A 57,671-nucleotide genomic window follows, 5' to 3' on the forward strand; every position below is an offset into this window, starting at 1 on the left:
GGCGAACTGGCGGTAGTCCGCCTCGATGGCGTCGAACGTCTCCTTGGAGTATCCGACGAGATCGAGCTTGTTCACCGCCAGGACGACCTTGCGGATTCCCAGCAGCGACACCAGATAGCTGTGCCGGCAGGTCTGGGTGAGCACACCCCGGCGAGCATCGACGAGAATCACGGCGAGGTCGGCGGTGGACGCGCCGGTCACCATGTTCCGGGTGTACTGCTCGTGCCCGGGGGTGTCCGCGACGATGAACTTACGCCGCTCGGTGGAGAAGAACCGGTAGGCGACGTCGATCGTGATGCCCTGTTCGCGTTCCGCGGCGAGCCCGTCGACGAGCAGCGCGAAATCGAGCCCGTCGCCCTGGGTGCCGACCTTCTTCGAGTCGCTTTCCAGCGCGGCGAGATGATCGGAGAAGACCAGCTTCGAGTCGTAGAGCAGCCGGCCGATCAGCGTGCTCTTGCCGTCGTCGACGCTGCCGCAGGTGATGAAGCGCAGCATCGACTTGTTCTCGTGCGCGCGCAGATAGCCCTCGATGTCGGCCGCGACGAGGTCGTTGGTCGCGTGCGCCATCAGAAGTACCCCTCCTGCTTCTTCTTCTCCATCGACCCGGAGGAGTCGTGGTCGATAACCCGGCCCTGCCGCTCCGAGCTCGTCGTCAGCAGCATTTCCTGGATGATCTCCGGCAGGGTCGCGGCGTTGCTCTCCACCGCGCCGGTGAGCGGGTAGCAGCCCAACGTGCGGAACCGGACGCTGCGCTGCTCGGGAACCTCACCCGAAGCCAGCGGCATCCGGTCGTCATCCACCATGATCAGCGCTCCGTCACGTTCCACCACCGGCCGCTGGGCGGCGAAATACAGCGGGACGATCGGGATCTGCTCACGGTAGATGTACTGCCACACATCCAGCTCGGTCCAGTTCGACAGCGGGAACACCCGCACGCTCTGGCCGGGGGCCTTGCTCGCGTTGTAGAGGCGCCACAGCTCGGGGCGCTGCGCCTTCGGATCCCACCGGTGCTGCGCCGAACGGATCGAGAAGACCCGCTCCTTCGCCCGGGACTTCTCCTCGTCCCGGCGGGCCCCGCCGAACGCCAGGTCGAAACCGTGCTTGTCGAGGGCCTGCTTGAGACCCTCCGTCTTCCACATGTCCGTGTGCGTCGCGGAGCCGTGATCGAACGGGTTGATCCCCCGCTCGACGCATTCGGGGTTCTGGTGGACCAGCAGATCGACACCGAGGTCGGCCGCGATCTTGTCGCGGAACTCGTACATCGCCCGGAACTTCCAGGTCGTGTCCACATGCAGCAGCGGGAACGGCGGCCGGGACGGATAGAAGGCCTTCATCGCCAGGTGGAGCAGCACGGAGCTGTCCTTGCCGACGGAATAGAGCATCACCGGTCGCTCACTCTCGGCGACCGCCTCCCGGAAGATCTGAATGCTCTCCGCCTCAAGGCGCTGCAGGTGTGTCAGTCGGCCCATGCCGGGGTTGCCCTTCTCCGTCCGTGCTCTCCGTGCCGGCGCGTCCACGCGGTCGGTCTGGCTCATGGCTGCGGTCCTTCGTCACGTCCGGTGACCGTTGCCGGTCGAGGCTGTCGAGGCTGTCGAGGCGGATCGGCGTCGGCGACCGGTCCGGAATCGGCAGCCGGTCCAGGATCGGCAGCTGATCCCAGCGAACCAGCAGCCGGCCGGGGTGGGCCGGCTGTGGTGAACCTCGTCCCAGCCGGATCCACGGCCCAGTCCGCGGGGCAGCCCCATTCCTCCTCGTACACAAGCTCGGCCAACGGCCTCCGGCGCACCGGGCCATGCCGGCCCGCCGGCCGGCCCAGCGTGATGGTGCCGGCGATGAACGTGCCGTCGGGAACCCCCAGCAGGGCCCGCAGCTCGGCATCGACAGCGAAGTTCCAACCAGTGAACGCGCCACCATATCCGAGCGCGCGGGCGGCGAGCAGAAGATTCTGACAGGCCGGATACACCGACGCGCCCTCGGACGGCGTCGGCTCACGGTAGCGCACCAGGCACGGCAGGATCAGCACCGGAATCCGCTCGAACCCGTCGACGAACTGCTGGAGGGCACGGGCCGTCCGGGCCTTCGGCGAGTCGGCGACGCCGCCGGAGCCGCGGTCGTAGCCGTCCGCCTGGCGTTTCCCACCCCAGGCCCGCCGGGCGGCCTGCCCGATCAGCGCCTTCGCGGCCTGGGCCTTCGGGCCGTCTGTCAGCACGACGAACCGGAACGGCTGGCGGTTGGACCCGCTGGGGGCCCGGGTGGCCGCGAACAGGATGGTCCGCAGGACCTCCCGGGGCACCGGCTCGTCGGTGTAGCGACGGATGGCCCGCGTCGTCGTCAGGCCCTCCAGCAGGCCCACCGTGTCTACCGGAAGCTCGATGCCTGGCTGAAACACAGTGCCCGACCTGCCCGCCTGAAACACGGTGCCTGCCGGAAGCCCTGGGGGCGCCGTAGGCGCCGGGCTCTCCCCCGTGGTCATCGGTCAGATCCACCTGTCCGCTCGCGGTGCATCCGTCCATCCTCCCGCTCGGTCGCCGCGCCCGTCCGACTGGCTCGTTGTTATGAAGCAACCACGGGCAGGTGCTTCCATCCCCTCGGCGTGGATGTGTGGTCCAACACCGTGGCTTCGCAGTCGATGTCCCGGTCGGTCCAACGCCGCAGCAGCTCGCCGAGCACCACCCGGCCTTCCATGCCTGCCAGCGAGGCGCCGAGGCGGAGGTTCGGGCCGCGACCGAAGGCCAGGTGACGGTCGATCCGCCGGTGGATGTCGAACGAGTTCGGGTCCACGAAGTGGCGCTCATCACGGTCCGCGGAGGAATTGGGCACCGCTGCACAGCGGCGCAGAAAGGTCGCGGTGTGGCGGCGCACAGCAGGGCGGCAGGGCTGCAGGCCGCGGGTCAGCAGAAGTCGGAGCCGCCGTCGACATTGACGTTCGCGCCGGTCATGTAGGTGTTGCGACGTGAGGCGACAAAAGCGATCACCGCACCTATCTCGGATGGCGCCCCAGCCCGCGGCAGGTGCGCGGGGTGACCGAAATGCTCGGCAATACCGCTCATGACGGCCCGTAGGTCCCCGGGATCGATGCCGACACCGCGCGCCCAGGTGGCCAGCCCCTCGGAGGCGAAACTTCCGGGCGACACGGTGTTGACCAGAATCTCGTCGTCAGCCAGGGTCAGCGACAGGTTCTTGCTGATACTGGTCACCATCGACTTGGCCGCCGTGTAGGCGATCAGGGAGGCGGTCTGACGCTTGGTCGAATGCGCTGAGATGTTGACGATGCGGGCCCATTCGGCAGCGCGCAGGAGCGGGAGGGCCGCACGTACGCAGCGCACCATGCCCAGGACGCCCACATCGACGGCGGCGAGCCAGTCGTCGTCGGTGAGCTCCTCGAACGGGCCCATCCGGGCGCCCTTCGGACCGGTGGCGTTCACCAGGCTGTTCAGCACACCCCAGCGGCCCCGCACCACGTCGAAGGCGGCGGTCACCTCGTCCGCCCGGGTGATGTCGGCCTGGAGGGCGACGGCGTCGGCCGCCCCGAACTCCAGCAGCCGCGCGACGGTTCTGTCGAGGTTCGCCCGGCCGCGGGCGAGCACTCCGACCTTCGCACCCTCGGCCGCGAAGCACTCCGCGGCGGCCAGGCCCATTCCCTGGGTACCACCCTGCACCACGACCGCGGCACCGGCTAAGCCAAGATCCACCTTGACCGCTCTCCCATCCGACAATCGAACGATTCACCGACGAACAATTCGCGTGACGAACGATCCCTCCGACAAGCGATCCGCTCGGACGACCGATGCGCCTGACGAACGATTCGCCTGACGAACGATGCACCCGCCGACCGATATCCGAGGACCGGTTCACCCGAATGAATTTCGCGACAGTATGATGACACCAATATGAGCGTGCCCGCAACACCCGCCGAGAACGAGGGCCAGGCGCGAGCCCGTCGGCGCTACAACAGCCCGGTCCGCCGCGAGCGAGCCGTCCAGACGCGGGAACGCATCGTCACCGCCGGCTCCGAACTGGTCCACGGGTTCCCCGTCTGGGACTGGAGCGACCTCACCTTCCGTGCGGTCGCCGAGCGGGCCGGAGTCGGCGAGCGCACCGTGTACCGCCATTTCCCCACCGAGGTCGACCTGCACGGTGCGGTCATGCGCCGGCTGCAGGAGGAGGCCGGCGTCACCTACGACAACCTCGGTCTCGATCGGCTCACCGAGATCACCGCGCGATCCTTCGCGACGCTCTCGTCCTACGCCGTGGCGCGCTGGGACCGCACCGAGCCGCACCAGCCGGCACTCGTCGCGGAGGACCGGCGGCGCCGGGACGCACTCCTCGCCGCCGTCGCCCCGCACAGCGCCGGCTGGAGTGACGACGAGCGCGCGGCGGCGGCGGGCATGCTCGACGTTCTGTGGAACGTGCCGACCTACGAACGACTGGTCCGGACGTGGAACCTCACGCCCAGCACCGCGACCGAGGCCGTCAGCTGGGTCCTTGATCTGGTTGTGGAGGCGATCCGCGCCGGCCACCGTCCCGGTGCCGGCCGGCTCGAGGCAGACCGGCACCAGCAGGCCAGCTCAGCACCGACAGACCCCACTCAGGCCGGGCCAGAGCACACCGAGCCGGGGCAGGCGGTGTCAGGGCAGGCGGGCATCAAGCTCGGTCAGGGCGGTCAGGGCGCCGAGCGGGAGTGAGACGCCGCCGCCGGCACGGACACCGGCCTCCACCGGGTTGACCCGGATCAGCCGGCTGCCCGCGACCGACTCTGCCAGCCGCCGCACGGTCGGCACCGCGGTGCCGGCACCGAGCTCGATCACGGCCAGCCGGGCATCGCCACCCCCGGCGAAATGCCCGTCGAGCCAGGACATGCAGGCACGCGTCGCCTGCTCGGTGCGTAGCCCGACCCAGTTCCAGTCACCGAACATCAGGATGTTCGGGCGGGCGAGCGAGCCGCAACGCGGGCAGCGGGGCAGCGGTTCCCGCGCCCGCATCGACTCCTGGTCGACCGTGACATCGACTCCCTGCGCCGACCAGATGTCCGAGGTGCAGGGCCGCACGCACTGAAGGTGATGGATCGAACCGTGCACCTCTGCCACCTCGGCGATGCCGGCCCGCTGGAACTGGCCGTCGACGTTGGAGGTGAACACCCACATGCCTGCGGGCAGCCGAGCGCCCCACCGGCGCAGGATGCCGAAGCCGGCATGCGGAACGGTCTCGCGGTAAAGGGCGAGCCTGTGACCGTAGAAGCCCCACGCCAGGGCGGGGTCGGTGCCGAAGTGGGCCGGATCGGCGAGCTCGACGAAGGACAGGCCGAGGCGGGCGTAGGGCGGGTACGCCTGCCAGAACCCGGTGTCGCCACGGAAGTCGGGCAACCCGGAATCCACCCCCATGCCCGCTCCGGCGCACACCAGCAGCGCGTCCGCTTCGCCCAGTAGCTCGGCCGCCCGGTCCAGGGCATCGCGGACCTCGGCCGACGGATGCTCCCGCGACGCCGTCATCTTCGCCTCCAGTACCCGTCAGGTCATCGGCGTCCCCATCATCTCGGCCGGGGGCGGACCACTCACGGTCCCGCCCCCTCGATCGGGGCGTCCCCGGACCCGTTCCGACCGCCGCCACGCCGCCACGCCGCCGCGCCGTTGCGCCCACACCGGACGCCCCATCACCGCGACCGGATTCACAATTCCAGCCCGTGCCATGCCGGCTCGTCGTACAGTCCTGGCAGAGTTTCATTCGGAGGGACACTCTCGGACGGATTCTGCGTGCCCATTTCGGGCACTGTCGGCCTTACCACCCGGCGAAGTGACCCCGTTGATCTCTTCGGGGGCGCGGATGTGCACGAATCAAGATCGGGAACAGTCCGGCCCGAGTTCGCGCCGACTCATCGAACGGCGTCTGGTCGAGGTGCTCGACGACGCCGCCGATCTGCATTCCGAACGCAGCCGCCTGCTGCTGGCCCGCCAGGTCGAGCGGGAACTGAACACCCGCGTCCGGGTGACCGACCTTCCCCTCTCGCGGCAGTGGTTCATCCGACTGCTGGAGATCTGCGCCGAGCGCCCCGGCGGAATGGCCGCACTCGCCGTGGCCGTCGCGCAGATGGAGCCCGGCGGAGTCACCGCGAAGGACGTCGCACAGCTCGCCGCACGCTGGGAGCAGCTCGGCACTCCACGCGGAAAGCGCGCCACCACAGCGGAAACCGCAGCCCCGAGCATCAGGCCGGCATGGGAGAGCCCCACACCGGAAAGGATCACCGGCGCTCCGAACGTGCACGGACTCCACGTCACCGAGGTGCAGGCTCTGGCCGCCGCCTTTCCTGCCCGGTCCGCGTCGCAGAGCCTTCTCACCGCCGCCGGTCTCGCGCCGGAGCAGCAGCCGTCCTGGGCCGCACGCAGCGCCCTGGAGTTCTGGACCGAAGTGAATCAGCTCCTCACCGCCGGCGCGCTGGTGGACGGCCGCCGGAAAATTTTGGCCGCAGCAGCCGAGCGCCTACCCGAAAACCCGCATTTCGGGGGTTTCCAGCCACCTTAATTGTGCTGATGTAGGACACTCTGAAGAAGGCTCAGCCGCGCCCGGCAGATCTACCTGCGCGGCCGGCGCGAGAGGTTCGGGGGGCCGTGACCGGTGCGGATGAACCTCGCAACCGTATGACTCGGGATGCTTTCCTGCACCGATACCGGTCCGCGGTCGAACGGCAGATCGTCGAAACCCTCGACGACCACCCGGACCTGCACGGGGCCGGAAGCCGACCGGTGCTGCTGCGCAGATGCGCTGCCTGGTCGGGGACACGGCTGCCGATCAGTGACCTGCCGCACGCCCGGCACTGGTTCGTCGACCTCGTGGGCTCCTTCAGCCGCGAAGGCCGCTTCGATTTCCTGGCCGAGGCCGTCAACGACCTGACCGGTGACGGCGAGCTGCGCGCGGCACTGCTGCGGCTGGACGACGCCTGGCAGGCAGCCGAGGTCGCCGCCGACGCTCCCGAGGGCCTGTGGGAGGAGCTCCAACGTGAGCTGAGCTCCGTGCCGGCGTCGCGGGTCGCGGACGTCCTGCACCAGGTCACCGAGGGCCGGCACAGCGGGCCGGAGTCCGACCACTGCAGGACCGCCTGGGATCTGTTCGTCTTCCTCTGCGACCGGTCGGCTCCGGGCGGCCGGCTCGGTCCCCGCATCGAGTTCCTCGAGCATCTGGTGCACGACATCGATCAACGGGTGGCACGCCGGGTCGAGGCCTGGCACCAGTCCTGCGCCGACGACTGGAAGGCGACGGCAGCGCTGCGTGCGCTGCGGCTGGGCCGCGGCAGCCCTGGCAGCCCTGGCAGCGGTCGCAACGGTGACGACGGCCGAAGCCGACAGGCGATCCTGACACTGCAGCTGGAAAGGATCGCCACCAGCCCCGACCTCTATCTGCTGCGCACCTGGCAGCAGTGGGACGGCCAGGAGACCGTCTTCCACCCGGCGGCGCCACCGGTGCAGATCACCCGCCAGGCCCTGGAATGGCAGGTCGAGGCGGCGGTGCAGCGGTTCGAACGCTCCCTCGCGAGCGACGGTGTCGACGCGCGGATCGAGTTCATCCTGCCGCTGGACCTGCTGGGCCTGCGGGTTGAGTCCTTCCGCGTGGAGTGGGCTACCGGTGTGCCGCTCCCCCTCGCGCTGCGTTATCCGGTCGTGCTGCGCAGCCTCGACCGGATGCGCCAGCGGGAATGGCACCGGGCGTGGCGCCTGCGGTGGCGGATCCTCACCCGGGAACCGGCGCGGGCCGCCGTCGTGCGTGGTGAGCCCGCCGACGGCAGCCTGCGCCGGCTGGAGGCACGGCTGCTCTCTGACGAGGGAGTGGTCGCGGTGGTGTTCGACAGCGTGCCGGCAGGTCACGTGCCGGCGGGCCGCGTGCCCGTGGGCCATGCTCCGACGAGCCGCGTGCCCGTGGCCCGGCTGCCTGCGGCCCACCATCCCACGCCGCCGCACGAACAGCTCATCATAGCCCTACGCTGCGGAATTCCGGGAATTCTCTGGTCCTATTCCCCGGATGCGGCGGACGCCGCCTCGGGGATCCATGAGTTCGCCGGCACCCAGAAAGTTGACACCCTTCCCGACCGGGTCACCTCCGCCCGCCGTGCGGCTTTCCTGGAAACCGCACCGGACAATAGCCTCGGAGGGTATCTTGCGCTGTTATGGGATGACCCCGACAGGCTGCCGGAACGGGGGTTGGCCGGTTCTCCCAGCCACCCCGAGGGGGGACACCACCGTGACTGACGATGCCCCGGGCCGCGATCGGCCGGGTTCCGCCGATGGTGGGACACGCGCCGGCGATCCTGCACCCACCAGCCTTCCCCGACCCGGTGGGCTGGCTGACACGGACGCCGCGCCGGGCACGCGACCTGCGCAGACACCGTCAGCGCCGGGCTGGTGGCTGTTCGACGGTGGAATCCGGTCCGAGGTCCGGGAATGGCCTCCGCCACCGCCGTGGCGGATGTTCTCCGGGGGTCCCGACCAACCGGAGCCCCCGGAGGAGCAACGCGAAACCACCCGGCGACTCGGCCTGGGCGGTGTCCGCCTGCTCGACCACTCCGCGCTCGGGATGGTGAACGCCGCTCTCGTGCTGCGCCGGCCGTTGCTGGTGACAGGAAGCCCGGGCAGCGGGAAGTCGAGCCTCGCGTACCAGATCGCGGCGAGCCTGGGGCTGGGCCGGGTGCTGCGCTGGCCCATCACCAGCCGCAGCACCCTGGCACAGGGCCTCTACGACTACGACGCGATCGGCCGCGCCCAGTACGAGGTGTTCGGCCGGGCCCAGGCGGCGCCGTCGGGCCGACCCACCGGAACGCGGGCTCGGTCGCCGATACGCGCCAAGGATGTCGCCGACGCCGAACGTCCCGCGTTTGCCGCCATCCCGCCGGTCGGGGACTTCGTGCATCTCGGGCCTCTCGGCACAGCGCTGCTCCCGCATCGCCGGCCGCGGGTGCTCCTTGTCGACGAGTTCGACAAAAGCGACATCGATCTTCCCAACGACCTGCTGAACGTCTTCGAGGACGGGCAGTTCTCCATCCCCGAGCTGGTCCGGGCTCGAGACGCCACACCCGAGGTGCGGGTCCACACCGCGGACCCCGGTGGCACGGCGACAGTCCACGCCGGCATCGTCGAGTGCCACGAGTTCCCGGTCGTCGTCATCACGAGCAACGGGGAGCGCGAGTTCCCGCCGGCGCTGCTGCGCCGGTGCACCCGCCTGGACATCCCGCCGCCCGACACCGAACGGCTGGCGGCGCTGATCGCCGCGCACTTCCCACACGGCATCGCCGGGCGTGCCGAGCTGGTCGAACAGTTCACCCGGCACCGGACCCTCGCCGGGCCGCTCGCCGCGGACCAGCTCCTCAACGCGGCCTACCTGCTGACGCTCGGCGCCGACACGGACGGCGCCGAGGCCTGGCCAGATCTGCGCGAACAGCTCTGGCACCGCCTCGCCGCCGACACGGACCCGGGATGACCACCGAGGGATCCGACCCCGCCCCATCCGCACGGCTGCCGCCCCCGGCGGCTTCCGTGGAGGCCTGGCCGATCCCCGGCTCGTCCGCCGTCTCCGGCGCTGGAGCCTCCGCCGCTTCCGCGGTCGACCGGGCCGCGACCACGGTGGGAATCACTGCCCGCGAGCACGCCGAGGCGCTTTGGCTCTACGGCCTCATGGCCAGCAGCGGTTCGCAGGCGCAGGCGCAGGGCTCCACCGCTGGCGATCCATCACCGGCGCCGTCACCGTCGGGCGCCGGCCCCAGGGACGGCGCCCTCGGCGAGGGGCGCCCGACCGGACCGGTTTCCCTCCCGACACCCGACCCGGACACCCGCGGCGACAATGCCGGAAACACTGACGCTGAAGAACAATTTCCGCCATTTCCGCGGGCTGACCGAGACATTGCGCTCGCAACTCCCGTATCGACGAACACCCGACGCCTTCAGGGTGCCCCGGAGGATGACGCGGAGTCCTTATGGACACCCCTCCCCTGGATGCGGCCCCGTAGTGGTTTCGCGTCGCTGGAGAGGCAATTATCGGGTGCCCGTCGCAGCCTGCGGCCGCTACGGCAGACTGTCCCCTCAAAGGTCCAAATGGTGCTGGACGAGGAGGCCACCGCGGAACGTCTTCTGCGCGGGCCGGCGCCTGTTCCGGTCCGCAGACCAGCCCCGGAGCGCCGCTGGGAGCTTGTCCTGCTGGTGGACGACAGTCCGTCCATGCAGGTGGCCTGGCTCGACCTGGTGCCGCTGTTGCGCGGCTACCTCGTCCGCGAGGGCGTCTTCCGCGACATCCGTGTCTGTTTCGTCGACGGAGAGGCCGCGGAGGCGGGCCAGGTCACGCTCCGGCCCGAGTCCCGGGCCGGCGGCCTGCACCGGTCCCCACGGGAAGTCATCGATCCGAGCGGCCGGAGGATCATCTGGGTGCTGACCGACGGCGTCGGGCGAGGCTGGCGCAACGGGGCGCTGCACAGGCAGCTCTGGTGGTGGAGCCGCCGCCTTCCGGTGGCGGTGATGAACCCGCTGCCGGCCCACCTGTGGCATCTGACCGGCCTCGCCCCGCACCAGGTGAGCATCTTCGCCGCCGCCGGGCCGGGCTCGGTGGCGGTGCGCTGGCGGTTCCAGGATGCCTGGGCCAGTCTGACCGGTGACGCGGTATCGGATCAGGCCGCCGTGGCGCCGATTCCGATGCTCGGCGTGGACGGAGGCAGCATCGCCAGCTGGGCCCGCTTCCAGTCGGCGGAGCACGAGCGCCGGTTGGACGCGCCGGCTGTGCTGGTAGGACCCGACGGCACAGGTACGGGCGCAGGGGAAGGCACGGGGCAGGACACGGGAGAAGGCACAGCCGCCGGCCGGAACGCGGGGGCCGGAACAGGTGGGCACGGCGCCCGCGTCATGGATGGCGTCGGGGTGACGCTGACGAAACGGACGAAGCCGACACCGCTGGAGATCGTGCGCCGCGCCCGCGCGACGCTGAGCCCCGCGGCCTTCGACCTCGCGGTGCGGCTCGCGGCTGTCCCGTTGACCCGGGACGCGATCCACATGGTCTGTGACCAGGTCTCACAGGCCGGCCGGGCCGAGCTCGGCGAGATCCTCGTCCACCGCCTGCTGCGTCCCGTCACGGCTGCCCCCGCCCTGCCCACGGCCGCCGACGAGGTCGCCTTCGAGTTCGGCGAGGGGGTTCCCGCCGAGCTGCTCGCCTGCGGCAGACAGTCCCAGACGATCCGGACGTGGCGTTCCGCCGGACGTCTGCTGAGTCCGGCGGTGGCGGCGCTCCGGCACGTCGACGTCGTTCTGGACGACCCGGTGGGCGCCCCGCTGCCCGTGATCACTCCGCACAGCGCGCCCTTCATCCGGGTCGAGGAGGTCGTCCTGAGTGCCCTGTCAGGGCCCTACCGATCCCGCGCACTGATGCTTCGCGACGCCCTTCGGACAGCGGAGCGTGAGGTCCAGACCGACGGCAGCCCGGTGCCCCTGTCGGCCGGCGCCGCGCAGGCCGGCGTGTCTGGCACGCGCAGGCCTGGCCGTCGACATGAGGTAGAGCCTGTGACCCACAGTAACGACTCGACATCACGCGCGCCGGCCGCACGGACGCCCATAGATGACCAGCCCACCGCGGCCGAGGTTGCTTCCGCTGACCCTGGAGGAGGGAATGTGGCGCAGTACGACGCGCCGACAATCGTGACCAGCCCGACCGCGGCAGGCATCGCGCCGGAAATACGTCCCCCGGCGCGGCGGCCCGGGGGGCAGCCCGTGGTCTGGGGCAACATGCCCCAGCGGAACCCGAACTTCACCGGGCGCGCGGAGCTGCTCGACGCCCTGCACGAGCGGCTGCAGACCGGGACCACGGCCGTGCTGCCCGAGGCGCTCCACGGCATGGGTGGAGTCGGCAAGTCGCAGCTCGCCATCGAGTACGTGTACCGGCAGCTGGCCGACTACGACGTCGTCTGGTGGATCCCGTCCGAGCGGACCACCCAGATCAACCAGGCGCTCGTGGAGCTGGCCCAACGTCTCGGCCTGGGCGTCGGTCAGGAGGCCAATGCCGCGGTGCCCGCCGTCATCGAGGCGCTGCGTGTCGGCAAGCCCTTCAGCAACTGGCTGTTGATCTTCGACAACGCCGACGACCCTCGGGCGGTGCGCGACTTCTTCCCGGCGAGCGGCACCGGCCGCATTCTGATCACGTCACGGAACGCGCAGTGGGCGGGGGCCGCCCGTGCGCTGGAGGTCGACGTGTTCCAGCGCGGCGAGAGCGTCGAGCTGCTCCGCCGACGAACGACGTCGATCGGCGAGGTGGACGCCGACCGGGTCGCCGCCGCGCTCGGCGACCTGCCGCTGGCCATCGAGCAGGCGGCGACCTGGCTCGCGGAGACGGGCATGCCGGCCGACGAGTACCTGCGGCTTTTCGAGGACAAACGGCAGGAGCTGCTGGGCACCGCGCCACCGCTGGACTACCGGATGCCCGTCCGGGCGGCCTGGAACGTCTCGCTGGACCGCCTCGCGACGTCGAACCCCGCCGCCCTGCGGCTGCTGCAGGTCTGTGCCTATTTCGCGCCCGACCCGATCTCCCGGCAGGTCTTCCGCCGCGGCCGACACATCTCGATCGTTCCCGAGCTCGACGCGGCGCTGCGCGACTCGTTCCGGCTGAACGAGGCCATCCGCGAGATCAACCAGTACGCCCTGGCCCGTATCGACCACCGCACCAACTCCCTGCAGATGCACCGCCTGGTCCAGGCCGTCCTCATCGGCCGGATGAGCCCCGACGAGCAGGAGACGATGCGCCACGGGGCGCACCGCCTGCTCGCGGCCAGCGACCCGGACGAGCCGATGAACCCCGAATGGTGGAGCGTCTACGCGGAGCTGTACCCGCATGTGATCGCGGCGGGCGCGGTGGAGGGCCACGATCCCCTCATCCGGGACCTGCTCGTCAACGAGGTGCGCTACCTGTGGAAGTGGGGCGACCACGAGGTCGGCGTGGACCTGGCGCGCCAGGCCTACGAGAGCTGGCGGGTCACCCTCGGCGAGGAGCACCCCCACACGCTCTCCGTCGGTGGCTGGTACGGCTGGCTGCTCCAGGTGGTCGGCAACTACTCCGAGGCCGCGCCCATCAACACCCGGATGCTGGAGCTGTGCGAACGGGTACACGGCCCGCGGCATCCCGAGACCCTGGCCGCGTTCGCGAACGTCACGATGGATCGCAAGGTCAGCGGCGACTTCGCGGGCGCGGTCGAGCTGAGCGAGACGGCACGCGAGCGCGCGGTCAACGTCTACGGTGCCGACCAGCCACAGTCCCTGAACGCCGCGCACAACCTGGCGGCCGCGCTTCGGCTGGTGGGTGACTTCCGGCGCGCGCAGGAGATCGACGACGACACCTGGCGCCGACGTTGCGCCCTGCTCGGCGAGGACAACGTCACCAGCCTGGAGTCCCACAGCAGCCAGAACCTCAACCTCCGCGAGCTGGGTGACTACCTGGGCGCGCGGGCCCGGCAGGAGGAGCTGGTCGCGCGGCTCCGTGCGCTGTTGGGCAACGAGTACCACCCCGACCTGTTGCGGGCACTGCGCAATCTGGCCATCGACCAGCGCAAGGCCGGCGACCACGACGTGGCGCTGCAGACCTCACGCCTTGCCTGGGAGCGGCTCCTGTCCCGGTACGGGCCGGACCATCCCGACACGCTCGCCGCGATCCTCTGCTACTCGATGGACCTGCGCCACAACGGTGATCTCGACGAGGCCCGCCGCCTGTGCGAGGACGCCCACCGGCGTTACCGGAACAGCTTCGGCGACACCCACCCGCACACTCTGGGCGCCGAGACCAATCTGGCCGTCGTCTACCGGCTGGCCGGCGACGCGGAGACCGCGTTCGAGATCGACCTCCGGTCCTGCGCCGCGCTCGTGGCGACGATCGGCCCCGACCACCCGCTGGCCCTGATCTCGGCGACGAACCTGGCGAGCGACCACTACGCGCTCGGGCGGCCGGGTGAGGCCCGTGGGCTCGACGAGGACACGCTGGAGCGGTCACGCGTCCATCTCGGTGCCGACCACCCGTCCACCCTCGCCGTGCTGTCCAACCTGGCCATGGACCTGCGGGCGCTGGGCGAGCGGGAGCGGGCGGAGGAACTGCACGCCCAGGTCGTCTCGCAGCTGGACCACGCGCTCGGCGTCAATCATCTGGCGACCCAGTCGGCTATGAGCTGGGTGCGCTCCGACTGCGACGTCGATCCGATGCCACTGTGAGACCGGCCTCCCGGCGAGCGGCGCCACGTCGTTGCCAGGAGGTCGGTGTGATCAGGAAGCTGGCGTTGTCAGGAGGCTGGCGGCCCGAGCCGCGGCGGTGTCAGACCGGGAGGCCGCTGAGATCGCCGACGCCGTCATCCCAGGTCGTCGGCCCGGGCCGGGCCTCCAGGATGCGGCAGGCGGCGAGACCGGCGACGGCCCGGTCATCCGCCGGATCCGCCCGGGCCGCCCGCTCATAGCCGCCGCGGGCACCCGCGAGATCACCTGCCACCAGCAGCCAGTCGGCGGGCAGCAGTGCGTCGCCGGGGCGGGTGGCCCCGGCGATCGCCTGTGCCGCCCGGGTGCGGAACTCGCGCGGCTCGAGCAGCTGGAGCCGGCACAGGTCGGTCAGCCCCTGCAGCGGCACCGGCCGGACGACCTCCGCGGTGTGGCGCCGCAGGAGCCAGCGCGTCCGGTGCACGTGACGTGCCAGACCGGCGAACCGCTCGGCCTCCGAGGCCACCGGTTCACCCAGCCAGCTCTCCAGCCGCAGCACGAGGCCGGTGACGAAACGGTGACCGGCCTGGGTCAGATCCGGGTGCACCCGCACCTGGCGGAGCGCCTCGTCGACCTGCCCGCGCGCCAGCGCGAACTCGAAGTCGGCGTGCAGGCGCGCCGCCCCGTCCAGCGCCCTCCGCCAGGTGCGCCAGAACGCGGTGACCTCAAGAAAGGCGTATACCCCGTGCAGCATTCCCTGGAGCGGACGCGGATCGTCGCGCCAGGGTGCGTAGCCGACCGGTCCCGGCCGGCGGACCAGCAGCTCCGTCAGGTTGAACAAAGCACCGAGGCGGGCGTGCGCCAGCTCGTGCAACAACGTCTCCGCCAGCCACGGCCCGTGATTCGTCTCGGCGAGGCTGATCGAGCCGACCGCGTCACCATCCGACGCGCTGTTGATCCGGAAGCGCTGCCTGTTCGGTATCGGGGCCAACATCAGCGGAGCCTGCGACAGCAGCACGGCCTGCCGCGGAAAACGAGTCACCAGAATCTCCCACGCGGCGGCGAGGGTTTTCTCCCAGTGCCGTACCGAAGAGGTTTCCAGCCGCAGCGGACGTGCCGGGGTGGCGATTTGGCGGAACGGGTCCGTGTCGTCAAGGGCCACGGTCAGGACACGGTCCCCGTATTCGGCGCGCAGCACCGGCAGTGGCCGCCATCCGGCGCCGGCCACCGTGACGTCCAGGCAGATCTCCCCACCGGGATCGGCGCGCAGCCGACCGGCCTCGTGGCGCAGGGCCACGACAGCCCAGATCCCGTGGCCGGGCACGTTACCCGAGCCCAATGTCGGCAGCACCAGAAGGCGATGACGCAGGGGCACCCGGAGCACGAAGTCAAGCCCGGCGCGCACGGCGGCGGACGCGGCGACGGTGTGCAGATAGCCGAGATCCACCCACAGCGGCGTGTCGGAATAGGCCACACCGCGCAGGCGACGCAGCACGTGGGCGACCCAGCGCCCGACGGTCGGGTGCTCGAGCACCGCCCGGGCCTCGGCGGGGGCCCGGGCCTCCGCGGCCTCCAGCAGCTCCCAGGCGACGTCCAGCGACGGTAACGGCCCGTAGACGCCGGCCCGGGCCCGTGTCTGGTCCAGGAGCGCCCGCAGCAGCAGCCGCCGCCGGCTCCGCTCGGCTCGCCACAGGACCCGGCTGGGCGCACCGTCATCCGTCCCCGCGGCCAGCGCGTCGAACGCCGCGGCCGACAGCTCCTGCTGTGCGTGCGCCCCACCGGCCATGGGCCCCCGCGGCCCGTCGACGCCCGTTGCTGGGCGGTAGGTCACACCCACCCGGCCCGAATGCCCCCGATCAGCCGACTGTCCGGTTCGTCGATGACCGCCAGGATCCGGCGCAGTCGGTCATCCAACTCGACGTCGTGGCGATGACGCAGGTCACGAAGGCTGAGTTCGCTCAGGTCCAGGAATGAGCTCTGGATGTTGACCGGGCCTTGGGTCATCACCGTCGGTCTCCTTTCGGGCATGGCTGACCACCGGTGCGAGGCGACGTGCCGGTATCACGACGGCACGCCGCGGGAACGTAGATGGCTTCGCTGCCAGAAGTGTCGCACGGCGTCGCCGCACACGCGGCCGGTTCTGGCCCCGCCTGGAAAGGACGAACCATCGCCGAGGAATGGGGCCATGGATCCCGCTGGCCGTATCCAGAGGAGTCCGTTGCCCCGCACCGATCGGCCAACGATGACAATCGCCCAGGAGCCCATTACGTACGGATTTCGAATCATCCGGCGATTTTGCTCGCCCACAACCCGAGGCCGCGTTCCAGGTGCCTCCCACAGGCCGCACCACGCGGACGGGCCGCCGCTACACGCTGGACGACTCGGTAGCCCAGTAGGTGTCCCGAAGCGCCTTCTTGTAGAGCTTGCCGTTGTCGAGACGGGGCAGCTCAGGCACGAAGTCGATCGAGCGCGGCCATTTGAACGGGGCCAGCCTGTCCCGGCAGTAGTCCAGCAGGCGGGCAGCCAGCGCGTCCCCCGCGTCGGCCATGGTCGCCGGTTGGACGACGGCCTTGACCTGCTCACCGAGCTCCGGGTGCGGGACTCCGAACACGGCGACGTCCGCCACCTCGTCGTGCATGACCAGGACGTCCTCGATCTCCCGCGGGTAGATGTTGACACCGCCGGCGATGATCGTGAAGTCGCGCCGGTCGCTCAGGTAGAGATAGCCGTCCTCATCGACATGACCGACATCGCCCAGGGTGCGCCAGCCCGGATGGGCGGGATGGCTCACGGCCCTGGTCCGCCCGGGGTCCTTGTGGTAGCTGAAGCCGGCACCCGGGCTCTCGAAGTAGATCGTCCCGGTCTCGCCGACGGGCAGCTCGGTGCCGTCCTCGGCGCAGATGTGCAGCACACCGCCGCCCTGGGCGCGCCCGACCGAGCCGGGGTGGGCGAGCCATTCCTCGCTGGAGATGCCGGTGTTGCCGAAGTTCTCCGAGCCGGAGTAGTACTCGTAGACGATCGGCCCCCACCATTCGATCATCTGGCGCTTCACGTCGACCGGGCATGGCGCCGCGGCGTGCAGGGCGATGCGCATGCTCGACAGGTCGTAACGGTTCCGGATCTCCGGGGCTAGCTTGAGCATCCGGACGAACATCGTCGGCACCCACTGCGCGGCGAGAACCCGGTACCGCTCGATCGCGCTCAGTGCCTCCTGCGCGTCGAACTTCGGGAGCACCACGACGGTTCCCCCAATGCTGTGTAACACGGCCGACACCCTCAGTGGTGCCGCGTGGTAAAGCGGCGCGGGCGACAGGTAGACGGAGTCGGCGTCGAGGCCGTACATCCGCACCGTCCCGTTCAGCAGCTGGACGTCGCCGGCGGAGGCGGGAGTGTCCGGCAGCGGGAAACGGATGCCCTTCGGGCGGCCGGTGGTTCCCGAGCTGTAGAGCATGAACGAGCCGCGGATCTCGTCCTCGCGGGGCCCGCTGTCGTAGCCGGCGGTGGCGACGTCGAGATCCTCGTGGTGCTCGGACGACCCGTCGAGCATGAGCCGGCGCAGGACCCCTGGCGTCTCCGCCACGATCCCCTCCGCGACACCGGCCAGCTTCCGCGTGGTGACCAGTGCCTTCGCACCGCTGTCGTTGACCAGGTAGGCGACTTCGGGTGCGGTGAGGTGGGAGTTGATCGGAGTGATGTAGAGGCCACAGTTGAGACCCGCCCACACCAGCTCGAAGTAGCGCAGATGATTCTCGGCGAGAACGGCCAGGCAGTCACCCGGGCGCAGACCCGAGTGGACGAGTAAGCGGGACAACCGCGCGGAACCCTCGACCAGCTCACGGTAGGTCTGGACGCGGTCCGTACCGTCGGGGCCACCGGTCAGGATCACCGCGGGCTTGTCGGGGGTCAGTGTCGCGAAGTCGGGCGGGTACATGGATCCTCCGGTTCCTGCGGTGCGGGTGACCGCCGCGGGCAACCGGCGGTTCCCCGCGGCGCAGGGGCACCGCCGGCAGACCGCCACCCACCCGACCCGCGGCCACCTTCCGCTGCGGAAGCAGCATTCGTGCCGAGCGGAACGGCGCTCTTCTGGACGTAATATCAGATTCTCCGACCCGGAGATAGGTGTTGACATCGAGGTCAGGACACTCCCGGCGCCCTGTCGCCGATCCGGCGGGCAATCCTCCAGGCAGGCCCTACGCTCAACAAATGACACAGCAGCGCCGATCGACGGTGGGCCTCATCGGCGCTGCCGGGCTGCTGGCCGCCGTGGCGATCACGGTGGCCGATGCCGGGGGCAGCGACAAAGCCTCTGACGCCGGAGCGTCCAGCGACCAGCAGACCACCGCGCCGGCCACCGGCACACCGCGCGACTCGGCCGGCACCGGTTCGTCGGACCGCGAACCGACCGCCACAGCCTCGGCAACCGGCCCGGCCTCAGCCGCCACCTCCGCGCCCGCGACCCGGCCTGACGCCGCAGGCGCGGGCGCGGCGCCCTACTGCGGCGCGAGCCGCTACGCCGAGGAGATCACCGTGCAGCGGTGGGCCGGCGGCGACTTCCGGATCTCGTTGTGGCCCACCGACGCGGCGCGGCACGCCGACGACCGTGACGGAGCAGTCTCGGAGATGTGGGCGGCGATCAACAGGTGCGTCGGGACGCTGGACTCCGCGGTGACCGAGAGCCTGCAGGACCAGCTCCGCTGCCACGAGTTCCTCGCCCTGGTCCCCGGGTCCGGCGAGGAGCGGTACGCGACCGGCACGACGTTCGACATCGAGAGCTGGCGGCCGACTCCGGGGCGCCGGCGGTGGATCTCCACCCGCTGCGGCAACACCCTGGGAACCGACCCGACCACCACCCCGATGAAGACCTACCGCCCGGACGGCGTCCCGCCCCGTTCGCAGCCCACCGGCGAGCACGCCTAGCGCTGCCCGACACAGCGCTGCCCGGCACAGCGGCGCCCGGCACAGCGCTGCCCAAACAGCGGCGCCGGGAACCGGATCAGCTGCTCGTTCCGTCGGCGCAGACACGTTGCCTGACGACGTCGAAGGCATCGCCGGCGGGATTTATCTGGACGATCGCCGAACAGGGGCTCGGTTTGCCCATGTTGTCACGCAGGCTCACCGGGGAGATGAGGCCGCCCGCGTCGTAGTCGGTGACCCCTCGCAATGCGTTGATGAATCCCTGGCGGGTGGGGCAGGAGCCGGCCAGCTCCAGGCCGTGCAGGAACATGTCGGTGTAGATGTACGCGAACATCGCCAGCTGCTGGTCGGGCCCGCCGGCCTGCGGCGCGAACGCGTTCATGGCCTGCCGATAGCGGTCGATGGCGGGGCCGCCGGACTCGAACGGCCGGAACGCGACGGGGAAGGAAACACCGGCGAGCTGCTTCCCCTTGGCCGCAAGCAATCGCTGGTCGTACCCGCTCAGCGCGACACTGGCGGCGATCTCCATTCCCGTGGTGCGAGCGGCCTGCATGATGGCGGCGAGATCGTCCAGGCTCGACAGGCCGACAAGTGCGTTCACACCCGACGCCGCGAGGCGCCGCGCCGTCTGGGTGGCGCTGTCGACCGCCGGGTTGAAGGGGACCGACTCCGACGCAATGCCCACCGCCGCCAGCGCGGAGGTGTACCTGGCCGCCAGTTGCAGCGTCGAGGGCGCGTCGCCGGTGATGACAATGCCCGCTCTGACCGCGCCGCTGGTATGGACATACTGCGCGACGACTTCGGGCGAGTCCGCGTAGACGAAGCTGAACATGTTCAGATAGTTCGACCAGGACGACTCGGCCGCGAGCCCAACCACGGGTACTCCGTCCGCGGAGAGAGCGGCCATCGAGTCGCCCATCGTCACCGAAGCCGTGAGAAGGCCGAAGACGGACTCGTCGTGAACAAGGCTCGTGACGACCTGAACGTTCTGCGTCAGCGAGGTGGCGTCGTCCCGCCAGTCATAGGTGATCCGTCGGCCGTGGATTCCGCCCTGCTCGTTGGCGAGGCCGAGCCTGGCGTCGACACCGGCACGGGTCGAGGACAGTGCGTCACTACCCGGGCCGGAGTCGGGGTAGACAAAGCCCAACGTGATCTGGTCCGCCGATACCCCGGGGCCCGTGCAGATTTCGGCGGCGCCACCCTGACTGTCGACAGTGCTGGTAGCCGAGCAGCCAGCACTCGCGGCGACAAGGACGGCGGCCGCCATACCTAACAGGCCAGCCTGACGACACAAGCGCATGATGGGCCCTCTCGCTTATTCACAGACAGCTGCACATCCCCTATATCGGCAAAATTCTAACGAAAAAGGCACCTTCGACACAGACCTGTTCTCAGCGCGTCACGTGGTCGCCACGCTGCCGCTCAGCGGGTGCGGGCTGGCGACTCCGGCATGTCGATACGAGATCCGCGTTCGGGCCGGCTCGCTGCGCCATCTCGACTTCGAACGTCCGTGGCGGGCGGTCTCGGCTCCGGGAGCCAGCCGGCCGGCCGGCGGTGGGGGCGGAGACGGAGACCGGGACGAAACGTCGCGGCGCCCCGTTGCCGCGCGCGGAACTCCTTGATTCCGCGCAGGTAGGCGGCTTCCTTGCGGCGGGCGATGGCTTCGGGTTCGAGCTCGGTGACACCGTGCCGGCCGTGCTCGCCGACCGCGGCCGCCCAGCCGGCGTCGAGCAGGAAGGGCGCGAGCGCGTCTGCCAGGGCCGCCGGATCACCGGTCGGGACCACGGTGCCCGCGTTCCAGCGCTGCACGAACGGCGCGACTCCCGTCCGGCTCGTGACGACGACGGGACGTCCAGCCGCGATCGCCTCCACGGCGACGAGGGAGAAGCTCTCGAACCGGCTGGGCACCGCCACGACCCGGGCCCGGCCGAAGACCTCACGGATCTGCGCGGCCGTCAGGTGACCGGTGAACTCGGCGTCAACACCCAGCTCACGGGCCCGGCCCCGCAGCCAGGTGCCGGACTCCACCCCGCCGATGGCACCCGCCGACCGACCCACGACGACGAGGCGGTGCGTCACGCCGGCGGCCCGCAGCCGGGCGGCGGCGTCCAGGAGCACGTCGACACCCTTGAACGGCTCCAGCCGCCCCACGACGGCGATCGTCGGCTCGGTCGCCCGGGCGTCCGGCAGCCCACGCCACGGCGTGGCGTCGAAGAGGTTGGGGATCACCTCGACCGCACGGTCGCCCAGCCAGCCGTCCCGGCGCAGTTCGTCGACGAGCAGCTGGGACGGTGCGGTCACGACGGCGGCCCGCCGCGCCGAGACCTGGTCGAGCCGGTCCGCGACCAGGCCGCGGGTGCCGATCGGCTGCCCGGCGAGGCGGACCGCGAGCATCGTCGGGCAGTGCAGGTGGATGGCCAGCGGCCGGGTGTGGCAGACCGCCTCGATGAGGGCGCGGGTCTCGCCGTCCTGTGTTTCGATCACATCCGGCCGAAGCTGGAGCTGGCGCATCCAGAAGCTGTAGGAGACCGCGAGGCTGGTCCGCAGCGCGAGCGAGTCACGCGGGTGGAGTGGGCCGCGCAGCCGGGAACCGAGGCCGCCCAGCGCACGGGTCGCCGGGGCCTGCAGCAACGGCCGCCGGTGCACGTGCACTCCGTTTTCCACGGTGTCGGAGATCCGCCGCCCCTGAGCACATAGAACGTGCACGTTGTGCCCGAGCCCGACAAGGGCCGCGGCAAGAGCCGCCGTGTACGTTCCGGCGCCATCCCAGACAATGGGCGGATACTGCTCGCAGAAGAAGAGAACCGTCAGGTTCCTGAATGTTCCGAGTAGCCCCATCGCATCCCCAGACCCGGACCTGGGAGCGGATCAGGTACCGGAAGAAGTCAAGTACCGGAAAGAGCATGCAAAGGTTACTTGGGTCGGCCGGCCCGACCGGTCGCACGACAACCGTCCTTGCCACCTGCGTGAGCGCCCGGCCGAATTCGACGTGAGCTGTCGCCAAGCTCTCGCTGTGTACCTGATACGACCTGGATGTCGGACGTCTACCGGCCGCCACCGGTGGCGGTCCGGCCCGAAAGGCCCGGATCGAGCCGGGTCAGCGAGACCTGCAGCACCGGCCGGGTCGCCGCCGCTATCCACTCGGTACCGGAGGCCGTGGGTAGCCGCCGCCAGCCGAGCCCGGGGGCGAGCAGCGCGAGCTCGCCGTCCGAGCGCTGGACCAACGGGATCCGTTCCTCCCAGACGGCGGCTCCGGCGCCGGAGCCGTCCGCGTAACCCACGACGAGTTCCTCGGGCAGCGACGCCGGCGAGGTTCCGATCTCGTCCGGACCGGTCGCCAGATCGCTCGTGGTGAGAACAAAGGTGTGGCTGGTGGCGCCATCGAGTTCCCGCAGCACACCACCGAGCCGAACGTACAGTCGCGACCCCAGCCCCAGCCCCTGGCCCTGACCCAGCCCCTGCCCCTGCCCCTGCCCCGCGCCAACGGGTGCCCGCACGTTCACCTGGATCTCGATGCGAGTGCCGGTGACCTGCCGCAACGCTTCGAAGGAGCCACGGAAGCTGCCGGGAACGGTCGGGTCGACAATCTCCTCCGGCCGCAGCCGGTAGATCGTCCGGCCGGGCATCCGGTCGGGCAGCGCGGCCGAGCCGGGACCGATGTCCGCCGCGTAGACGACCGGACCATCAAGATCCGGGGAGTTCCGCAGCGTGTGGTACGGGATCTGGGTGTACCGACTCGGGGTCTGCGGCGTCACCAGGATCACTGCGGGTGTGTCGAGCTCGTCGGGGATCAACTCGTCCACAAAATGATTGCTCTCGTTGACACCACGCTGGACGTCGATGCGCCCCGGCAGACTCGACCAGGTGATCGCGAGGAGTCCCACCCCGGCGACCACGGCCACCCCCGGCCGGGCCAGGCGCAGCCCCGCCGCCCACCAGTCCCCCGCCCGCCCGGCCATCACATGCCCGGCCATCGCGCGCCGGCCCACCGCGCGCCCGGCCACCGCACGCTCGCCCACCGCACGCCCGGCCAGACCCAGCCACTCGGTGAGGCGCCGCGACAGGCCCCCGAGCCACCGCGCGCCCTCGGCCGCGAGGATGACGACCGGGGTGAACGCGGCGAGGTGGTAATGCGGCCCTAGCCCGTTACGCAGACCCGGCATCGCGAACGCGGAGCCCCACCAGAAGGAATAGCCACCGAGCACCATGCCGGCCGTGACCACAAGCATGATCCGTTCGGGCCTGCGCCGTGGCGCGAACAGGCCAGCGGCCGCCAACCCGACCAGGACGGTGCCACCGAACAACCAGCTGGGGGCGGCAGCGAGGGTCTCGCGTAGCGCATCCAGCGCCAGCCGGCGGGTGAACAGGAAACTCGACTCGGACGGCAGGATCCGCCGCGGCCCGAAGCCGAAGCGGTCCAGCGGATCAGAGGCCGACAGGGGCATGCGCAGCGGTGACCCCGTGACGTACCAGCAGTAGGCCGCCGCCACCAGCACGAACGGCAGCGCACCGATCCCGGCCCAGCCCGCACGATGCGTCATGGTCCGCGCCCGGACCCGCACCCACGCCCGGGCCCCCGACAGCGCCCCCCGCCGTACCACCGGCTTTGACCATTCCGGGCCGGGCAGCTGCCGTACCCGCAGCAGCGCCAGCCCGAACACCGGGAGAAGCACCAGGACCGCATCGAACGGCCGGATGAGCAGCGCGAAGCCCGCGCTGGCACCGCCCAGGAACAGTGCTGGCCGCGAGCCGGTCCGGGCCCCGCGCAGAAGCTCGGCAGCCGCGAGCACGAGCGTCGCCGCACCCGCGGCATACGCAAGCGGAAGTGCGGTGTGCAGCAGCACAATCGGCGACAGGGCCACGCCCGCCGCCGCCATGAGCGCCGTGCGCACATCGGCGAACAGCTCTCTGGCCAGCCGGAACGTCCCGACGACCCAACCGGCCGCCACCGCCGCGGGCGCGACCACCATCGTCCCGAACAGCGCCTGCGACGCGGCGAGCATCGCCGGCCAGCCAGGCAGATACTTCGTGAACACCCTGCCGTCGTGCTCACCGGTGAGCCACGGCCGGAAGAACGGCTCGACCACGGTGGCGTCCAGGGTCAGCCGCCCCTGGAGCAACATCCGGGCCTGCAGGACGTAGGCGGCTTCGTCCGCGTCACCGGAACCGTCCGGGAAGAGGATCTTCTGCAGGAGCACGCTGCCGACGAACGACAGCAGTGCGAGCACGGTGACGGCGATCGCTGGACGCGAGAGCCGCAGGCGGATCCGCCTCGTGCGTGCGGGTCGCGACACCACCCGCCCACGTACGCCGAGGCTGCGGGACGCCCCCACCACGGCAGCCTTGTCGAGTGCCGCCTCGTCGAGGGGCGCCTCGTCGAGGGGCGCCTCGACGAGGGGCGCCTCGTGCACCGTCGACTCGTGCACGGTCGACTCGTCGACCGTGGTGTCGACGGTCATCGGCTCGATGGTCATCGACCGCGGTGGGAGTTGGCGGCGTTTGTCACGCGCAGGCCACGGTGCGGCGCGAACCTTTTCCGATCATGTACCTGCCCGACCCCATCCAAGGTCGCTGGGCGGATTGCTCGCACCCAGCCGATTGCAACAAATGATCCGTATGCAGTACCTGGAATGATAGAAAACCATTGACGGGTTCCTGCAGCGGGGTCGGAAAAGTGTCACTTCAGTGCCCTGAGCTGGCCACATAGGCCAATGCGGATCGGCCGGCCGCGTCGCCGCGTCGCCACGCCACGCCGCCATGTCGCGACGCCACGCCACTGGCCGATCTCGCTGGTGGCCCGCGGCGCCCACAGGCAAGCCGCGCCGACCGGGACACCACCGCCAAACCAGGTGTTCACGGCTTCCCGTGACACCCGGGTGGCAGGACATGAGGATCCCGGTCGTTGGAACGACGAAAATCCCCGGATCTTCGAGCCGCGACTTCAAGCTGCTGCTGCCGCCGCCAAGCAGGACCTGAGGATTTCGACTGTTGGGCACCCGTCGCGAAATCACGTCGACCAAGATCAAGAATTGGAGGATGCGGCCGAGATCGCCTCCACTCGAAGATCATGCGATCTTTGCCGTCCTGACGACCAAAATCCTCAACTCTTGCCAGGTCGCAACAGCTGCCCGAGATCGCCATTTCGAAGATCATGGAATTCGCGTCGTCCTGACGACCACGATCGTCGGCTCTTGCCCGGCAGCAAGGGCTTCCGAGGTTCGGGATCCTGCTCCGGGCTCCAGAACAAGCAAATCCTCAACTCTTCGAGCCGCAGCTTCAGGCCGCCGCCGCCGAGTGCCGAGTGCCGAGGCTCATTGTTGAATACGGGCCGGCGAGGGGTCCGGCTCTCCTAGGATGACCATCGTGCTCGACGACCAAGCAACTGGTTCGGACAGCTGCTATTCATGCAGGCAGGAGGCTTCGCTGGCCACCTTGCCGATCCGCGAGCGAATCCTGGTCGGTGCGGGATGGCGCGCGGCGCACGCCATCCGCTGCGCGCTTCCGGGCTGGCTGGTGCTCGTCGCCCGTCGACACATCACCACGATCGCCGGCCTGGACGCGGCCGCAGCCGCCGAACTCGGCGTTCTGTGCCGCACGCTGAGCCTGGCGCTGACCGACGTGACAGGGTGCGCGAAAACCTACGTCGCGGCGTTTTCCGAGGCCCCGGGATTCGACCACCTGCACGTGCATGTCATTCCCCGGGCGCACGAAGTTCCCGTCGAGGAGCGCGGCCCGTCGATCTTCCGATACCTGCGCGAGCCTTCGGCGGCCTGGGTGCCCGAGGCGGCGATGAACGACCTCGCCCGAGCGCTCGCCGCACGGATCACGACCACCACGTAGGTCGAGTGATCCTTTCCGTGACCTTCAGCGGTTGCGGAGCCGTTCCACCGCTCGGCGGTCCCGCTTGGTCGGGCGCCCCGTTCCCCGATCACGCACCGCCATCAGCGGCTGGCGCTCCGGCGGTGGCGGGCTGTTGTCGAGGTAGCACTCCGCCGCGACAGCGGCGCCGACCCGCTTCGTGAGCACCTTGGTCACCACCACGACACGTTCGTGGCCGTCCTGCCGGAGCCGGACCTCGTCCCCGACACGCACGGGCCGGGCCGGTTTCACCCGCTCACCGTTGAGCCGGACGTGACCACCCCGGCAGGCGTCCCCCGCCATCGTGCGGGTCTTGACGAGCCGGACCGACCAGATCCAGATGTCAACCCGTGTGGTCCCTTCCTCCGACGTCATGGAGAGGATGCTACGAACCGACAGCGCTGGTGGCGAGCCTGATCGTGAAACCGCCAGCCGAGCCGCCAACGCGACCGAAGACAATCACTTTCGCCACGGACAAGTCCACCACCTGCGAAAACACATTGGTCAACACGGCCGGGGCGGGCAGCGGCCAGGAATCCCGGTCGCCGACGGCCACCAGAAGCCCCGGTTGACGGCCTTTACGCCCACCTGGGTCGGATACCCTCGACAACCGTGGCGGGGGAGCAGCTGCACCAGCGTGGAGCGGATGGAGCCCGCCGGGCAAAGCTCTGGCTCGAGGCCACGACCCGTGCGAACGTCTACTATGTGACTCCCGAGCCAGTGGCAGTGGCGAAGCTGAGCTACCGGTGGGCTGATGGTGGAAGCTTCTCCTACGACCTCGGCGGAGTTCTGCTGGGCGGCGAGTTCCAGGGCCACGAGTTCGTGGCCGAGTCCAAGTTCTACGACGGCCATCATGACCAGGGAACTCTCTATGTGGAGTTCCTCGCGAAATGCTACCGCGCGCTGACGCTGCAGCCCACGCGAATAGACCACTTCATGTGGATCACCTGGGCCCCCTTCCTGGTGACCCGATGGTCAGACCTCCGCTCACCCGGAGAGATCCGATCCGCGGTGAAGCTGCACCGCGGACGGGTCTTCGGAAGCCCGTCGAACCACCCGGTGGACCAGATCTCGGACGAGACCTGCGAGCTCCTGGCGGAACGCCTGTGGATCATCGTGCTCTCCGAAAGACAGGAGAAGCTGGTGATCTCCACCGAGAACCTAAGTATACTTCGGGCTGTAGGCATCGAGAGGGGAGCCGGATGACCACCCCGACCTACGCCGCCGCACTGGAAGCAGCACTCGGCATATCAAGTACCCGGGAAAGCGTCCAGGGCATAAAATCCGTCGTCGCGCGGGAGATCGAGGCGACCGACACGTCGGCGCGAATCCGCGACACAGGATATTTCAATCACTCGTACATGCCCGACTTCGTACTGGAATGGCCGGACGACGAGGCCGCCGGCCAGCGATTCATGTACCTGAAGTTCAGCGGCGATGCCGACTACTTCGCCCGCGATGTCGCCCTTGTCGAGGACCGTGAGCCGATCGTCTTCAGCATCGGGCATCACCGCAACGCCCGCGCGGCCCAGGCCCGCCTCGCGGCGGAGACCGGCGCCGTCAACACGCTTCTCACCGACGCCGACGGCCTCGCCACGATGATCGAGCGGCGGGACCGCACGCCCGACGTCCGGATCATCTCCACGGCTCTCACCCAGGACGGGCGCGGATTCCTCGACGCCGAGAACGCATCCCTCATCGCCGACGGGTTCAGTCAGGGTATCGACGCGGCACGCTCATTGGCGGTCGAGGGCACCAGGCACGCGACGGACATCGTCACCGCCAGGCTTCGTCGGCGGCAGTCCCGCCTGCTGAACCAGTTCCTCCAGGCGGTGTGGGTCGGGTCCGGCGGAAGTATCGAACGGTTTCCGGGTGTCCGCGACCTGTCCGGCGAGATCGCGGACAGCGCACTGGAGTTCCTTCTCACCGGCGACGAGATCGTCGACCCGGAGTTCTGGCGGCGGCTGGGCCGGCACGCGACACTGGAGCAGCTCACCCGGCTGAAGATCGGCCGCTCGACCCGAAATCTTCAGCATTTCATCACGCACAACATCGACGTCCTCTGGGCCCGCGCGTTCCGTCTCCAGCAAACAACGGACAGCCCGACCGAGGAGCCGGCCGCCCTGGAATGGGCGATCGAGAGAAAACTCCTCTCACTGCGTTCCGCGGGTTTCTCCGCATATTTCGACACCTCCGTCGAGGAGCTGCGCCGGAAAACATCCGGGGCGCGCACCCGCGGAATCAGTCTGGCGGTCCTGCTCGAGCGGGCCGCCGGTACCGTGGTGGCCGAGCTGGAGATCACTGCCGACCGTCGAAGCATCGTCTACCGGTCGGACGAGAGCATCGACATCACCCGTGACGAGCGCCTCGCCGCGCTCGCCGCGTCGCTCGGCCCGGACGCACGTGTCACCAGAGCGCGGATTCCGGTCACACGGGACAGAAATCTCGTATGTGACTTCACCTCGCGGATCGTCGCGCCCCGAGGCCCGAGCAAGGTGCCGATGTCGGAGCTGCTGGTCTGCCTTCCCCTACTGCACGAGCTCACCAGCGCCGAAACGACCGAGCTCTCCGTGATCCTCGAATCGGCCACCGGGAAGGAGGTCATGACCGACCACTCGACCGTGCGGCTGCCGCCGCCGGCAACCGGCGAGCTCGCGGGCGGCGGCCAGGCCGCGGTGGGCGCCGCCCGGGAGGACACCGGTTGGGAGCTGGGCCGGCTACCCTTCGACGACGGCTGTTGAGGTCTGGCTGGCGCGGCGAGGGAGCACCGTCAGAGCCGCGACCAGTGCGCCTGCCATGAGAACCAACGGCACGCCGAGGGTGGTGCGGCAGGCGGCCGCGAAGCCCGCGGCGACGTCGACGGCCACCTGCGCCGGGCCTGCGCCTGGTACAGCGGTGTCAGATCCACCGCCGGCGTCTCCTCCGGCGAGCACCGCGGCGAGCCCTCGCGAGGCGAGGCCAGAAGCCAGCACGACCGAGGTCGCGGCGGTGCCGATCGACACGCCGACCTGGCTGGTGATGTTCAACAGCGTGCTCCCAGACGGGGAGTCCCGATCATCGAGGTTACGCAGCGCGGTGGTGATGGTCGGCATGATCGTCGAACCGGCCCCGACACCCGTGACCGACATCGCGAGCATGAGCTGCCAGTACGGAGTGTTGGCGTCGAGCAGAAGCACCGCGGCGAGCAGCCCGGACGCCGCCAGGGTGATACCGAATCCGACGACCCGCGCCGGTTGCAGCCGATCGACCAGCCGGCTTGCCACCTGCAGCGAAAGGCCGGTGGCCAGAGCCTGCGGTATCCCGAGCATGCCCGTCTCCGCCGGGCTGAGCCCCCGTGCGACCTGCCAGTACAACGGCAGGACAAGCATCGATCCGAAGTAGGCCGACGAGAACAGCACCAGTGTGACCGCGCCGGAGGCGACCGCCCGCCTCCCCAGCAACGTGATCCGGACCAGCGGAGCCGGTGTCTTCAGGGCACGGACCACAAATCCGGCCACCATTGCGATGCCGACCAGGGCAGGCACGACCACAGAGCTGGACGCGACCGTTCCCAGACGACCACTTTCGGCCAGCCCGAAGACGAACAGGGCCAGGCCGGGCGCGACCAGGGCGAGACCGGCGACATCAAGTCGTGGGCCGGTCGCACGATCACCGACAGCACCACCGGCTGCCGCGGCGGCACCACTCGCCGAGCCGTTGAAGGGGCGCAGCGCCCGCGCGGCAAGCAGCAGCGCGGCCAGGCCCACGGGCAGGTTCACCAGGAAGATCCATCGCCAGGAGATTTCGACCAGCCAACCGCCGAGGGTCGGCCCCAGCACCGGCCCGACGAGAACCGGGAGCCCCAGCAGGCCCATCGCACGCCCCCGCCGCTCGGGGGGCGTCGCCCGCAAAACAATCATCATCCCGACCGGTTGCACCAGGCCGCCGCCGACGCCCTGAAGTACCCGGAAGGCGATGAGCGATCCGATGTCCCACGCCAGCCCGCACAGCACCGATCCCAGCACGAAGCCGCCGAGCGCGCCGACGTACACGCGACGGACCCCGAACCGGCCCACCAGCCAGGCGCTTGTCGGCACTGTCATCGCGAGAGCCAGCGTGTAGCCGGTCGAGACCCACTGGATCACCGGCAGCGAGACCGCCAGGTCCCGAGCCAGCGTCCGAATGGCCACGTTGATGATCGTGATGTCCAGGACGACGAGCAGACCGCCGAGGATCAGCGCGGCGAAGACCATCCGGGGCCGGATCCCGGGCGTTCCCGCCGACGAGGCACCGCCCGCTCCGCCTCCCGATGTGTCCGCAGATGGAGCGGACCCGTCGTCCGCGCTCGGCGGCCTGGCTGGCAGCACGGCCACTGCTGTCTCCTCCCGCGAGGCCAGCGGGGAGGACCCGGCCGGCACGTCAGTCGGGCCAGCCTCCTTCCTCAACCGAGGTTCAGGTCAAGCCGTCCTGATCAGCCCGCCGGCAGCTCAGCCCATCGGCAGCTCAGCTCACCGGCAGCTCAGCTCACCGGCAGCAGCGGCCGGATGGCGGCGACGGTGCCGCCGTCGACCAGCAGGTCGGTGCCGCTGACGAAACTGGCGTCCCGGCCGAGCAGGAAGGCCGCGGCGGCGGCGATGTCGTCCGGGGTGCCGAGACGCTTCGCCGCGGACATCGACACCATCATCCGCATCTGCTCCCCCGACTCCCCGGCCAGCTCCTCCTGGCCCATGGGGGTTGAGATGACCCCCGGGCTGATGGAGTTGACCCGTGCGCCGCGGTCCCCCCAGGGCCCGGCAGCCGCCTGCACCCGCACGATGTTGGCCCGCTTCGACTTGGAGTAGGCGGCACCCGGCGAGCCGAGGACGTCGGGTTCGAAGAACGGCAGGGCGAGCAGCTCGTCCGTGGGTGTCACGGCGACGATCCGCTCCTCCTCCGGTGTGAGACCGCCCATGTGGCCGGCCATGCTCGCGATGACGACTCCGGCACCACCGGGGGCGACGACCCGGGCGAACTCGTCGAGCACCAGCGCGACGCCGAGCAGGTCGACCCGCAGGATCGCCTCGGTCGACGCCTGCGTCGGGGAGAGTCCGGCGGTGTGCGCGATCTGGGTCACCCGCCCGAGCCCGGCGGCGGTGTCGGCGAGCGCGGCCACCGAGTCACGGCTGGAGACGTCGACGACCTGGGTGACGACGTCCTGCCCCTCGCCCAGCAGCACGTCGGCCACGCTGAGCGCGCCCTCGCTGACATCGGCCAGCAGGATCTTGCGACCGTTGCCGATCCGGCGAGCGATCGCCCGCCCCATTCCGCCGACGCCGATGACGACGACGATGTCCTTGTCCACCTGACGACCTCCGTCTTGCCGCTCCCAGAACGGTGGGGACTATACGGCTGCGCCACGTACGGTGCCGGGCCGAACGCCGGGCGCCGAACGACGACCAGTCCGCGCGCGAAAGCCGCGCAGGTCAGGGGCCCGCCACCGGCAGCGGGCGGGCGGGCGAAGCAGCGCGGCGGGCCCGCAGGACGACGTCGTGGGCATCGATCTCCCGCCCGTCCGGGGCGGTGAGGCGCCGTGGCCGGCGCTCCGCGACCTCGACGGCCCAGCCCGCGCCCAGCGAGGCGGCGACATCGGCGGCGGTCCAGCCCGTGTCCGCCACCCCGGGGCGAGGTGTCGGGATACCGAGGTCGTTCAGGTCGTGGCCGACGACCAGCAGCGTTCCACCGGGCGCGACGGCCGCCGCGAGGTGGGCGAACAGCGCCGGGCGACGGGCCGGTGGCAGATGCAGGTAGTGCGCGGTGACCAGGTCGAACGTCCCCGGCGCTTCGTGCTCCGACAGGTCGATGTGCAGCCAGGTGATGTCATGCCCGAGCTCCTCGGCCGTCGCGGCCGCGCGGCTCAGCGCCAGGGTCGACAGGTCGGCGCCGGTCACCTTCCAGCCACGGGCGGCCAGCCAGAACACGTCCCCGCCCTCCCCGGACCCGGCATCGAGCGCGGTGCCCGCGGGCAGCTCGGCGACCTCGGTGACCAGCACCGGATTCGGCCGGCCGCTCCAGATCTTCGGCCGGGCCCGGTACCGCTCATCCCAGGCCTCCTCGCTGAACTCGCTCTCCCAGTCGTGATCGCTGTGCCCGTGCCCGTGGCCGTGGCCATGGCCATGGCCATGGTCGTGGTCGTGGTCGTGGTCGCCATGATCATGGCGGTGCTCGTGGCCGGAACCGTTCGCCTGGCTGCCGCCGTGGCGGAGCCCCTGTCGGCGGGCGACCACCGCGCTGGCCGTGTCCTGCTCGATCAGATCGGCGTTCACGGCGGCCGCGGTGTTGAGGCCCGCCGCCGCGGCCACCAGAACTGGCGCCCGCAGGTCCGTGACGTTGCCCGCCACCCACACACCGGGCACCGCTGTCCTGCCGGTCGGGTCGGCCTCGATGTGGCTGCCCACCACATGATCACCCATTCGCAGGTCGACGGTCCCCAGCCCCAGACCAGCAGCCAGGTCCGCCCGCGCGTTCATCCGCGCCTGCACGGCTACCGCCTGGCACTGCACGAGACGTCCGGACAGCAGCCGGGCACCCGCCAGCCGGTCGTCGACCACCTCCAGCGCCCCGACCTCGCCGTCCACGACGGTCACGCCTCTGGCCGACAGCCGTTCGGCGTCCTCGGCGCCGAGAGCGGGTGCGGTGTGGGTGAACAGCAGGATGTCCCGGCTCCACTGGCGCCACAGCAGGGCCTGGTGCACGGCCAGCGGACCGGTCGCCAGGATCCCGATCGTCTGGTCGCGGATCTCCCAGCCATGGCAGTACGGGCAGTGCACGACGTCGCGCCCCCACCGCTGCGCCACCCCGGGCACCGGCGGCAGCTCATCGACCAGGCCGGTGGCCAGGATCAGGCGCCGGGCCCGAACGGCCCGCCGGTCGGACAGCACCACCCGGAAGCCGGGCTCGCCGCCCTCGTCCACCCGTTCAGCGGAGACCACAGGCGAGGTCACGACCTCGCCGCCGTAGCTGATGACCTCCCCGCGGCCGATGGCCAGCAGCTCCCCCGGTGGCGTGCCTTCCCGGCCCAGGTAGGTGTGGACCTGTGTCGCGGGGGCGTTTCGCGGATCACCCGCGTCGACCACGAGCACCGCCCGGCGCGCCCGCGCGAGGGTGAGCCCCGCGCTCAGACCAGCCGGGCCCCCGCCCACGATCACCACGTCGTACGTCGCGTCCATCCGCCTGCTCCTCGGATCCCTCGATGAGGGCGGTGCCGGTCAGGTACGACAACCGCCTGCTGGCGACCCTGCGCGAACGTCCACGGAGCTGACAAAAATCTTTGCCAAATCGGCAAACGAACGCGGTGGTGAGATCCTTTTGAGGACCGCGGGGGCCGGGACCCACCGGCGAGGCTGCGCCTAGACCGGATCCGCCGCCTCGACGGACGCACCCGCGATGTCAGCCGAGCCAACGGTTTCAGCCGAGGCGGCGGAGTCCTTCCCGTCAGCGGAGTCATCCCCGTCGGCGGAGTCGTCCGCGCCGGTCGCGGTCGGATCGGTCCGGCCTCGGCGCGAGTCGCGCATCAGTGGGAAGAGGACCACCTCTCGCAGCGTCGGGGCGTCGGTGAGAAGGGCGATGAGCCGGTCGATGCCGATGCCGAGCCCCGACATCGGCGGCATGCCGTACTCCATCGCCTCGATGAAGTCCTCTTCGAGCATCATCGTCTCGTCGTCGCCGGCCGCGCGCAGCTCGGCCTGTTCCTCCAGCCTGCGGCGCTGCTCGACCGGGTCAACCAGCTCCGAGTAGGCCTTCACCAGCTCCCAGCCGTTGACCACCACCTGGAACATGTCCAGCTGGGACGGATCGGAGTCGCTCCGCCTGGCCAGCGGGACCAGCTCCGCCGGGTGGTGCAGCAGGAAACACGGCTGGATCAGATGTGGGCGGACGGTCTTCTTGTAGAGCAGGTCGACGAGCCCCGCGTAGGAGGCCGCGTCGTCGACCTCGAGGCCGAGCTCGGCGATCCGCGCGCGCAGCGTCGGCAGATCACGAACGACCGTAAGGTCGATGCCGCTGTGCCGGGCGACCTCGGCGCGGTAGTCCAGCTCCGGCCATTCGGCGCCGAAGTCGAGCTTCACCCCGCCGTAGGTGACCGTCCGGGACCCGAAGACGTCGTCGAGAACAGCGAGGATCATCTCCCGGACGAACCGCATGTTGTCGCGGTAGTCCCAGTAGGCCGCGTACCACTCGAGCATCGTGAACTCCTGCAGGTGCGAGGGGTCCATGCCCTCGTTGCGGAAGTTCCGGCCGAGCTCGTACACGCGGTCCAGCGAACCGACGACGACCCGCTTGAGGAACGTCTCCGGTGAGATACGCAGGTAGAAGTCCTCGCCCAGGGCGTTGTGATGTGTGATGAACGGCCGGGCGGCGGCTCCGGAGGCGGCCTCCTGCAGCATCGGCGTCTCGACCTCGAGAAAATCGTTGTCGTCGAGGAAACGACGGATGCGGGAGATGGTCCGGGCCCGGATGCGGAACCGTTCCCGGGAGTCGTTGTTCACCAGCAGGTCGAGGTAGCGACGCCGTAGCCGGGCTTCGACGTTCGACAGGCCCAGCCACTTGTCCGGCAGAGCGCGCACCGTCCGGTTCAGCACGACGAGTTCGGACGCGCCGACCGTCCGCTCGCCGCGGCGGGTGGTGTAAAGCTTCCCGGTGACGCCGACGAAATCGCCGATCTTGACGGCACGGGCCCATTCCTGGAAGGTGTCGACGCCCAGTTCGTCACGCGAGAGCGAGACCTGGACACGCCCGGCACGGTCCTGAATGTGCCCGAAGATCAGGCCGCCCATCCGCCGCCACAGCACGACACGGCCGGCGAGGCGAACGACCTCGCCGTCCTCGGCGGCGCCGGCGGCGGCGGTCACCGAGTCGGTGCGATACCCGGAACGGGGACCGGCTGTGAACTCGTCCGTCGCCATGCACAACACCCTTTTGCGAGAGGTTCCGAGAGGTTCGCTGCCCGGGGGAACCCGGACGTCGTCACGGCCCGACGCCTCCGCGGGAGCGCCGACGGCCCGCATCACAAGCCTACTGGCCGCCTCCACCCTGCCCGTGTTCCGTGCCCGCGGCGGCTGGTCTCACCCGGCCTCCGCGACGGCCTGCGCGAACTGGGCCTGGTAGAGCCGGGCGTACGCCCCGTCCGCCGCCAGCAGGCTGGCGTGGTCGCCCTGTTCGACGATCGCGCCGTTCTCCATGACGAGGATTGTGTCGGCGTCACGAATGGTGGACAGCCGGTGGGCGATGACGAAGGCGGTGCGCCCGTGGCGCAGCCGGGACATGGCCCGCTGGATGAGGACCTCCGTCCGGGTGTCGACGGAGCTGGTCGCCTCGTCGAGAACGAGGATCAGCGGCTCGGCGAGGAAGGCGCGGGCGATCGTGATGAGCTGCTTCTCGCCGCCGCTGACGCCGACGCCCTCGTCGTCGAGCACGGTGTCGTAGCCGTCGGGCAGCGTGCGCACGAACCGGTCGACGTGCGCGGCGCGCGCCGCCTCGACGACCTGCTCGTGGGTGGCGCCCTCGGCGCCGTAGGCGATGTTCTCCGCGATCGTCCCGCCGAACAGCCAGGTGTCCTGCAGGACCATGCCGATGGAGGAGCGCAGGTCAGCCCGGGACATCCCCGCGATGTCCGCGCCGTCCAGCGTGATCCGCCCGCCGGTGACCTCGTAGAACCGCATCAGCAGGTTGATGAGGGTGGTCTTGCCGGCGCCGGTCGGGCCGACGATGGCGACGGTGTGGCCCGGTTCGGCGACGAGCGACAGGTCGTCGATCAGCGGCTTGTCCGGCTCGTAGCGGAAGGAGACGTGCTCGAACGCGACCCGGCCGCGGGCCTGCTCCGGTATGGCGGGCACCAGCGGGTCGGGCTCCTGCTCGGCGGCGTCGAGCAGGTCGAAGACGCGCTCCGCCGAGGCGACCCCGGACTGCGCCATGTTCGCCATGCTGGCCAGCTGCGTCAGCGGCTGGCTGAACTGCCGCGAGTACTGGATGAACGCCTGGACGTCACCGATGGACAGTGACCCGGAGGCCACCCGAAGGCCACCTACGACCGCCACCAGCACGTAGTTCAGGTTGCCGATGAACATCATCGCCGGCTGCATGAGGCCGGAGATGGACTGGGCCCGCCAGCTCGCCTCGTAAAGCCGCTCGTTGTGCTCGCGGAAGATCTCGGCGGCCTCGTCCTGCCGGCCGAACGCCCGCACCAGCATGTGGCCGGTGTACATCTCCTCGATGTGACCGTTGAGCTGCCCGGTCGTCTTCCACTGCTGCACGAACTGCGGTTGGGCGAGCTTGCCGACCCGAGCGGTAACGAAGATCGACACCGGGACGGTGACGACCGCGATCAGCGCGAGCAGCGGGGAGATCCAGATCATCATCGCCAGCACGCCGATGATGGTCAGCACCGAGGCGAGGATCTGGGAGAAGCTCTGCTGCAGGGTCTGGCCCAGGTTGTCGATGTCGTTGGTGACCCGGCTGAGCACCTCGCCGCGCTGGCTGCGGTCGAAGTACCGCAGCGGCAGCCGAGTGATCTTCGCCTGCACCTCGGCCCGCAGGTCGCTCAGCATGCGTTGCAGGGCCTTGTTCACCAGGCGGGCCTGCGCGACGGCGCAGGCCGTGGCGACCAGGTAGACGATCAGCACGGCCAGCAGCACCATCCCGATCGCCGTGAAGTCCATTCCCTTCCCGGGGGTCACGTCGACGGACGCGAGCAGGTCGGCCTGGGTACCGTGCCCCTCGGCCCGCAGCCGCGCGATCGCCTCGGCCTTCGTCGTGCCCGCGGGCAGCCGCGAGCTGAGCAGGCCGGCGAACACCAGGTCGGTGGCGTGCCCAAGCAGCCGTGGCCCGGTGACGGTGAGGCCGACGCTGATCACGGCAAGGATGACCGCGGGCACCAGCAGGCCCCGCTGGCGGCTCAGCAGCCCGAACAGCCGCCTGGTCGAGGCGGCGAAGTCGCCGGCCTTCTCTCCGCCGCCGCCCATGAAACGGGCGGGGCCGGCCATCGGGCGGGGTCCACCCGCCGGTGGGCGCGTCATGCCGCCGCTTCCTCCTCGGTCAGCTGCGAGAAGACGATCTCCTGGTAGGTCGGGTTCTCGGCCAGGAGCTCATGATGGGTCCCGGTACCGACAATCTCGCCGTCCTCCAGGACGATGATCTGGTCGGCGTCCCGGATGGTCGCCACCCGCTGGGCGACGATCAGTTTCGTGGCGTCGGCGGTCTCCCGGGCCAGCGCGGCCCGCAGCCGGGCGTCGGTGGCATAGTCCAGCGCCGAGAACGAGTCGTCGAACAGGTAGATCTCCGGGCGCCGGACCAGCGCCCGGGCGATCGCGAGGCGCTGGCGCTGACCGCCGGAGACATTGGTGCCGCCCTGGGCGACCCGGGTCGCCAGGCCGTCCGGCATCGCGGTGACGAACTCCCGGGCCTGCGCGATGTCGAGCGCCCACCACAGGTCGTCGTCGGTGGCCTCCGGGTTGCCGTAGCGCAGGTTCGACGCGATCGTGCCGGTGAACAGATAGGGCTTCTGCGGGACGAGCCCGACCACCCGGGCCAGCAGCGCCGGGTCGAGCTCGCGGACGTCCACCCCGTCGATCAGGACGGCGCCCTCGGAGACGTCCGACAGCCTGGGGACGAGGCCGAGCAGGGTGGACTTACCGCTGCCGGTGCTGCCGATGATCGCCACGGTCTGCCCCTGGCGGGCCGTGATGTCGACTCCGCGCAGCACCGGCTCCTCGGCGCCCGGGTAGCGGAAGCCGACGTCACGCAGTTCCAGCTCGCCGCGCCCGGCCAGCTCCCGCACGGGCTGCACGGGCGGGACGAGCGTGGACTGTGTGTCCAGGACCTCCTGGATGCGCTCCGCGCACACCTCGGCCCGCGGGAGCATCGCGAACATGAAGGTCGCCATCATCACCGCCATCAGGATCTGCATCAGATAGCTGAGGAACGCGGTCAGTGCGCCGACCTCCATGCCGCCGCTGGCGATGCGGTGCGCGCCGAACCAGATGACCGCGATGCTGGAGACGTTCACCACCGCCATGACCAGCGGGAACATCAGCGCCATGAGGCGCCCGATGCGCAGCGAGACGTCGGTGAGCTCGGTGTTGGCGGTGGCGAAACGCCGCTTCTCGTGCCCGTCCCGCACGAAGGCGCGGATCACCCGCAGGCCGGTGATCTGCTCGCGCAGGATCCGGTTCACCTCGTCGAGGCGGTCCTGCATGCGGCGGCCGAGCGGCGCCATCCGCCGGACGATCAGGACGACCGTCGTCGTCAGCACCGGCACGATCACGACGAGGAGCAGCGAGAGCTTGGCGTCCTGGTGCACGGCCAGCGCGATCCCGCCCAGGCACATGATCGGGGCCGAGATCATCATGGTGAACGCCATCAGCACGACCATCTGGACCTGCTGGACGTCGTTCGTCGCCCGGGTGATGAGCGACGGTGCCCCGAACCGCCCGACCTCGCGGGCCGAGAAGGACTGGACCCGGGCGAACACGGAGGCGCGGAGGTCTCGGCCGATGCCCATGGAGGTGCGAGCGCCGAACAGGACCGCGGCGGCCGAGCAGGCGGCCTGCACCAGCGTCACCCCGAGCATCAGCCCACCGAGGCGGAAGATGTAGCCGGTATCGCCCGGGACGACCCCGTTGTCGATGATGTCCGCGTTCAGCGTCGGCAGGTAGAGCATGGCCAGCGTGGCCGTGAACTGCAGCGCCACCAGCAGGGACACCGGCCGCCGGTAGGGGGCGAGGTGACTCCGCAGAAGTCTGACAAGCATGTGATCTCCGTCGGCGAATGGTCCCGGTCGGCCGCCGCCGCAGCCAACTGGAACGGTACGACCGGTACGCGCAGGTCGATCGGATCCGCGAGTGCGACCGATACGGAGAGTACGACCGTTTTCGCGGCCACGGGACGTACCCGACCTCAACCGGCCGGAGTCGACCCGCTCGACCGACCCTGCCGACGGCTGGCGAGCAGCAGGTTCCGGACGGATCAGGAAATGAGTCGGCCCCGGCCCGAACAGCCCCGCCTCCAGCGACAGGAGGCGTCGGCTGCCCGGGACCGGGGCCGATCAGATCGCGACGTCAGCGACGCTCGAGGAACCAGGAGACTCCAAGAGCCACCGCCAGGACCACACCGACGATCAGCAGACCGCCGAACGTGTAGAAGCCCACCGTCTTCACCAACGCGACGAGGATCGGTAGCGCGGCCGCGAGCAGGAAGATCCCGCGGCTGCGTACCGGAGTGTTGAGAAGGGTGGTGATCTTGCGCGGCCAGCTCTCCCGCGCCACGTTGAGATCATCGATCATGATCGGAATCGCCCTGATGGTGGACCAGGTCAGCGCGACGAACGCGATCGCCAGACCCCACCCGTAGAGGAAGCCGAGACCCCGCCCGAACGCGTCGAACGAGGAACCTGCTCCGACCACCGTGATCGCCAGCGGGATGTACCAACCGGTCGTGCGGTCCTGCCGGGCCTGCCCGGCGAACCGGCGGGCCTGCGCGAAGCGCTCTCCCTGCCAAGCGCCGTCACCTGGGTTCATGTTGACCATCGACCTTTCCTCCTTCGACGGCCCCCAGTCCGTCCTGACCCGCTGAACTCCCCACGGCCCGCGACGCCCGGACCTCGCGGACCGTGCACCCCCGGTTGCAGGTGCGCACCTTCGCATCGTCCTTCAGAAACGACCGCCATCGCGGCCGGATCCGCCACCTTGGGAGGAACCCGCAAGCACCTGACCTGATTGCCCGACTTCCACCAACCTGGACACACCCAGTATCACGGATACCCACCCGCAGCCGACCTACATCCGCCGATCGTCACAATCCAGGACGGGCGGGCGGCCGCCCGGGTGACATCCACTTCCAGCGACATCCCCCCAGGGAACATCCACACGAAGTGCCCGAAACGGCACCCTCCGTGGCTGCCGCGGAACATCGTGGCGTGGCACGCCACCCTCACGCGGCGCAGCCGGTAGGAAAAACCGGATCGGGGCTGGCTTGAGAGAGGCATCACCCATGAAGCGCTCCGTCCGCAACCTACGCAGAACCGTTCTGGCGATCCTCGCCGCCGGATCACTCGCGCTGCTCACCACCGCGGCCGGCTGCCAGCCCGGAGAGCCCTGCCCGTATCCGCCCGGCAAGCACCGGAGCCACTGCTGATCCGATGATCCGACGCGACGCCGTTCGATCGCGTCCGTCGCGTCCGTCGCGTCCGTCGCGTCCGTCGCGTCCGTCGCGCCGGTCGGCGGCGTCCGCCTGACGCCTTCGACCGCGCGACGAACCCATCACGTCAGCCGGAATCCGGACCCGCGATCCGGATTCCGGGTTTTCACTCCGCATCGGGACGTATACGGTCGCACCCCCGCGATCCGCAGCTTTCGGCCCGAGCGAGGTTCAGCGATGCGACGCCCTTTCCGCCCCGCCATCGGTATTGCGACGGCCGCGTGCGTCGCGGTCCTGGCCGTGAGCTGTACCAGTGACGGGTCACCCGACGGTCGCACAGCCACCGCCCCGGGTACGCCGACGGCGGCCGCGACCGCGCCGACGAAGCCGGTCGCCGTTCCCGGCGATACCTGGGAGACGGTGGAACCGGCCGAGGTCGGTCTCGACCCGGCAAAGCTCGACGAGATCGCCGACACCGCGGAGCAGGGCAAGTCAACCTGTTTACTGGTATCCCGAAACGGGAAAATCGCTGGCGAATGGTACTTTCGGGGCAGCGCGCCGAGCACTCCCAGCGCGGTGTATTCCGTGACCAAATCGCTCACCTCCACGCTGGTCGGCATCGCCCAGGACGACGGTGACCTGCGGCTGGACGACTCCGCCGCCACCTGGATCCCCCAGTGGAAGGGCACGGAGTCCGAAGCCGTGACCATCCGTGACCTGGTCAGCAACGACTCGGGCCGGCAGTGGAGCCTGAAGATCGACTATGAGGACCTGATCCGGGCCCCGGACAAGACCGCGTACGCCGTGGCGCTGCCGCAGGAGAAGGAGCCCGGGCAGGTCTGGGCCTACAACAACTCGGCCGTCCAGACGCTCGAGGAGGTGCTGCGCACGGCCACCGGCGAGGAGGTGACCGACTTCGCCCGTGAGCGGCTCTTCGAGCCGCTCGGCATGGACGACAGCCGGATGACGACCGACGCGGCCGGCAACACCCTGACCTTCATGGGGCTGCAGTCGACCTGCCGTGACATCGCCAGGCTTGGGTATCTTATGTTGGCGCATGGAAACTGGAACGGCGAGCAGATTGTCTCCGGCGACTGGGTCGATGCGGCCACCGGCACCTCGTCGACGGAGATGAACGCAGCCTACGGATATCTTTGGTGGCTCAATCGCGAAGGTGTTCTCGCCCAGCCGCTCGCGGCTTCCGACATTTCCGCCGCAGCCGATACGACAAAGAAGAACGGTAGTCTCGTGCCGGGCGCCCCTGCGGACATGTTCTGGGCAATCGGGCTCGGGAACCAGATCCTGCAGATCGATCCGGGGTCGGGAACAGTCGTGGTGCGGCTGGGTACGCCCGGGGCCCGACCAGTACCGCCGACATTCGGCACCGCGGAAGCGGCCCGGGTCGTGACCGAAGCACTTGTCGGCTGACCCTTCTCCATCGCCGACTCACCGGCGGCATCCTCGGTCGTACCGTGAGATGAAAAAGATCACCCATTCGATCCGCGTGGAGCAGCCGCGCCAAGGAACGCCGCTCCCCGAGCAGGGAGCGGAGTTCCAGGGCCGACACAATCACGATGCGGAACACGAGAACGTTCTTCGGCCGTGGTTCGGCGGCGCCCACGGCACGACGAACCGACGAACCGACGGCAAGCCCACGGGGACTGCGACACTGCCGACGCGGCCTGGGCGCTCGCCCTGGACCGGCCAGCACCAGCCGGTCCAGCACCGGCACCGCCGCCACCACGACGCCCGTCGTCAACACGACACCGCCTCGATCCGACCAGCTGCGACAGTTGCGCCGACGCCGATGAGCGGGCACTCCGGTTGCGCCGGCCTTCCGCGACACAGACACCCGCCGAGACCGACCCGAAGTTTTCTCGGTCAGCTGGTTGTGCGAACTTGCCGCGCATCTCGCCACCCAGTTTCCTCGTCCCCCAGAGCCCACCGGCAACAGGCCGCCGCTCGGAAAAGGGGTAAAGGAGATGCGGGAGCGCTTACACGGCGACGCGACCAGGAGTCGCACTTCACGCCGCGCGAACGAGGCCGACCCGGCACCAGCTAACCGGCCCCGCGGACCGCACAAGGGCCCACGCTTCACCAGACATGATCGTTCGCTGTACAACGAAACCGCGCAGATTCAGCGCGCGTCCGCATCAGGCGCACCCGAGCCGTATCATGCGCAACAATCAGAGTGGATCGCCGGGGAACGTGCCCGTCCCACCGCCCCACCGCCCGATGCGCCGAGAGCACGCGGGCGAACGAAGCAGAGAGAGGATCCACGCAGTGCCGCGAACTCGCCCGCCGGCCGACATGCCGCCCCTCGCCCGGACGGGGTGTGGGTGACTCTCGCGGGGGCCCGCCCCAAAGGCCCGCGCGCAGACCTCAAGGACGGGCCGCAGAAAGTACTTCTGACGCGCTTAAATGAGCTGAACAACCCCTATCGCGTCAGTTACGAAATGGTTGCGCGCGAGCTCTGGGCCGACACGGATCCCTCGAAGATCCAGAGGTCGCGGACCAGGGACCTGAGCCGCCAGTTCCGCGGCGAGAAGGCGATCGAGTGGCAGGTCGTCGAGATCTACGTCCACCTGCTGTTCCCCGACCCCGGCCCCGGCACGGAGCGTTCCGAGCTTCTGGAGCACCTGCGCCTGCTCCATGTCGAGGCGTTCGGCCAGACCGTCGCGCCCGACGGGCAACCCGCGCCGGAGGCCGAGGAGCCCGTGATCGACGCAGCGTACGTCGCGGAGCTCTCACGGCAGCTCGACGAGGCCCGCACCCGAGCGGCCTTCGCGACCGCGCTGCTGGTCATCGTCCAGGCGGAGAACACCGCGCTGAGGGGCCGCGGTCGGTCCTTCGACTGGTTCGGCACCACGGCGCGGGCCGATCAGCCCACGCCGCCCAACCGCACACGACGGCGAGCGACGACTTCGGGCTCGGCCTCGGGCGGCAGAGTCCAGACCGATCCGATCCCAGCCGCCGGCTCCGACACCAGTTCGATCGACCCGGTCACCGCGCCCATCGCCCGCAGGCAGGCCTACCGGGCCGCGCAACGCCGCCGCTCCGGCTCACCCGCGGGGTCCGGCGAGGCACTGCCGCCCGGGCACCGAGCGGCCTCGGTGAACCCGGTGGTACCGACGCCGTCCACGAGCTACTCCCTCGCGGCGCTGACCCGCTACCGGCCGGCACCCGCGTCACCTCGGCGCCTGCCCGGAACCGAGGTCCCGCCCGACGATCTGGGGCCTGACATCCTGGTCGGGCGGGAGAAGCGACGCCGCGGTCGGCCACGATGAGGCGCTGACACCGCCTGGTCGGCCGGAGGGGTGGGGGTGCGGGTCGACGCCGGCCGGCCCGCGGAACCGCCGATCCGGCGGCCGTCCCGGGGCCATCCGGCACAGCCTCGGGCCGCCCGGTGGGCTGCCAGGCAGCCCAGGGCCGCCGGCGGCGGCTGGGCTCGCCGGGCTGACGGCTGGGCTCGCTGGGCTGGGCTACTCGCTGGGCTGGGCTAAAGGAGCGAGATGCCTGCGGACCGCTGTTCCAGGGCCAGCAGATGGCGCTTGCGTTCCAGGCCACCGCCGTACCCGGTCAGGCTGCCGTTCGCGCCGATCACTCGATGGCAGGGCACGATGATGCTGATCGGATTCCTGCCGTTGGCGAGCCCGACAGCGCGGGACGCCCGCGGCTGGCCGATCCTGCGGGCGAGCTCCCCGTAGGAGATGGTCTGGGCGTACGGGATGTCGCGCAGTGCCGACCACACCTCCCGTTGGAACTCCGTACCGGCTGGCCGCAGCGGCAGGTCGAAGGTCGTCCGCCGGCCGGCGAAGTACTCGGCGAGCTGATCGGCCGCCGCTGCGAACGCGGAGTCGTCCCGGTCGCCGAACCAGGCCGGGTCGGGCACGTGACGCCCGCCGTCCATGAAGAGGCCGACGATCGCGCCGTCCCGGCCCACCAGGGTGATCGGACCGATCGGGCTGTCCACGACGGTATGGATGCGCCCGGAGACGTTCGGCCGCGAAGCCCTGGCCGGAGACATCACCTGAAGTGAATGCTCTGGTACTTGCGTGTCACCGATCACGAATGGTCCCCTTCCCTCGGCGGCATCAGGTTGATCGGATGGTCCAGCGCCGCCCAGAGGTACTGGACGGCGTACGCCCGCCAGGGGCGCCAGGCCGCGGCTCGCCGCAGCAGCGCGGCCGGGGTGGCCGGCAGGCCGATCCGTTCCGCCCCGCGCCGTACACCCAGGTCTTCGAGCACGAATGCGTCCGGGTCACCGAGCGCGCGCATGGCGATGGTCTCAATCGTCCAGGGGCCGATGCCAGGCAGGCCCGCCAGGGCCGATCGGGTCCGTGACCAGTCACCGCCCTCGTCGAGCTCGGCCTCCCCGGAAAGCAGCGCCGTGACCAGAGCCGTGAAGGCCCGCCGGCGCCCGGCCGGCACCGCCGGAGCCGGCCCGTCCGCCAGTTCGGCGACCGTCGGCCACAGGTGGGTGAGGCCGCCATCCGGATCATGGATCGGCTGCCCGGCTGCCCGGACGAGGCGGCCCGCGTGGGTGCGCGCCGCGGCGACCGTCACCTGCTGCCCGAGGACCGCGCGCAGCGCGAGTTCGGCCGGATCGACGGTCCGGGGAATCCGCCGTCCCGGGGCCCGCGCGACGAGCGGGGCGAGGTGCGGGTCGGTGCGCAGGTGCGCGTCGACCGCCGTCGGATCGGCGTCCAGGTCGAGCAGGCGGCGGCAGCGCGCGATGACGAAACCGAGATCCCGCATGTCGCTGAGCGCGAGCCGGCAGGCGATGTGGTCGGGCAGCGGGCGCAACGCGACGATGGCGTGCCCGTGCGGGGTCCGCAGAGTCCGCCGGTAGGCCCCGTCCCGCCATTCCTCGACGCCGGGTACCGCGGTTGCGACAAGATGCCCGAACAGGCTGTCCGGGTGCAGTGGGGCTCGGAACGGCAGCCTGACCGTGATCGTCGCAATGAGGTCCGAACCATCAGCCGAGCCACCGGCCGGCGCCGCGGGCACAGCCCGAGCAGGCACAGCCGGGCCTGACAGCGCCCGCCGCCGCAGATCGCCCGGGGCGAGGGCGAAGATCTCGCGCACCGTGCCGTTGAAGGCGCGGATGCTGCGGAACCCGGCGGCCGTCGCGACGTCCCCCATGCTCATGGTCGTGGTCTCCAGCAGCAGCCGGGCGGTCTGCGCACGCTGGGCGCGGGCGAGGGCGAGCGGGCCGGCACCGAGCTCGGCCAGCAGCTGCCGCTCGAGCTGGCGGGGGCTGTACCCGAGCCGGGCGGCGAGCCCCGGCACACCGGCCCGGTCGACGACGCCGTCGGCGATCAGCCGCATGGCCCGGGCGACCACGTCGGCGCGGTGGTTCCAGGCGGGCGAGCCGGGGCTCGCGTCGGGCCGGCATCGCTTGCAGGCGCGGAAGCCGGCACGCTGGGCTGAGGCCGCCGTCGGGTGGAAACGCATGTTCTCGACCCGCGGCGCTCTCGCCGGGCAGCTGGGGCGGCAGTAGATGCCGGTGGAGGTGACCGCGACGAAGAACCACCCGTCGAAGCGGGCGTCGCGGGACCGCACGGCACGCGCGCAGAGCTCGGGATCACGATGCGGCGCGGCCGAGTCGGGACCGTCCAGGCTCCGCATCATGGCCGCGGCGGCGTCCGGCAGCTCGCCGGCGCCAGCCGGGTCGCCGCGCTTTCCGGCGCGAGGCAGCTTTCCGGCGCGAGCCAGTTCTCCAGCGTGGGCCAGTTCTCCGGTGTGGGCCAGTTCTCCGGTGTGGGCCAGTTCTCCGGCGTGGGCCACGCCGGGTTCTCCGGTGTCAGGCAGCTCGTCGGTGGCGGGCACCTGTCCAGGATTGGCGTGCGGGACCGGCCAGGTCCAGCGAGAATCCGACATCACGCCGGATCGGTGACGCCCCCGCTGTCAGCTCGCGGCGCAGGCGCGCGGCAGCGTCGTCGCGGCGAACTTGCCCGCCGACACCGGCTCGCCGAACAGGTGGCCCTGGCCGAGATCCGCGCCGAACGCGCGCAGCGCGGCCGCCTGTTCGGAGGTCTCGATGCCTTCGGCGGTCACCGAAAGCCGGAGCTTGCGCGCGAACTCCACGATCGCCTCGACGAGATGGTCGTCCCGGCTGGGTTCGGTGCCCTTGCCCAGCTTCGCGACGAACAGGCCGGCGAGCTTCAGGCCACGCACCGGCATCGTCGAAAGGTAGGCGAAGTTCGACCAGCCGGTGCCGAAGTCGTCGATGACTATGCGGACACCGAGCGCGTTCAGCTCATGCAGTGCGCCGACCTGCCTGCCCCCGGAATCCATCAGGACGCTCTCCGTCAGCTCCAGCTGGAGGCGCTGCGCGGGGAGCCCGGTCCGGGCCAGGATGCGCTCGACCACCTTGACCAGGCCCGGCTCCCGCAGCTGGCGGCCGGAGAGGTTCACGCTGACGAACATGTGCGCGGGCCAGTCCCGCGCGACCTCACAGGCGCGTTCGAGCACCCACTGCCCGAGCTCGACGATGAAGCCGGAGTCCTCCGCCAGGTCGATGAACTCCCCCGGGCGGGTGGGTCCCAGGTGCGGATGGTCCCATCGCAGCAGTGCCTCGGCGCCAGCCATCGTGGCATCGCGAAGGTCGACGATCGGCTGGTAGGCCAGGGAGAACTCGCCCCTGGCCAGGCCCGGGCTCATCGAGCGGGACAGCAGCCCCCGGGTGGCCTCCCGGGTTCCCCGGTCCGGGTCGAAGGCCGTCCACTGGTTCTTGCCACCGCGCTTCGCCCAGGTCAGAGAGGCGTCGGCCGCGGCGACCAGGTCGCCGGGACGGGTGTCGGCGACGGCCATCTCGACGACGCCGATGCTGCAGGTGATCGGAAGATCACGTTCGTCCACGCGGATGGGGTCGCGCAGCGCGGCCAGGCACCGGCGGGCTATACCGGTGATCTCGTCGAGCCCGGCGCTGTCGGGCACGAGAATGACGAACTCGTCCCCGCCCATCCGCGCCACGGTGGGCACCGGCCCGGGCGCGGCGACGACCCGGTCCAGGCGGCGGGCGACCTCGACCAGGAGCTGGTCACCCGCCTCGTACCCGAAACCCTCGTTGATCATTTTGAATCGGTCGATGTCGAGGAAGCAGAGGCCGATCCGCGCCGAGGGCCCGGCCTCCCGGAACGCGGCCTCCAGCCGGTCGAGGAACGCCGCCCGGTTCGCCAGCCCCGTCAGCGGGTCGTGCCGGGCATGAAAACGAACCTCTTCCTGCAGGCGGTGGCGCTCGGTGATGTCCTCGATCGTCGCGACGCCGAACCACCCACCCACGCCGGCTCCGGCCTGCGTGGTCGACAGGGTCATCACAACCCACATCGGCGTCCCGTCCGGCCGGAGAATGCGGCATTCCCCCCGGGAACGGCCGTGCCGAGCCTCCTGCCACAGCCTGGAGACCATTTCCCGATCCGCCGGATGGACGATCTCGTCCAGCGGCCATGACACCGGCGGGCGATGCGCCGACAGGCCGAGAATGTCCAGGGCGACGTCACTCGCCTCGAGTATCCGGCCGGCGCGGTCGACCACGAGCACACCCAGCGCGGCGCCGTTCACGATGGCGTTGAGCCTGCTCTGGGAGATGCGGCGTTCCCGCTCGGCACGCACCAGGGCCCCACGGTCGGCGCGGCGCAGCGCGGCCTGACCGTCTCGGGCACGCTCACGCAGCGACTCCGTGTGGCCCCGGACGAGCTCACCGAGCAGGTCCATGATCCGCTCGTTCGGCAGGCTCCGCGCCGGTGACCCGTACGGTTGGGCCAGGTGGCGCCCCAGCAGGGCCACCGTGCGCCCCAGGGCCTCGCCGGACGCCACCTGGCCGTACGCAAGCCTGGTGCCGACGTCATAGCCGACCTCGGGCTGGCAGGACTCGCCGCGCACCGCCCGAAGCAGCTCGGCAGCGAGGCCCGCGAGCCAGGCGCGGGCGTCCGCGGCGGCGAGCGGCAGGAGATCGACCGCGGTGATCTCGGCGAACCATCGGTCCGCCAGGTCCGCCGTCTCGGTCTCGATCGTCACCGGATACCTCAGTCCCGCCCGTGGAGTACCGCTTCCGCGTCGCCACTCATTCACTGAAACCGTGCACTCACATCGCGTTATCATTTGGGCAAAACAGTCCATTTCGCCAACGCCGCAAACCGTACTCCAGTCTGCGCGGCCCGGGCGGGCGGCAGCCCATACGCGCCAGCGCCACGATTGCCAGGCCGCCATCGTTTGACGGCCCAGGAACGGGGCATCCAGCCACCGCGACCACGCCCGAAAGCACCATGAGGCCGGCACCACCACGCTTTGCCTGTGAGGAGTGCCACCCCACCCGACACCTGAGACGCCGGACGGCCCACCGGAAAGGCATGAAGGAGACGGAAAGAGCGGCCCCGTGGCTACTGCCGGGCGGTCGCCGCGGCCAATCATAGCGGCACCCAACCCTGGCGACCGTGGTAATGCGTAACTGGTGACCGAGGACCCATCCGGGCAGGTCCATCCGGGGAAGGATGTCCGGGCAGGTCGGAGCCACCGAAACTGGTTCACCATCAACACCGGACTTCCCGGCGGCCCCGCCGCAAATCCAGCGACAGCGCCGACATCCGGACACTGACGCCCGCGGCGCCGGTCAACTCCCACAGGTTCCCGCGGCGGGCGGAGCAGAGAGGCGGCGGTAGGGGTGCGAATCATACTCAACGTGATCTGGCTGGTGCTGTGCGGAGTCTGGCTGGCGATCGGCTACACGCTCGCAGCCCTGATCTGCTTCATCCTCATCATCACGATTCCGTTCGGCATCGCTTCACTGCGTATGGCCAACTACGCACTGTGGCCGTTCGGGCGTCGAGTTGTCGACAAGCCGACAGCTGGAAACGCCTCACTGATCGGCAACATCCTTTGGATCCTCTTTGCCGGCTGGTGGCTGGCGCTCGGCCATCTGACAACCGGGGTCGCACTCTGCCTGACGATCATTGGCATCCCGTTGGGTTTGGCCAACTTCAAGCTCATCCCGATATCGCTGCTTCCCCTCGGAAAGGACATCGTCCGCATCGAGGACGGCGACCAGGACCATTACGGCGCGTCCTTCGGCCGGTAACAGCGCGCTACCAGCCGCGGAGGCTCCGACCGACCCGGTTCCCCTGCGCCATAGATTTGCCCAAATCCCGCGAGGCTCCACTTCCTACGCACAATCCCCCTTGGGTACCATCTTCGCGCTGCGCCATGTAACACCAGGGGGGAAATCGTGGGGTACCAGCTGGGCATCCATCTGGGGGCATCTGAAACAACTGTCGCGGTCGCCGACGCGGGCTGGCCCAGCCTCGTTCCGATCGGGGCCTCGGTAACCGTGCCGACAGTTCTCCATCTCGGCCCGGGAGGCTCGGTCGGCGGCGGTGGCCTGGCAGCGGCCAGACTTGCCCGATCTGATCCGGCCCAGTTCGCGCAACGTTTCGTCGAGCGCCTCGGGGACCCCACCCCGATTCTGGTGGGTGGCGTCGGCTACAGCGCATCCGCGCTCGTGGCGCGATACCTGTCCTGGCTGGTGGAGCAGGTCACCGCAGTGCGCGGCGGGCCGCCCGAGCTTGCCGTCGTGATCGCCCCGGGGAGCTGGCCGGGGCGTCGCCGGGAGGCCCTCGCCGACGCACTGGCCCGGGTCGAGGCCGACATCCCCATCCTCGCCCGTTCGACGACCGACGCGTTCGCCGCGCTGCTCGACCGGTCGGGCCGGGCGATGCCCGGCCACTACGCCGGAAGCTTCGATCTCGGCACGAACTGGTTCGAGGCCGCCGTGTACGCGGCGATGCCCGCCGGTGTCCTGGTCACGGGTGGGCCGGTCGGGCTCGCCGACACCACCACGACCATGCTCGACGAGCTGCTGCGCACCCACGTCCTGGCGCAGGCGGCGGCCGCGTCGCAGGCGGCCGCCACGCCGACGACGGCCACGTCCACACCGCCGGCCGCTACGCCATCGCCGCTGGGCACCATGCCATCGGCGCCGGCTGACGGGCTGCTCGCCGCGTGCGCGGCGGCCCGTGAGGAACTGATCGCCGAGGAAAGCACCAGCATCGAGGTCAGCGCCGCGGAATCCGGTACCGGCACCACGATCAGCGTGCCGGTCACCCGGGCGGAGTACGAGAACCTCGTCCGCCCGATGATCGAGGACTCCGTGCGTGCCCTCGCCCGGGCGCTGCGCTCGGTCCCGGCCGCGCCCGAAGACCTTTCGCTGGTGATCCTGCGTGGCCCCGGCGCACGCATCCCGCTGGTCGGGCGGCTGCTGTCCGAGTCGGTGGGCGCGACGACACGGTGCGAGATCCAGGCCGAATCCGACCTCGCGCTGGGTGCCGCGCTGTTGGCGGCGGCCGAGAACCCGACGGAGCCGGCAAGCTCCCAGACCGTCGTGCTCGGCCCGGCGGCCTACGTCACGACGCCGCCACCCAGCATCCCGCCGATCAGCCGGCCGCCCACCGTCAGCTCACCGGTGGACACCCCGCCCGGCGCCGTCGCGGCCGGCGGTGACGCCGGGACAGGTACAGCGATCGGGGCCGGGATCGGGGCGTCCACACCGGCACCGGTCACCGCGCTCACGGCACTCGCCGACGGCGGCGCTACGGCCAGCCCGCTCGTCGCGCGGGCCGGCACCAGGGACGGGTCGCGAACGGTACGGCCCGCGGGCTCCGCCGGCCCGTTCGGATCGACGCGCAAGCTGGTCGCCGCCGCCGCGGCCCTCATCGTCTTCGTCGCCGGCAGCGTGACCCTCGGCCTGGTCCTGGCCGACGGCGACGAGGAGCCCGCGGCCATCACCGCCGCCGACACCGGCTCGCTGCCGAAGTCGACGATCGACCAGCACCCGCAGCTCCCGGCGGACCAGATGCGCAACGCCGAGGAAGCCGCCGACCTCAGCGCCGAATACGCCACCGCGCCGGCAACCACCGCCGAACCCGGGGCGAACACCGTGATCTCGACCGGTTCGGCCGAGGTCGCGCCGATCACCGGAACGGCCTATGCGATGTTCCGCGAGGTCCAGAAGGGGGTCACGGTCCAGGTCAGCGCCACCGACACCGACGACGGTCTCGCGAAGCTCTGCTCCGGCCAGGCCGACATCGCCGGGGCGTCGTTCGCGCTGTCCGATCCGGCCTGCAAGGACAAGGTGGTCGGCTTCGAGATCGCGCACCATCTGCTGCCGATCGTGGTGCCCAAGGCGAACACCTGGGTCAAATGCCTCACCGTCGCGCAGGTCGGCGAGATCTGGAAGCGGGACTCCACCGTGACCAGCTGGAACCAGGTCGACCCCGCGTTCCCGAACGTGCCCGTGCGGCTGGTCGGCCCCGGCCCGCAGACCGTGCACGCCAAGGTGTTCCTCGCCAGCATGACCGGATCGTCCGACAACACCCGTCAGTACCAGGAGGTCGAGCTGGAGGAGGTCGCCGAGGACGTCGAGTACGTCCAGGGCGCGCTCGGCTTCATGGACTACGCGAACTTCCTGTCGGCCGCCGACGAGGTGCGCGCGATCCAGATCGACAGCGGCTTCGGCTGTGTGGAGCCGAACGCGCTCACCGCCGGCACGGGAATGTACATGCCGCTGTGCAAGCCGCTCTACATCTATGCGTCCAAGGAGTCGCTGCGCAAGCCCGGTGTGGCCGCGTTCATGCGGTACTACATGGAGAACCAGCGAGAGGTGACCGACCGGGCGCACTTCGTCGCCCGGGACGACGCGACGATCCGGGACAACGTGGCGATCGTCAACGGTATGACGGCCGGCGTGGAAGCCGTACGCACCTAAGCCGTACGCACCCGGCCATGCCCGGCACCGGCCTACCGGTGTCTGCGGCGAGTTCCCGTGTCGGACGGCGTCCGGACGGCGCATCGGGGCGGCCACCGGTAGCGTCGTCCGTGTCACCTTCAGTGACGATCGGTCATCCGAACGATCGCCCGAACGGTCGGCGCGGATCCTCGGTGAGGGGGCTGGCCATGGACGTGTACGACGACATCACCGATCTGGTCGGTGGCACGCCGCTGGTGCGGCTGACCCCGACGATCGCCGAGACCACGACCCCCGTGCTCGGCAAGCTGGAGTACCTCAACCCGGGCGGCTCCGTGAAGGACCGCATCGCCCTGTCCATGGTCGCCGCCGCCGAGCGGGAGGGCCGGCTCGGCCCCGGCGGGACGATCGTCGAGCCGACCAGCGGCAACACCGGCGTCGGCCTCGCGATGCTCGCGGCGCGGCGCGGCTACCGGTGCGTCTTCACGATGCCCGACAAGATCAGCGAGGAGAAGCGGGCCGTCCTGCGGGCCTATGGCGCCGAGGTGATCGTCTGCCCGACGGCCGTCGCGCCCGAGGATCCCCGGTCCTACTACTCCGTCGCGCGCCGGCTCGAGCGGGAGACACCCGGGGCCTGGAGCCCCGACCAGTACTCCAACCCGCAGAACCCGGCGGCGCATGAGGCCACCACCGGTCCGGAGATCTGGCGTGCCACCGACGGCCGGGTCACCCATTTCGTGGCCGGCATCGGCACCGGTGGCACGATCAGCGGAATCGGCCGCTACCTCAAGCGGGTCAGCGGCGGCACCGTCCAGGTGATCGGCGCTGATCCGGAGGGCTCGGTCTACTCCGGCGGCAGCGGCCGGCCGTACCTCGTCGAAGGGGTCGGTGAGGACATCTGGCCCACGACGTACGACAAGTCCGTGGTCGACCGGGTGGAGGCGGTGAGCGACCGCGACTCCTTCCTGATGACCAGGGAGCTCGCCCGCCGGGCTGGAATCCTCGTCGGTGGTTCCTGCGGGCTGGCGGTCGTCGCGGCGATCCGGGTCGCCCGCGAGCTCGACGCCGCCGCGACCGCGGACGGCTGTGTGGTGGTGCTGCTGCCCGACTCCGGCCGCGGGTATCTCTCCAAGATCTTCAACGACGAGTGGATGTACGACAACGGCTTCCTCGACCCGCCTTCGAACGAGCCGACCGTCGCTGCTGTGCTCGCGCACAAGAACGCCCAGACCTCCGCCCCGCCCAACCTCGTCCATGTTCATCCCGGCGAGACGGTCGGCGCCGCCATCTCCTACCTGCGCGAGTTCGGGGTCTCGCAGATGCCGGTGGTGCGCCACGAGCCCCCGGTCCGGGCCGCGGAGGTGGCCGGGGCCGTGGTTGAGCGCGACCTGCTTGAGGCCGTCTTCGCCGACCGCGCGGCCGTCGACGCCCTCGTCGTCGACCACATGTCCGCACCACTGCCGACCGTCGGCGCCGGCGAGCCGCTCTCGGTGCTCGTGTCGGCCCTCGGCGAGGACCCGGCGGCGCTCGTCCTCGACGAGGGCAACCCCAGCGGGATCCTCACCCGGGCCGACCTGCTGGGCTTTCTCGCCGTCCGGTAGTGGTGCACGTCAGTAGCCCCCTTTTCAGCAGCCCCTTTTCACCCACCCGGGTCGCTCCGGGTCCGCCGCCGCGTCGGTGGATTCCCACCGGGCCGTGGTTGCGACCCGACAAGAGTTGAGAATTGTGGTCGTTCCAGACCCCCGTCGCGGAATCGGAGCTTCGGACCTCCGCTGTCGCCGTCGCTTCGGAGCAAGAAGTGAGAGTTTTGGCTGCTGCAGCAACCGATATCCTCGCTTCTTGCGGATTACCAATCAACTCCGCGCTCCATTTGTCGCTATCGGGGTGAATTGCGCTGCGCTGTGCGGCGGCGCAAGGATCCCCGCGGTGGCCCGCCGTGCGGCGGGTGGGCACTGACCGCCCGGTCGATATCGGGGACCGGATCCGCCGCTTCCCGGGATCTTGCCACCCGCTCCAGCACGACCAGGATCCTCAACCCTTCGAATGGCCGGCCCCCCGGCTCTCGATCACGGACTCCGCGCGACGCGAACCGGTGATGTCCCCGGGCCCGCAACCGCCGCGTGCGAGTGTGGCGCCATGGCTGATCGGAACGCGGGATCGAACGGATCGAACGGATTGAACGCGGAGTTCGAGACCCTGGCGGTGCACGCCGGCCAGGAGCCGGACCCCGCGACCGGAGCGGTGGTGGTTCCCATCCACACCGCCTCGACCTTCGCCCAGGACGGTGTCGGCGGGCTTCGCGCCGGCTTCGAGTACGCCCGCTCAGGCAACCCGACCCGCGCGGCGCTGGAGACCAGCCTCGCCGCGCTCGAACGGGGCGCCGAGGCCCTTGCCTTCGCCTCCGGGCTGGCCGCCTCGGACGCCCTGCTGCGCGCGGTCTGCCGGCCGGGCAGCCACGTCGTCATTCCGGCCGACGCCTACGGCGGCACCTATCGCCTGTTCGCCCGGGTGCTGGCCGAGTGGGGCGTGGAGCACACCGCCGCCGATCTCAGTGATCCGGCCGCCGCGAGCGCCGCGATCCGACCGGGCTCCACGGCACTGGTGTGGTGTGAGACGCCGACGAACCCGCTGCTGGCCATCGCGGACATCGCGGCGCTCGCCAGCATCGCCCACGGGGCGGATGCGCTGCTTGTCGTCGACAACACCTTCGCCTCGCCGTACCTGTGCCAGCCGCTGACGCTGGGAGCGGACGTGGTCGTCCACTCGACGACCAAGTACCTGGGCGGGCACAGCGATGTCGTGGGTGGCGCGGTGGTGACCGCCTCGGCCGAGCTCGCGCAGCGGGTGCGTTTCATCCAGAACGCGGCCGGCGCGGTGCCCGGCCCGTTCGACGCCTGGCTCGTGTTGCGTGGCGTCAAGACCCTGCCGGTACGGATGGACCGGCACTGCGCGAACGCCCGCGAGGTCGCCGCGCTGCTGTCCGCCCATCCAGCGGTACACGCGGTCCACTACCCGGGCCTGCCCGGGCATCCCGGCCACGACGTCGCCGCGAAGCAGATGCGTGATTTCGGCGGCATGGTCTCCTTCCAACTCGCGGCGGGTGCGGAGGGAGCGTTGGCGGTGTGCGCGGCGACCCGGCTGTTCACCCTCGCCGAGTCGCTGGGCGGAGTCGAGTCGCTCATCGAGCATCCGGCGAGCATGACCCACGCCTCCGTCGCCGGATCACCGCTGGCAGTGCCCGACGATCTCGTCCGGCTCTCGGTGGGCATCGAGGCGGTCGACGACCTGTTGACCGATCTGGAGCAGGCGCTCCACGCGGGGTGACCGGCAAGTCAGGCGAAACCGGCGCATCCGCCGACCACACCCGACACAACCACGAGAAAACGCATCCACACTCGCATGTCAAGATGGCAAGGTTTCGACAAGACAGACGCCATATGACGAAAGTCCCGAGATCCGACCAGGACGACGACAGAGCGGCGCGAAATCGCTACCGTCAGAGCAGCGTCGCGATCATCTCTTTCCGGAGACTGATGAACCTTTTCCACCTCACGGTGCACGGTCAGGGATGCCGCAGGTCCGCGTCGACGACGGAAAAGGTCCAATCATGAGATTACGTCCGGATCATCCGGGCTTCTGCCGCCGTGACCGGACAACGACGCCCAGGAGTTGGGGATGGACGAAGCGGCAGACAGACGGCTGGTCGTTGCCACTTGCGCGGCCACAGCCGCGCTCGCGCTGGGCGGATCACGTCTCATGATCGCCCCGGACGACCGAAGCCAGGACACTCTCGGCCGGATAGAGACCGGGCTCGCCACCATGGCCCGCCGCTGGGAGACGATGGCGCCCGCGGACCTGGTCGACCGGCTCGATGTGATCTCCCGGCACACCGAAGCGATGTCGGGACGGCGCCAGCCCGCGGCGATCCGCAGGGACTGGCGCCGTACTCACAGCAGGGTTCTCGTCATGTCGGCAGTCGCGCAGGGAGACAACGGGCTCTCCGGGCGCGCGGTGGTGTCGGCGCGCACGGCGCTCGTGCTGGCCCGCCACGTGGGTGACGCGCCGACCGCGGCCCACGCCGGAGTCGTCCTGGCCGAACTGGCCGCCTACACCTTCGACAGTGCCGACGACGGGCTGTCGCTCGCGATGGCCGCGCGGGCCACCGCTCCCCACTCCCACACCGCGATCCTGGCCATGACGACCGAGGCCAACATCCGCGCCGGTCGCGGCGAGCCCGCGGACCGGGTGATGGAAGTGATACGAGAAGCCGAGAGCCTCGCTCGCGGAGCGACGCCCGCGGCCCAGGGCTACGCACTCGACGGCCTGCATCCGGGGTATCTGCCGACCTTCGGTGGCGCGGCGCTCGTGGGGGCGGGAGCGCTGTCGGAAGGGCGCCGCCGCCTTTCCAACGCCGCCGCCCTGTTCGACCGCTCACGCGCACCCGGAGCACTGGCCGCGGTGCGCCTCTACCAGGCCTCCGCCGCCATGCACGCCGATGCGCTGGACGAGGCTCAGACGCTGGCTACCCGAGCACTGGCCACCTCGGCCGTGCGGCCCACCGCCTGGCTGACCAACGGGATCATGTCGCTGGCGACTCGGGCCCGGCGTCGCGGAGCCGACTGGGCCGGCCTCGTGGCCCAGGCCCGGGAATGGGCGCCGGTCGCCGTGTAGTTCCGCCATGGGTTGGCGTTGCGGTCGGCATTGAGGCCGGTGTCGCGGTCGACGTCACGGTCCATGGCTGCGTCGCGGTCCATGCCGGCGGCGCGGGCCTGCCGCCAGGGCCTCGTCTCAGCTACCCGGGCGCACCAGGTGACAGTCAGCGCGATCACCGCGAGAACGAGCAGCAGGACGAACAGGGCCAGCACCGGTGAGCCGGTCAGGGCGTCAACCAACCAGCCCCTCGGGGCGGCGGCCCCGTCGAGCAGCGAGTGCGTGTCCGCGCGAATGGGCGGAGGTGTCGGCAGTGCGGCCGGAACGGACGGTGGGCCTACGGAATGCTGAGATAGCGAACTCAAAGACACGGCGGCACGGTAGCGGATGGCCGATCAACCTAACCAATTGACCTGATCATTCGCAGGCAACTGCAGCCCGGACCACTCAGCTTGTTTTACGGCAGGCCTTCCCCAACACCTCTCTTATTGAGCCTTTTCCATCTCACGTTTGCCGGGCGGTGTTGTTGCGGCTCGGATCCGACGACGGAAAAGGCTCATTGACACACCTTCCCTGGCGGCGACCTCCGCAAGGCCGCTCCATCGGGGCTTGTCCGTGGGCTGACGAATGCGCGCGGGAGGCTCACCGTACAACCGCGAATGCACACCATACGCTCAGGTGGTCATCTTTTGCACGCCACCCACACCAGAACCCTCCGGACTGGACAGTCAATATCCTGCATCACGACTGGAGCGATCCGGGCACACCTCGGACACAAATCCGGTAGAACCTTCGGGATGCGGCCGGAGAAACGCCGGAATCTACGCTGGCGACCGAGTGCCGCCTCCGTTCCCGGCGCCGGCGCCGGGAACAGGCCGGAGCCGGCCTGCGGATCACACCGGGATCCGCCGTGGGGCGGGCCGGATCATCCGGGCCGGGTGATCCGGCCCGGATGATCCGGCATTTGTCACCGGCCCGGGACGGGCGGGGCGGGCGGGGCGGGCGGGGCGGGCGGGGCGGGCGGGCGCATGATCCTGGCGGGTGCGGCGAAGACGGTGGAGCCGGCGGGGACATCCATCGTCACGATGGAGCCGGGCCCGATCCGGGTGTCGTCACCGATCGCGATCGGGCCGATCAGGTGCACGCCCGGAGCGATGTCCACCCGGGCACCGATCCTCGGAACA

The 57,671-nt window shown here is 70.3% G+C and carries 42 protein-coding genes (1 of these 42 running past the window's edge); 17 read left to right on the plus strand and 25 right to left on the minus strand.

What is annotated here, in order from left to right; all coding sequences use genetic code 11:
* The 5 genes from AWX74_RS33455 to AWX74_RS33475 form a co-directional block, all read right to left on the minus strand.
* Nucleotides 1–567, minus strand: a 567-nt coding sequence (locus tag AWX74_RS33455) for a GTP-binding protein (RefSeq protein ID WP_207550476.1), incomplete at its 3' end; no start/stop codon positions are given.
* On the minus strand, nt 567–1,469 hold the full coding sequence (gene cysD, locus AWX74_RS33460) for a sulfate adenylyltransferase subunit CysD (protein ID WP_091284947.1): 903 nt from the start codon (nt 1,467–1,469) through the stop codon (nt 567–569). The genes cysD and AWX74_RS33455, both read right to left, overlap by 1 nt.
* A gap of 62 nt (nt 1,470–1,531) precedes the next feature.
* On the minus strand, nt 1,532–2,389 hold the full coding sequence (locus tag AWX74_RS33465) for a nitroreductase family protein (protein ID WP_242666533.1): 858 nt from the start codon (nt 2,387–2,389) through the stop codon (nt 1,532–1,534).
* 164 nt (nt 2,390–2,553) lie between these two features.
* Nucleotides 2,554–2,820: a cytochrome P450 family protein gene (locus AWX74_RS33470; RefSeq protein WP_131799604.1), complete on the minus strand. Its 267-nt coding sequence runs from the start codon at nt 2,818–2,820 to the stop codon at nt 2,554–2,556.
* A 71-nt stretch (nt 2,821–2,891) separates the two neighbouring features.
* The gene (locus AWX74_RS33475; protein ID WP_091284855.1) at nt 2,892–3,692 is read right to left on the minus strand and encodes an SDR family NAD(P)-dependent oxidoreductase; all 801 of its coding nucleotides are present in this window, start codon (nt 3,690–3,692) and stop codon (nt 2,892–2,894) included.
* 198 nt (nt 3,693–3,890) lie between these two features.
* On the opposite strand from AWX74_RS33475, the gene AWX74_RS33480 reads away from it, so the two are divergent.
* Nucleotides 3,891–4,685 carry a TetR/AcrR family transcriptional regulator gene (locus AWX74_RS33480; RefSeq protein WP_091284856.1) on the plus strand — a complete coding sequence of 265 codons (795 nt, stop codon included), beginning with the start codon at nt 3,891–3,893 and terminating at the stop codon, nt 4,683–4,685.
* On the opposite strand, the gene AWX74_RS33485 is transcribed toward AWX74_RS33480, so the two are convergent.
* On the minus strand, nt 4,629–5,489 hold the full coding sequence (locus AWX74_RS33485; protein ID WP_091284858.1) for an SIR2 family NAD-dependent protein deacylase: 861 nt from the start codon (nt 5,487–5,489) through the stop codon (nt 4,629–4,631). The genes AWX74_RS33480 and AWX74_RS33485 overlap by 57 nt on opposite strands.
* 331 nt (nt 5,490–5,820) lie before the next feature.
* On the opposite strand from AWX74_RS33485, the gene AWX74_RS33490 reads away from it, so the two are divergent.
* The 4 genes from AWX74_RS33490 (at nt 5,821) to fxsT (ending at nt 14,204) form a co-directional block, all read left to right on the plus strand.
* Nucleotides 5,821–6,516 carry an effector-associated domain EAD1-containing protein gene (locus tag AWX74_RS33490; protein WP_091284860.1) on the plus strand — a complete coding sequence of 232 codons (696 nt, stop codon included), beginning with the start codon at nt 5,821–5,823 and terminating at the stop codon, nt 6,514–6,516.
* A 116-nt stretch (nt 6,517–6,632) separates the two neighbouring features.
* Nucleotides 6,633–8,234 (plus strand): VMAP-C domain-containing protein, encoded by a 1,602-nt coding sequence (locus AWX74_RS33495; RefSeq protein WP_091284862.1) that lies wholly within the window; start codon nt 6,633–6,635, stop codon nt 8,232–8,234.
* Entirely contained in the window at nt 8,227–9,459 is a 1,233-nt protein-coding gene (locus tag AWX74_RS33500) for an AAA family ATPase (protein WP_242666534.1), read from the plus strand. Before AWX74_RS33495 ends, AWX74_RS33500 begins: the two co-directional genes overlap by 8 nt.
* On the plus strand, nt 9,456–14,204 hold the full coding sequence (gene fxsT, locus AWX74_RS33505) for an FxSxx-COOH system tetratricopeptide repeat protein (protein ID WP_091284864.1): 4,749 nt from the start codon (nt 9,456–9,458) through the stop codon (nt 14,202–14,204). The genes AWX74_RS33500 and fxsT overlap by 4 nt, the downstream gene beginning before the upstream one ends.
* Nucleotides 14,205–14,304: 100 nt before the next feature.
* Here the strand turns inward: fxsT and AWX74_RS33510 are convergent, their stop codons facing one another.
* The 3 genes from AWX74_RS33510 to AWX74_RS33515 all read right to left on the minus strand — a co-directional run bounded on the left by AWX74_RS33510 (nt 14,305) and on the right by AWX74_RS33515 (nt 18,111).
* Nucleotides 14,305–16,011: an HEXXH motif domain-containing protein gene (locus AWX74_RS33510; RefSeq protein WP_242666535.1), complete on the minus strand. Its 1,707-nt coding sequence runs from the start codon at nt 16,009–16,011 to the stop codon at nt 14,305–14,307.
* Entirely contained in the window at nt 16,008–16,184 is a 177-nt protein-coding gene (locus tag AWX74_RS40375) for a hypothetical protein (RefSeq protein ID WP_165615898.1), read from the minus strand. The genes AWX74_RS33510 and AWX74_RS40375 overlap by 4 nt, the downstream gene beginning before the upstream one ends.
* A gap of 361 nt (nt 16,185–16,545) precedes the next feature.
* Entirely contained in the window at nt 16,546–18,111 is a 1,566-nt protein-coding gene (locus AWX74_RS33515; protein ID WP_091284869.1) for an AMP-binding protein, read from the minus strand.
* A 296-nt stretch (nt 18,112–18,407) separates the two neighbouring features.
* On the opposite strand from AWX74_RS33515, the gene AWX74_RS33520 reads away from it, so the two are divergent.
* Nucleotides 18,408–19,097 (plus strand): DUF2599 domain-containing protein, encoded by a 690-nt coding sequence (locus tag AWX74_RS33520; protein ID WP_242666536.1) that lies wholly within the window; start codon nt 18,408–18,410, stop codon nt 19,095–19,097.
* Between the two features lie 76 nt (nt 19,098–19,173).
* Here AWX74_RS33520 and AWX74_RS33525 read toward each other — a convergent pair whose 3' ends face one another.
* From AWX74_RS33525 to AWX74_RS33535, 3 genes are all read right to left on the minus strand, one after another.
* Entirely contained in the window at nt 19,174–20,241 is a 1,068-nt protein-coding gene (locus tag AWX74_RS33525; protein WP_341271989.1) for an ABC transporter substrate-binding protein, read from the minus strand.
* Between the two features lie 275 nt (nt 20,242–20,516).
* On the minus strand, nt 20,517–21,932 hold the full coding sequence (locus AWX74_RS33530) for a glycosyltransferase family 4 protein (RefSeq protein WP_091284875.1): 1,416 nt from the start codon (nt 21,930–21,932) through the stop codon (nt 20,517–20,519).
* Nucleotides 21,933–22,138: 206 nt separating this feature from the next.
* On the minus strand, nt 22,139–24,568 hold the full coding sequence (locus tag AWX74_RS33535; protein ID WP_091284876.1) for a DUF7846 domain-containing protein: 2,430 nt from the start codon (nt 24,566–24,568) through the stop codon (nt 22,139–22,141).
* 880 nt (nt 24,569–25,448) lie between these two features.
* On the opposite strand from AWX74_RS33535, the gene AWX74_RS33540 reads away from it, so the two are divergent.
* The gene (locus AWX74_RS33540; protein WP_165615899.1) at nt 25,449–25,934 is read left to right on the plus strand and encodes an HIT family protein; all 486 of its coding nucleotides are present in this window, start codon (nt 25,449–25,451) and stop codon (nt 25,932–25,934) included.
* A 24-nt stretch (nt 25,935–25,958) separates the two neighbouring features.
* Here AWX74_RS33540 and AWX74_RS33545 read toward each other — a convergent pair whose 3' ends face one another.
* Nucleotides 25,959–26,327, minus strand: coding sequence for an RNA-binding S4 domain-containing protein (locus tag AWX74_RS33545; RefSeq protein WP_054568197.1), 369 nt, complete (start codon nt 26,325–26,327; stop codon nt 25,959–25,961).
* 10 nt (nt 26,328–26,337) lie between these two features.
* On the minus strand, nt 26,338–26,508 hold the full coding sequence (locus tag AWX74_RS40380; RefSeq protein WP_165615900.1) for a hypothetical protein: 171 nt from the start codon (nt 26,506–26,508) through the stop codon (nt 26,338–26,340).
* A 149-nt stretch (nt 26,509–26,657) separates the two neighbouring features.
* On the opposite strand from AWX74_RS40380, the gene AWX74_RS33550 reads away from it, so the two are divergent.
* Nucleotides 26,658–27,158 (plus strand): hypothetical protein, encoded by a 501-nt coding sequence (locus AWX74_RS33550; RefSeq protein ID WP_165615901.1) that lies wholly within the window; start codon nt 26,658–26,660, stop codon nt 27,156–27,158.
* Nucleotides 27,155–28,693, plus strand: a complete 1,539-nt coding sequence (locus tag AWX74_RS33555; RefSeq protein ID WP_193209758.1) for a hypothetical protein — start codon at nt 27,155–27,157, stop codon at nt 28,691–28,693. Before AWX74_RS33550 ends, AWX74_RS33555 begins: the two co-directional genes overlap by 4 nt.
* On the opposite strand, the gene AWX74_RS33560 is transcribed toward AWX74_RS33555, so the two are convergent.
* The 7 genes from AWX74_RS33560 to AWX74_RS33590 all read right to left on the minus strand — a co-directional run bounded on the left by AWX74_RS33560 (nt 28,670) and on the right by AWX74_RS33590 (nt 39,487).
* Complete coding sequence (locus tag AWX74_RS33560; protein ID WP_091284880.1) at nt 28,670–30,184, minus strand: DHA2 family efflux MFS transporter permease subunit; 1,515 nt, start codon at nt 30,182–30,184, stop codon at nt 28,670–28,672. The genes AWX74_RS33555 and AWX74_RS33560 overlap by 24 nt on opposite strands.
* A gap of 266 nt (nt 30,185–30,450) precedes the next feature.
* The gene (locus tag AWX74_RS33565; protein WP_091284882.1) at nt 30,451–31,272 is read right to left on the minus strand and encodes an SDR family oxidoreductase; all 822 of its coding nucleotides are present in this window, start codon (nt 31,270–31,272) and stop codon (nt 30,451–30,453) included.
* A gap of 121 nt (nt 31,273–31,393) precedes the next feature.
* A complete protein-coding gene (locus AWX74_RS33570) occupies nt 31,394–33,136 on the minus strand; it encodes a bifunctional NAD(P)/FAD-dependent oxidoreductase/class I SAM-dependent methyltransferase (protein WP_091284884.1) in 1,743 nt (580 codons plus the stop codon).
* Between the two features lie 180 nt (nt 33,137–33,316).
* Entirely contained in the window at nt 33,317–34,870 is a 1,554-nt protein-coding gene (lysS, locus tag AWX74_RS33575; protein ID WP_091284886.1) for a lysine--tRNA ligase, read from the minus strand.
* Between the two features lie 159 nt (nt 34,871–35,029).
* The gene (locus AWX74_RS33580; RefSeq protein ID WP_091284888.1) at nt 35,030–36,979 is read right to left on the minus strand and encodes an ABC transporter ATP-binding protein; all 1,950 of its coding nucleotides are present in this window, start codon (nt 36,977–36,979) and stop codon (nt 35,030–35,032) included.
* Nucleotides 36,976–38,712 (minus strand): ABC transporter ATP-binding protein, encoded by a 1,737-nt coding sequence (locus AWX74_RS33585; protein ID WP_091284889.1) that lies wholly within the window; start codon nt 38,710–38,712, stop codon nt 36,976–36,978. Before AWX74_RS33585 ends, AWX74_RS33580 begins: the two co-directional genes overlap by 4 nt.
* 307 nt (nt 38,713–39,019) lie before the next feature.
* Nucleotides 39,020–39,487 (minus strand): hypothetical protein, encoded by a 468-nt coding sequence (locus tag AWX74_RS33590; RefSeq protein WP_076831980.1) that lies wholly within the window; start codon nt 39,485–39,487, stop codon nt 39,020–39,022.
* A 463-nt stretch (nt 39,488–39,950) separates the two neighbouring features.
* On the opposite strand from AWX74_RS33590, the gene AWX74_RS40385 reads away from it, so the two are divergent.
* The 3 genes from AWX74_RS40385 (at nt 39,951) to AWX74_RS33600 (ending at nt 43,384) form a co-directional block, all read left to right on the plus strand.
* The gene (locus AWX74_RS40385; protein WP_006541121.1) at nt 39,951–40,094 is read left to right on the plus strand and encodes a hypothetical protein; all 144 of its coding nucleotides are present in this window, start codon (nt 39,951–39,953) and stop codon (nt 40,092–40,094) included.
* 423 nt (nt 40,095–40,517) lie between these two features.
* A complete protein-coding gene (locus AWX74_RS33595; protein ID WP_242666537.1) occupies nt 40,518–41,525 on the plus strand; it encodes a serine hydrolase domain-containing protein in 1,008 nt (335 codons plus the stop codon).
* 1,028 nt (nt 41,526–42,553) lie between these two features.
* A complete protein-coding gene (locus tag AWX74_RS33600; protein ID WP_226931086.1) occupies nt 42,554–43,384 on the plus strand; it encodes a hypothetical protein in 831 nt (276 codons plus the stop codon).
* A 212-nt stretch (nt 43,385–43,596) separates the two neighbouring features.
* Here the strand turns inward: AWX74_RS33600 and AWX74_RS33605 are convergent, their stop codons facing one another.
* The 3 genes from AWX74_RS33605 to AWX74_RS33615 form a co-directional block, all read right to left on the minus strand.
* On the minus strand, nt 43,597–44,124 hold the full coding sequence (locus tag AWX74_RS33605) for a methylated-DNA--[protein]-cysteine S-methyltransferase (RefSeq protein WP_091284894.1): 528 nt from the start codon (nt 44,122–44,124) through the stop codon (nt 43,597–43,599).
* 38 nt (nt 44,125–44,162) lie between these two features.
* Entirely contained in the window at nt 44,163–45,728 is a 1,566-nt protein-coding gene (locus tag AWX74_RS33610) for an AlkA N-terminal domain-containing protein (RefSeq protein WP_091284960.1), read from the minus strand.
* A gap of 279 nt (nt 45,729–46,007) precedes the next feature.
* Nucleotides 46,008–48,119 (minus strand): putative bifunctional diguanylate cyclase/phosphodiesterase, encoded by a 2,112-nt coding sequence (locus tag AWX74_RS33615; RefSeq protein ID WP_091284896.1) that lies wholly within the window; start codon nt 48,117–48,119, stop codon nt 46,008–46,010.
* Nucleotides 48,120–48,762: 643 nt separating this feature from the next.
* Here AWX74_RS33615 and AWX74_RS33620 point away from each other — a divergent pair.
* From AWX74_RS33620 to AWX74_RS33640, 5 genes are all read left to right on the plus strand, one after another.
* Entirely contained in the window at nt 48,763–49,176 is a 414-nt protein-coding gene (locus AWX74_RS33620) for a YccF domain-containing protein (RefSeq protein ID WP_054568212.1), read from the plus strand.
* Nucleotides 49,177–49,323: 147 nt separating this feature from the next.
* A complete protein-coding gene (locus AWX74_RS33625) occupies nt 49,324–51,858 on the plus strand; it encodes a substrate-binding domain-containing protein (protein WP_091284898.1) in 2,535 nt (844 codons plus the stop codon).
* 188 nt (nt 51,859–52,046) lie between these two features.
* Nucleotides 52,047–53,438 (plus strand): cystathionine beta-synthase, encoded by a 1,392-nt coding sequence (locus AWX74_RS33630; protein ID WP_091284900.1) that lies wholly within the window; start codon nt 52,047–52,049, stop codon nt 53,436–53,438.
* A 535-nt stretch (nt 53,439–53,973) separates the two neighbouring features.
* Entirely contained in the window at nt 53,974–55,161 is a 1,188-nt protein-coding gene (locus AWX74_RS33635) for a cystathionine gamma-synthase (protein WP_091284963.1), read from the plus strand.
* A gap of 351 nt (nt 55,162–55,512) precedes the next feature.
* Nucleotides 55,513–56,508, plus strand: coding sequence for a hypothetical protein (locus AWX74_RS33640; protein ID WP_091284902.1), 996 nt, complete (start codon nt 55,513–55,515; stop codon nt 56,506–56,508).
* A gap of 946 nt (nt 56,509–57,454) precedes the next feature.
* On the opposite strand, the gene AWX74_RS33650 is transcribed toward AWX74_RS33640, so the two are convergent.
* Nucleotides 57,455–57,671, minus strand: partial view of a serine O-acetyltransferase gene (locus AWX74_RS33650; protein ID WP_397311892.1) — the 3' end only. Its footprint extends 464 nt past the window's final position; the window shows 217 of its 681 coding nt (coding positions 465–681); its start codon lies off the right edge, out of view — the gene reads right to left on this strand; its stop codon occupies nt 57,455–57,457.

It is taken from the genome of Parafrankia irregularis (assembly GCF_001536285.1).
Taxonomy (GTDB): domain Bacteria; phylum Actinomycetota; class Actinomycetes; order Frankiales; family Frankiaceae; genus Parafrankia; species Parafrankia irregularis.

What these genes read in the sequence shown, in the direction of transcription:
- cysD (WP_091284947.1), bottom strand. Translation starts at nt 1,469, where the DNA reads ATGGGCCGACTGACACACCTGCAGCGCCTTGAGGCGGAGAGCATTCAG.
- AWX74_RS33480 (WP_091284856.1), top strand. Translation starts at nt 3,891, where the DNA reads ATGAGCGTGCCCGCAACACCCGCCGAGAACGAGGGCCAGGCGCGAGCC.
- AWX74_RS33485 (WP_091284858.1), bottom strand. Translation starts at nt 5,489, where the DNA reads ATGACGGCGTCGCGGGAGCATCCGTCGGCCGAGGTCCGCGATGCCCTG.
- AWX74_RS33490 (WP_091284860.1), top strand. Translation starts at nt 5,821, where the DNA reads ATGTGCACGAATCAAGATCGGGAACAGTCCGGCCCGAGTTCGCGCCGA.
- AWX74_RS33495 (WP_091284862.1), top strand. Translation starts at nt 6,633, where the DNA reads ATGACTCGGGATGCTTTCCTGCACCGATACCGGTCCGCGGTCGAACGG.
- fxsT (WP_091284864.1), top strand. Translation starts at nt 9,456, where the DNA reads ATGACCACCGAGGGATCCGACCCCGCCCCATCCGCACGGCTGCCGCCC.
- AWX74_RS40375 (WP_165615898.1), bottom strand. Translation starts at nt 16,184, where the DNA reads ATGACCCAAGGCCCGGTCAACATCCAGAGCTCATTCCTGGACCTGAGC.
- AWX74_RS33515 (WP_091284869.1), bottom strand. Translation starts at nt 18,111, where the DNA reads ATGTACCCGCCCGACTTCGCGACACTGACCCCCGACAAGCCCGCGGTG.
- AWX74_RS33530 (WP_091284875.1), bottom strand. Translation starts at nt 21,932, where the DNA reads ATGGGGCTACTCGGAACATTCAGGAACCTGACGGTTCTCTTCTTCTGC.
- AWX74_RS33535 (WP_091284876.1), bottom strand. Translation starts at nt 24,568, where the DNA reads ATGACCATCGAGCCGATGACCGTCGACACCACGGTCGACGAGTCGACC.
- AWX74_RS33540 (WP_165615899.1), top strand. Translation starts at nt 25,449, where the DNA reads ATGACCATCGTGCTCGACGACCAAGCAACTGGTTCGGACAGCTGCTAT.
- AWX74_RS33545 (WP_054568197.1), bottom strand. Translation starts at nt 26,327, where the DNA reads ATGACGTCGGAGGAAGGGACCACACGGGTTGACATCTGGATCTGGTCG.
- AWX74_RS33555 (WP_193209758.1), top strand. Translation starts at nt 27,155, where the DNA reads ATGACCACCCCGACCTACGCCGCCGCACTGGAAGCAGCACTCGGCATA.
- AWX74_RS33560 (WP_091284880.1), bottom strand. Translation starts at nt 30,184, where the DNA reads ATGGTCTTCGCCGCGCTGATCCTCGGCGGTCTGCTCGTCGTCCTGGAC.
- AWX74_RS33570 (WP_091284884.1), bottom strand. Translation starts at nt 33,136, where the DNA reads ATGGACGCGACGTACGACGTGGTGATCGTGGGCGGGGGCCCGGCTGGT.
- lysS (WP_091284886.1), bottom strand. Translation starts at nt 34,870, where the DNA reads ATGGCGACGGACGAGTTCACAGCCGGTCCCCGTTCCGGGTATCGCACC.
- AWX74_RS33580 (WP_091284888.1), bottom strand. Translation starts at nt 36,979, where the DNA reads ATGACGCGCCCACCGGCGGGTGGACCCCGCCCGATGGCCGGCCCCGCC.
- AWX74_RS33585 (WP_091284889.1), bottom strand. Translation starts at nt 38,712, where the DNA reads ATGCTTGTCAGACTTCTGCGGAGTCACCTCGCCCCCTACCGGCGGCCG.
- AWX74_RS33590 (WP_076831980.1), bottom strand. Translation starts at nt 39,487, where the DNA reads ATGGTCAACATGAACCCAGGTGACGGCGCTTGGCAGGGAGAGCGCTTC.
- AWX74_RS40385 (WP_006541121.1), top strand. Translation starts at nt 39,951, where the DNA reads ATGAAGCGCTCCGTCCGCAACCTACGCAGAACCGTTCTGGCGATCCTC.
- AWX74_RS33600 (WP_226931086.1), top strand. Translation starts at nt 42,554, where the DNA reads ATGGTTGCGCGCGAGCTCTGGGCCGACACGGATCCCTCGAAGATCCAG.
- AWX74_RS33605 (WP_091284894.1), bottom strand. Translation starts at nt 44,124, where the DNA reads ATGTCTCCGGCCAGGGCTTCGCGGCCGAACGTCTCCGGGCGCATCCAT.
- AWX74_RS33610 (WP_091284960.1), bottom strand. Translation starts at nt 45,728, where the DNA reads ATGCGGAGCCTGGACGGTCCCGACTCGGCCGCGCCGCATCGTGATCCC.
- AWX74_RS33630 (WP_091284900.1), top strand. Translation starts at nt 52,047, where the DNA reads ATGGACGTGTACGACGACATCACCGATCTGGTCGGTGGCACGCCGCTG.
- AWX74_RS33635 (WP_091284963.1), top strand. Translation starts at nt 53,974, where the DNA reads ATGGCTGATCGGAACGCGGGATCGAACGGATCGAACGGATTGAACGCG.
- AWX74_RS33640 (WP_091284902.1), top strand. Translation starts at nt 55,513, where the DNA reads ATGGACGAAGCGGCAGACAGACGGCTGGTCGTTGCCACTTGCGCGGCC.